Origin of the sequence: Kitasatospora phosalacinea (assembly GCF_030268885.1) — a bacterium.
Taxonomy (GTDB): domain Bacteria; phylum Actinomycetota; class Actinomycetes; order Streptomycetales; family Streptomycetaceae; genus Kitasatospora; species Kitasatospora phosalacinea_C.
This window is the reverse complement of sequence record NZ_BSSA01000046.1, coordinates 1-41,628: the sequence shown is the minus strand read 5'-3', so window position 1 is coordinate 41,628 and position 41,628 is coordinate 1. Positions and strand designations below refer to the sequence as shown.

Sequence of the window (41,628 nt, the reverse complement as noted above, 5' to 3'; positions counted from 1 at the left end):
CGTACAGGGCCACGGCATCGGCCTTGAACTCGTCCGAGTAGTCCTTCATCGCCATCGGCGGTGTTCTCGCTTCCTCCGGATCAAGCAGATCCAGTATCAGCGTGTCCACCCATCAGGGCGAAGGCCCCTTCTTCGTGGGGGCGAGATCACCCCCCCTTCCATCCCCACTGGCTACTGGCCTGTGGAAAACTTTCGGCCCTGCGGTCACACCGGCCTTCGTCTGACCATCTATGGCTGTACGTGATCGACGCCGCACGTACATCCACCCGCTTCGACCCGGCTCGTCGGGGGTCCGAGCGGGGCGCGAGCACGAACGCGCCCTCATCCCGCTCCGCGCCTTCGCGCGCCCTGGGGCGAACCGGACTCGCTGTTCTGCCCGGCGGCCTTCCTCAGAGCCACGTCTCGGCCGACCCCCTGCAGCTGGGCCGCACGATGCGCCGTCGGCTGTCGGCAGCCGTGCGCGCCCTGGTCGAAGCGGGCGCCGGACTCTCGGACGCGGCGCAGTTGCTGCGGGTCGTCGTGGCGGCCAAGGCCCGCCACGACGCCGGCTGCGTCGCGCGCCTTCGGGTGCCCGAGTTGGCGCGGTGGATGGGGGTGGGCAACTCCACCGTGGACAAGGCGCTGGCCGAGCTGCGTCGCGCCGGTGCGCTGTACACCGTGGAACGGCGGGCGGCCTCCGGCGCGGTGACCGGGCTGGACTGTACGGTGCCGGGGCTGCGCGCAGCGGCCGCCGCAGGGACGGATCCCCTGGCCCTGCCCCGGGCGGAGCTGGCCACGCTGCTGCGCCTGGTGGAGAGGCTGTTCGGCCCGGGCTGGAAACACCAGGACGGTACGCGGACCCCGCCGGGGCTGCTCGCCTCGCGGGTGGGCCGCGGAGCGGCGACCGACCGGCTGGCGCTGGTGCTGCTGGTGCTGGAGGCGCGCGCCGATGGCCGGGTCCGGCTGTGCGGTGGGGCGGTGGACACGCGGGTGGGCCGTCCCGCGGCGACGGTCGCGCGCTTGGTCGGCAGCGGCATCCATGCGGGCGCGCGGGTCCTGGCGCGCCTTCAGCGCGCGGGTGTGCTGGAGCTGGTCCGCAAGCCCACCGCGTCCGGGCTGGCCGCGCGCGGGGAGATCCGGATCCCGGCGGTGGCTTCGGCGCACCGCGCGGCAAGCGGCACGGGAGCGTGCCGTCCCGCGATTTCAGACCCTGCGCTTGCGGCAGCCAGGGACCAGCACCCCGCCACCGCGGACAAGTCCCAGGTGGCAGCGGGCCCCGAAGCGCGCGCCCTGGAAGCAGCAGAGCCGGACGGTGCGGCAGACCTGCACACCACTCACACCCCGGTGGTTGCTGCAGGTGTAGAGGGTGAAGGTGCTGGGGTGGTCTCCGGCGAAGCCGCATCGGGGCCGGCCGCCGTCGCCGGTGGTGCGCGCGGGCGCACGAGGACCGGGGCCGCGCTCGCGCGGCCAGCCTCTGGGAAACCGGCTGGGGCAGGCGCGCTGCGCGCGGAGGGACAAACCCCTCCCATCTCACCCGATACCGGCCAGGAGCAGCGGCCGGGCGGCTGGCGGCAGGAGTGCGCGCGCAGCCGGGTGCGGACGGCGCTGGCGCCAGTGGCGTTCGTCCTGGACGCGATGACGCCGGGCCAGCGCGCGGTCGCGGTGCGGGCCGCCGAGGTCGTGCTGCGCACCGTGGCGCCGGAGTCCCTGGCAGCGCAGCTTGCCGCGCGGGTCGGTCCGATGAGCGTGAGCGGGCCGTTGGAGGACCGCGGCGTGATCCGCGATCCTCTGGCCTGGCTGCTGTCGCAGCTACCGTCGGTGACGCTGTGTGGCCGCTGTGGGGTCCGCGGAACCGCGGGGGCGCCGTCGGCCCGCAGCGCGGTGTGCGACCAGTGCGTGGCGCACGTGATGTCCGTCTTGGACCGCGGGACTCGGATCTGCCCGGTCTGCGGACGCCCGGGAAGCCGGCTGGGTGAAGGCGGGCAGTGCGGCCGGTGCGAGCACCGGCAGGTGCTGGAGCGGGCGGGCGACTGGGCGGCCGAAGCCGCGGGGGCCGACCAGGCGCACCGGCCGGGCGCGGGCGCGGCCGCCCGCCGAGCTGTTCTGGAAGCTGCCCGGGCGGCGGCCGCCGAGGCTGAGCGGAGGGGTGCCGGCCCGCTGCTGCAGGAGCTTGCTGCGCGCTTGGCTGCGCAGAACACGGCCGCGGAGTGGGTGTCCGGCTTCGGCGGTCGGGACCGCGCAGATCGGGACGCGTCGCGCGCGGAGGGCCCGGAGGCGTGGAGGTGTGCCGACGCGCGGTGCGCACGCCGCAGTACCGCGCGCCGTCCCAACTCGGGGCTGTGCTCTTCCTGCGACCACGCGCGCGAGCACCGTGAGGCCCGCGCCGCGCGCGTCGCGCGCATGGCCGCTGCCGTCGCCAGCGCGCCGTCGGGCGGGGAGGGTCGCGCCGCGCGGGAAGGGCTGGAGGGCCCCGCGACCGCGTCCAGTGGCCGGTAAGGGCGGCGCGCCAGAGCGGGCGCGCCGTCTTCGGTCCGGCTCCAGCCGCAGGGCTGGCGTGGGCCGAGAGCGTTGGCCGCGGCCGGGTATGGACATGCCCGGCGACCGGTGCCGGGCCTATGGACAACCCCTGCTGGCCGCCGTATTTCCCCTGGACAAACGCGCGACCGTCCGACGCGGAGCCGATGGACAACGTCTGCGGCCACGCTGGCGACCGAGCAAACTCCCTGGACAGAGCCGCGTTTCCCCTGGACAGACGTCGGCGCGCACGGTCCACGCCGGTGGATTCGCCAACAGCGTCAAGCGTGATTGTCCAGGGGAAACACCTAGCGGCTGTCTCGCCCGCGGGCGGGACAGCCGCGGCGCTACCCCGGGTGCGGCGGCCCTCCAGCAGTCGGCTGGGGCCGATGATCCGCCGCCCTCCTTCTGTGGTCCGCCTCCGCCCCCGGGCCCGGCATCAGTTGCTCCTGCTGGACTCCGGGAGCTGTTCGCCCGGTGCCCGCGCTCCGCGCAGCGGGGTTCCGCAGAGGGGTTCGCGCGCGGCGCCCGCGCGAGCGCCGCGTCCCTTTTCGAGCCGGGCGCGGCGTGCGCTGTTGCGGGTGTCCATCGCCGCGCGGCGCGCGCTGTCGGCCCCCAGGCGCGGCGCGCGGCGATGGACAAGAGCGTGAGCGCGCGGCGCGCGGGCGCGGCCGCGCGGGTGGATCGCGCACACGAATCCCCTGGACGAAGGCCCGGCGGCGCAGCTGTCCAGACGGCTGGCAAGGGGGGCCTCGGCACCTTGGCGTCATCACCCCGATCGACGCGAAGGGACGGACCCGGACATGGCACACCACCCGACCTCCGCCGGCACTGAGTCCGGCCCCCACGACTCCACCGACATGCGGATGCACCGCGCCTGGCTGCAGACGTGCCAGGACCCCCGGGCCGAGGCGGTCGTCGGCGGCTGGGCGGCCGAGAGCGAGCTCTTCGCCGACTGCACCAGCACCGGCGAGGTACTGGCGCTGCTGACCGAGCTCTACCAGGCGGGCGACTGGCCGGGCCATGACGCACTTCTCAGCGCGCTCCTCGACCGCGTGCCGCGTGGCGGCTACGAGGGCGAGGTCGCCTGGCTCGTCACTGTCCGTGCTCTGCTGCCGAAGGCGGCGCGGATGGCCCGCAGCCAGCTGCGTCCGGGCATCGACTTCGAGGAGGCGTTCTCCATCGTCCGTGGCGGGGATCCGCAGAACCTGTTGACTGTGCTGGCCCGGCCGCGCTGCCTGCGGGCGCTGCCCTGGCCGCCCGCACCGCGGGCGGCATGGTCGGAGCCCTCGACGAGGGGCTCGGTGTGTACGCCGCGCCGGCGTGAGGGGTGCTCGGGCCACCGGGCGACGCGTCCCGGCGTGGCGGGCGCTTCTTCAGCGGGTCGCGAGGGCCAGGAGGAGCGAGGCCGTGGCCAGGGCGAGGTAGAAGCCGGGGAAGTAGATGTTGTAGAGGACCCGCGTGCGGATGTGCGCGCCAACGGCGCCGAGGTAGAACAGCACCAGTCCGGTCGCGGCCGCGATGGCGAGCGGCGGGAAGGCGATCAGGCCGATCAGCAGCCCGGTGGCGCCGGCCGCCTTGGCGGTGGCGAGCCACGGAACCCAGTACGGCGGCAGCTTGACCTCGGCGGAGTTGGCCAGGACGAACTCGGCCTTGGCGAAGTCCGCGGCGGCGATTCCGGCGTTGGCCGCGATGGTGACGACGGCGACGATCACGTAGGCGATGGACACGGTGGATCCTTCTTGCGGGGCGGGGTGTTTCCTCGCCGTCCAGCCTCGCCAGCGCCCTGGTATGCGTCCAATACCTGCTTCTATAACCTGATGGGATGGATGTGGACACCCGGCTGCTGCGCGTCTTCGCCGCCGTGGCGCATGAGGGGAGCCTGACCCGGGCGGCAGAGCGGCTGTTCGTTTCCCAGCCCGCGCTGACCAAGCAGGTCCGGCAGTTGGAGAACCGGCTGGGCGTGCGGTTGTTCGAGCGGTCCCGGGCCGGCATGACGCTGACCGCGGCGGGTCGGGCCCTCTCGGCCCGGGCGCCCGGAATGCTGGCCGACTGGGACGCGGTGCTGCGCGAGACCAGGGGCGCGGCAAGCCGGGCCGAGCGGGTGCTGCGGGTCGGCTTCCTGGCCAGCGCCGCCAACGAGGCCACTCCGCGTATCGTCAACGAGTTCACCCGCCTCCACCCGGGTTGGCGGGTCGACATGCGCCAGGCCTCGTGGTCCGACCCGACGGCCGGTCTAGGCAGCGGGGACGTCGACGCCGCGCTGCTGCGGCTTCCCTTCCCTGGGCAGGAACGGCTGCGGGTGGCCGAGCTGTCCAGCGAGCCCCGCTGGGTCGCGCTGCCCTCGGCGCACCGGCTGGCCGGCCGCGAGGAGATCGCCTTCCGGGAGCTGTGGGACGAGCCCTTCGTCGCCGCTCCGGCCGAGACCGGATTGTGGAGGGACCACTGGCTCGCCGTCGACGAACGCGAGGGGCATCCGGTGCGGATCGGTGCCGTCACCGACCAGCCCGACGACTGGCTCAGCGCGATCGCCAACGGCTACGGCGTCGCGCTGGCCCCGGAGTCCACCACCCGCTTCTACGCCCGCCCCGGCATCGTCTACCGGCCCGTCAGTGGTGTCAGCCCCAGCCGGATCGGGGTCGCCTGGGCCCCCGAGGACGACGGCAACCCGCTGGTGCGGGACTTCGTACGGTGCTGCCGGGAGAGTGACTGAGGAACGTCGGGGGCGCGGGGAGGCCTACACCACCGGCGGCCTGTCCATGCGCGTGCACCCGACGGCCTACCCGGAAGGCGGATCCCCCAGCGTCCTGAGCTGCCGGACGTTGCATCAGCTCTGCGGCTGTACAGGGACTACCGCAGCTGCTGTCCTGGCTGGCGGGCTGTGCTGCGCGGCCGCGGGCAGGAAGGCCGGAGCCGGGTCCACCCCAGTCCCCGGCGCCGTCGCCCTCGTACTCGAACTCGCCCTCCGCGTTCCTCGGGAAGCGCTCTTCCATGGCCGGGGCGTAGAGGTCTCCGCTCCTCACCATAGGCGCAGGAGCGGGAGTTCGACCTCGGAGGGCATGATCTGTACCCGCGCGGCGATCCGGGCGGACGGGTTCCGGCCGAAGTGGTCGTGCAGCGCCTCGGCGATCTCCGCGAGGTGGGTCAACTCGAAGTCCGCCCGGCGCTCTTGGATCAGCGAGCACCTGGCGAGATCAGAGCCCACACCGCCACCACAACGGCAAGCACGGTGGCTCCGACGCTGAGATGCATCTCCCAGTTCACCCGCCCACCCCACCACGGCAGCTGGCCCCGGCGCGGGCGCCGTGCCGAACCCGTAACCCCTCCCGACGGGCGACTCGTTCACCAGGCAGCGGAGCGGTCTTCCCGAACGGCTCCGCGCTCGTCGAACGAGCGGGTACGTCGGCCTTGGGTGCACGTCCAACCCTCGGGAAGGGGATCCGGGTCGACGTACCCCGGTGAAGGGGCGGCACCTACTGGGTGCCGCCCCTTCACCGCGTCCCGGGCCGCCCGGCCGAAGAGGCTGCTCCGTCTAGGGTCCGTCTTCAAAGATGATCAAGCGGTGAGATCATCTGGGGCCTGATACGTCGTCATGAGCTGTCCGATGCCGAGTGGACCGTCCTCTCGCGGTTCCTGCCGAGTTCGGGGACCGCGGGTCGGCCGCGCAGTGATGACCGGGTGGTGCTGAACGGGATCGTGTGGAAGCTGCGGACGGGTTCGGCCTGGCGTGACGTGCCGGAGCGGTACGGCTCGTGGCAGACCCTGTACACGCGTTTTCGCAGGTGGGCGTTGGACGGTACGTTCTCGCGCATGCTGCGGCAGATCCAGGCCGAGAAGGACGCGGCCGGAGACATCGACTGGCTGGTGTCGGTCGACTCCACGATCGTGCGGGCGCACCAGCACGCCGCGGGCGGCAAAAAGTGCCCCTATGGTCTTCGTCAACCGGTGACGGTGGTTGGGGGTTGGTAGAGGGTGCCGTCTCTGAGCATGGCGAAGAGGACGTCGATGCGTCGGCGGGCGAGGGCGACGAGGGCGGCGACGTGGTGTTTGCCCTCGCGTCGTTTCCTGTCGTAGTAGGCGCGTGACTCGGGTTGGGACAGTGAGGCGAACGTGGCCAGGTAGAAGGCCCGTTTGAGCTGTTTGTTGCCTCGGCGGGAGGGGTGTTCGCCGCGGATGGAGGAGCCGGAGGCGCGGGTGACGGGCGCCAGTCCGGCGTAGGCGGCGAGGTGGGCGGCGCTTGGGAAGGTGCGGGCGTCGCCGACGTCGACGAGGATTCGGGCGGCGGTCCTGACCCCGATGCCGGGCATGGAGGTCAGGACCGGGGAAAGAGGGTGCGCCTCCAGTAGTTCCTCGATTCTCACGGCGAGGAGCTTTCGCTGGTCGAGGACCGCCGCGAGCGAGGAAGCGAGGCTGGGAACGATCAAGGCTGCGGCCTCGGTCCCGGGGACGGTGACGGTCTGCTCGTCGAGGGCGGTGAAGATGTCCTCGACGAGGCGCTCGGTCATCCGCGGGGCCTTGGGCCGTAGCAGTGCGATCAGTCTCCGGCGGCCGGCCTTCCTCAACTGGGCTGGTGAGCCGTGGCGTTCGAGAAGAGCCAGGACGGCCGGATGGTCGAGCCGCGGGCCCAGGACGCGCTCGAGCGAGGGGTGGATCTGGGTCAGCAGGCCCCGCAGCCGGTTCTTGATTCTCGTGGACTCGCCGGCGAGGTCGTCGTCGAAGCCGGCGATCATCTCGAGTTCGGCGACGGTCTCATCGCTCGGGACCAGGTCGCGCAGGGTGTGCTGCATGGTGCGGGCGGCGTCCGCGATGACGTGGGCGTCGCGGGCGTCGGTCTTCGCCTCGCCGGGGTAGAGGTCGGCGATCCGGCGCATGGTCAGGCCGGGCAGGTAGGCGATGCGGCAGCCGGTGTCGCGGGCGACGGCCAGCGGCAGGGCGCCGACGGTGGCCGGCTGGTCGACCACCACCAGCACGGTCCCGTGCTTGGCCTGCAGTTTCGTGAACAGTTCACGGAGCCTGGGCTCGTTGTTGGGCAGTGCCCTGTCGAAGACCTTCTTGCCGTTCGGCGTGAGTGCCGTCGCGTGGTGCTCGCCCTTGCCGACATCGAGTCCGAGATAGACGTCGATGCCGTCGGTGCTGGTCAATGCCCCTCCCCAGATCCCGTTCCCCGGCCCTGCGGCATCAGCGTGCTGGCATCCACGTTACGAAGAGCCTGCCTCACCCGAGTGCGGGATCGGCGCTCAAGCCCCTAATCAGCGGTCTGCCAACGCCTCCGAGCCCGGTGACACCACTTTTTCGATCATGGCCGACAAGGGGCGAAAGTCATGCCGGGCCGGGAGGCCGGGAACCCCGTTGCGGGGCCGCGAAAACGGTAACGGGGCCTTCGACCGGGACGAAGCGGGTGATCACGCCCTCGGCCGATCCCGTGGCGGACTGAGCACCAAACTCCACCTGGCCTGCGACGGGCGCGGTCGCCCGCTCGGCTTCGTCCTGACCGGCGGCAACCGCAACGACTGCACCCGCTTCGAGGCCGTGATGGCCGACATCCGCGTGCCCAGGATCGGGCCGGGCCGGCCACGAACCCGACCCGATCACGTCATCGCCGACAAGGGTTGCAGCTCCCGCAGGATCCGCACCTACCTGCGCGGACGTGGCATCCGGCACACCATCCGCAGGTGAGCGGGTGCCGGGGCACCCGCCATGACCGGCCGCCGCGGCACCGGGGCCGGAATGGCGGGTGCGGGCCGGGCCTACCGCTGCTGGTCGAGGCGCTGGTCGACCAGGTCGCGCAGCTGCCCGCCCGGACGCGGTACGGCTGGGCCCCGGTCCGGGCCGGGTACGGCCGAGCCGTGCCCGGCGGTTCGGCGGCGGACGTCCCGGCCTCGGTGGATGTACTCCAGGGCTTCGTGGGCGTGGTCGCTCACCCGGGGCTGGTCGAGGTGATGGGGCTCCCCGGATTTCCCACCCCGCGCTTGGGTGTTCCTCGGACCTGCTCGCGCGATTCCCCACCCTCTAGCGTCGGCCTGCGGACGGAAGTCGTTAGGGAGAGGGCCTCGCATCCGCTGGAGTCACCGGCACCGTCATGCGGAAGCCGCAGGAGTGTGCGAGGCGAGCAGGACTCGCAGGGGTGCGGTGTTGAGCGTGTCGGCGGTGGCGGCGTCGAGGGAGTCGTCCATGCCTTCCTCCCATACCTCGGGAAGCGCGAGCCCGGGCCGTCCCGCCCACGTGATGTCCGCCCTGGCCTGTCCGAGGGCGACGAGGCGGAGGTGGACCAGGCCCGCGAGCGCGTCGAAGATCCTGGGCCGGGCGAGGGTGCCGTCGACCAGGACGTACTCGGGGTCGGACTCGCGCAGTGCCCGGGTCAGGCCGGGCGCCTTCCGGCCCAGTAGGTCGGTGACCTGGTGGACGTAGGCGTGGGCGGTGCCGACGCTGATCCGGAAGCCGGCGGCGATCTGGGCGAGGGTGTCGTGCTTGCGGAGGTAGACCAGCGCGACCAGGGCGCGTTGCGAGGGTCGGAGTTTGCAGCGGCGGTCACCTTCGCGGGTGACGATGAGCGTGGTGACCCACTCGACGAGAGCGTGCGGCAGGTCCAGTGCGGCAGGATAGGTGACCAACGAGGGTTCCTGGCTGGTTGCTTGAGATGTGAGACATCTCGCTCAACCGCCCGGAGGCCTCGTTCGTTCTGCCCTCATTCCCACCGCTCGGCCATCACCCGTTCGGTGGCCGCCCTGAAAAGGCTCGTCGTCTCCGGCGGTGCGGATCCCCTGGAGCTGGGCGAGGGGGGATCACCGCGTGCTTGGGGTCGTACTGCGGGGGCTGGACGCCGTCCACCGGGTTGTTCTCGGAGGGGCCGAGCCGGTGCGCGTCCAGCAGGATCATCTTCAGGCGGACGAACGCGCGGGTCTGGGCGGCGAGGCAGGCCCCGTCGCGTTCCATCGTCCCGACGAAGGCCTCCACGACCTTGTGGTCGGAGGTCCCCGCGCGGCGACTGCCGAACGTCGGGAGGAGGTGGTGTTTCAGAGTGGACTCGAGCATCCGCAGCGAGGGCGGACCCTGGTGACGCTGGCCCTTGAGCCACTCGGCGGCGTAGGCCGAGAACTGCATCCCGCCGTACTTCTGGATGCGGCTCCGCCTTGTGCTGGCTCTGCGGGGAGTTCTTGCGCGCGTGGTGGACCTCGGCGAGCCTGGTCCTGGCCTTCTGCTGGGTGGCGAAGCCGGACTCCTCGGTTTGCTGCCCCGGAAGCCGACGGGGCGAACGCTCGCTCGATCCGGACGCGGCGGTCGGTCCTCACTGCTGCCCAACGACCGGCCTGCCCCGGGTTACCCCTCCGGCCGTGCCCTCGGTGCCCCGGCCGGGGTTGATCGGGAGGTGAGCTCCTCTTCCACTGCCCGACCGCTGGTCCTCGGCGCAGGTCCGACCGCCTTGATCCCCAATCCGGGCAGCAGCGGCAGCCCGGACCATCCGGTCCTCAGCACCGCCGGCGGCCGGGCCGCCGCCCGGCTGCTGCAGCTGTGCACCGTCGAGGTCCCGGTGCCGGCAGCCGCGGCCACCGCCGAGCTCGGCGGGCTGCTGCTCGAGGAGGGCCCGGTCACCTGCCAGGCCGCGGCCGCGGTGCTGGAGCAGCTGAACGCCGCTGCCCGGACTGCCGGGGTCGACCTGTAGAGCGGAGGCGGTGGACGGTTTCGGTGCACGTAGGCTGGCGGCCTGGCCCTCGTGTCGACGAGCGCGAGGGCCAGGCCGTCATCGGTGGTGGCGGCGGATGTGCGGCTATGGTGCAGCCCGTCTGCGTTGCTACTTCTGCGCTGTGGAGGATGCGGAGGGCGGCATGAGGCAGCGGGTGCTGACACTGATGGAGAGCCAGTGGACACCGCCGGTGGTGCCGACGTCGATGAAGTAGCGGCCTTCATCGTGTTTGGCGTACAAGAGCACGTCGGGCTGGCCGTCCACCGTCTCGCGGTAACCGGTGATGCGGAAGCCCTCCTTCTCCAGGGCGGCCCGGATCTTGCGGACGGCTTCGGGGTGCTGATCCACGGGGACCGTACTGGCGGCATGGTAGGCGAGGGTGTAGCGGCCGTCCTCGACGACCTCGCCGTTCTTTCCCTCGCAGTTGCTGAAGTAGGGCTTGATGGACTCCGGCGCCACAGTGACACCGCCGACCTCGGCCAGGTGCTCGGTCATGCGCTGTGCCCATGTCTGGGCCTCGCTCTTGGCCATGACGGGCAACGGCTCGTTCGGATCTGGGCTGTTCACGCAGCCTCCCAGGAGTAGTGACAGGAACAGGACTGTGGCGGCGTTCAGATGACGGCGCGTGCGGAATTTTGGTCGAGGCATGGAATTCGGTCTCTCTGCGGCAGCCGGCCTCAGAGGCCGGGCACAATGGCGGGAGGCTCGTCCCGGTGGTTGTCGACGGTGTTCGGCCGCCGTCCGGCGATGATCCGTCCCTGGTTGTTCAGGCTTTCGCTGTCGGGGTCCCAGTAGCCACTGTGTCCATGGGTGTCGATGGCGAGGGTCTGCCCGCCGAAAGCACCGAGGGTGGGGTCGGGGCCGAGGGTCGCCCCGGTGACGAGGCTGATGTTGTCGTCGGCTGCGGTGCCGGCCCAGAAGTGGTCGGGATTGATGTGGAGGTTCCCGGCACTGTCGGTGTCCATGCCGGGGCTGGCGATGGCGACGATGTCGTCGGCCTGCAGGCCCTGGCCGCCGGCTGCGGCGGCCCCGACCGCGGTGGTGCCGTAGCTGTGGCCGATGACGGTGAGATTGCTGCGGTGGTCCCCTTCGGCGACGCGCAGGCCGTCGGTGAAGCGGCGCATGTCCTCGGCTCCGTCCTCGGTGCGGCCGGGGGTCATGACACTGCCGCTGAACTCGGGTGCGTCGTAGCCGAGCCAGGAGATCACCGCGACTTTCGATCCCGGGTCCGCCCTTTCCGCCGAGTCCTGCAGTCTGCCGATGCGGTCGATCTGGCCCGACGTGGAGGTCATCGTCGTGCCGGTACCGGGGACCAGGACCGCGGTGTGGTCGGCGGTGTCCGGGTTGCCGGTGGACACCACCGCCTTGCCGTCGCCGCTCGCGTCCACCTGGAGCAGGAACAGCTGATGCTGCCCGTCCGCCGCGTCCCCCTTCTCGAGCGCCTCCTTGAGGGCGTGGAGATTGGTCTGGCGCTGGTTCCACTCCTCGTAGGTGATGCCCGACCCCTTGGCGTTTCCGGCCTTCAGGGTGTCGAGCTGCTGCTCCACGACGAGGCGGTTGGCCTGGTCCCGCACCGTGGCGGGCAGGCCGTCCAGGCGGCCGATCTCCTCGGGATGCAAGGTGATGTAGCTCTGCTGCTGTTCGGGCGTCAGGGACTTCCACCACTCGGCGCTCTGCCGGGGGTCCTTGTTCTCCGGGATGTACGGGGCGGCGAGGCCCAGGTCCTTCGCGACGTCCTGGACGTCCTTCGCGGACTCGCTCGCGGCACCGTCCACCCGGATCTGGGTGAGGACGTCGGCGCTGAGCCGTCCGAGTGCGCGGGCGCCCTGGTCGCTGGCCTCGCGGGCGGCGGTGAGCGCGGCGTTGATGCGGTCCTGGACCTGGTCGCGCAGCTGGACCTGGTTCTGCCGCTCCTCGCGGGCGTCCGGGTCGTGGCGGTCCGGTTCAGCCTGCGGCGGCAGGCCGACCGTGCCGTCGTCGGCCACCGGCAGGTGCCACTCGTCAGCCCGCTGGAGGGCATTGGACAGGTTCGTCCTGGCCTGGTCCATCCGCTCCGCGACGGTGTCCAGCACCAGCGCCACCGACTCGGCCTCCACCCGCACGACTTCCAGCTTCTGCTCGGTGGACTCCATCGTGAAGAACGCGCTGTCCGCATCCTTGCCCTGCCAGTGCCCCCGCAGCGGCCCGCTGACCCGGTGCCGGTGCTGACCGTTGAACTCCTCCGACGCCACCGACAGCCGACGCCACCTCCCGGCGCTCTCACGCAGCCCGGCGGGATCGAAACGCCGCAGCAGCACGAAGTCCCCGCTCACCGCTGCCCCTGCCGCTGCCACATCTCGGCGATCTGGCCGTCGTTCCACTCGTGCCCCTGCGCGCTGGCCTCCAGCGCGCAGGCAGTGGTGACCAGACGCTCCGTCAGCTTCCCGAACACCGGGTCCCACCCCTGCGCGAGACTCTGCAACTCCCCTCCGATCGACCACCCGGCCAACTCGCTGCCCGTCGAACGACTGGAAGCGATCGCCGCCGCGCTCGGCTGCTGCAGTTCCTCACCGATGCTGCGCGCGGCTGCCGCCGAAGCCCTCAACTCGGCCGGGTCCACGCTGATCTGTTCGCTCACTGATCCCCCCTCGGTCGGTGACACAAGCGGCGATCATACGGTCACGCAGCGACACGTGGTATCCGTACGAGTACTCAGCTTGGCGTTTATCCTCGTCGGCTTTGATGTTCCTTGATCGAGTCGGCTCGTTTGGCCGTCTTGCCGACGTTGTGGCGTGGGGCCCGGTGCTTGTTCTTCGAGCCGGGAGGCCGTCCCGGGCCTGGCCGGGACGGTTTCGGTGCGGCTGCCGGACGGGCCGCTGTCGCGCGGATGTTGCGAAACCCCCGGCGGACGCGGGCGGGGGTGAGACGGCGGGGTTCGGTCGCCGGTCGCTCCCAGGGCCGACGTACGTCTTCGGCCAGGGGTCGGGCGAGGCGGATCTGGGTGTGGGCGGCGATGATCAGCCAGGTCCACAGATCGGCGGTGTCGGCGTGGCGGATCTTCGGGGCGGTCCAGCCGAGGGTCTGCTTCATCAGCCGGAAGGTGTGCTCCAGGTCGAATCGGCGGAGGAAGGACTGCCACCACAGGTCCACGTCCGTGCCGGTGGCCGCGGTGGCCGAGCACCACAGCCAGACCGGTTTCGGGTCCCGGTCGCCCGGCAGACGCTCGACCTTGAGCCGAATCAACGTGCCGTGCAGGACGGGTAGTTCCTCCTCGGCGTGGTCCAGCCAGGGGCCGCGGTGGGTGAGCCGGGGGTGCATCCGGTCCCAGGCCGTCGCCTCGGCGGTGCCGTAGCGGGTGGTGTCGGTGGCCGTGGCGGTGTCGGGGGTGTGCCAGGTGTCGGGTTTGGCGAAGGTGAGGACTCCGCCGTGTCGGCGGGGTCGCCCGCCCTTCGGCCCGCGGCGGTCGGGGCCGGGGTCGCGGAGCATGACCCGGTCCGAGCGCAGACGACCGAGCAGAACCACCGGCAGGTCGGCCAGGGCGTGGGAGAGGTAGGTGACGTCGTAGCCGGAGTCCATCACGATCAGGATCTCCGGGTCGCCCGGCACCCAGTGCCCGGCCCGGAGCAACCGCTCGACGACACCGCGCAGTTGGACGGCGGTGACGGCGGTAGCGTCGTCGGCCGGCCCGAGCCGCACGGCATCCAGCAGCGCGACCCAGGAAGCGCGGCCGGATTCCAGCGCGGCGACGAAGGAGTACGGCCAGCCCGGAACGAACTGGTCCCGGCTGCGGTCCCCGCGCCCGTAGACATGGCAGAACAGCCGCTCGTCGCTTGTCGGGGCGTCGGGGCGGAGCCAGTTGCTCACGTCCACGGCCAGCACGATCCGCCCGTCGGCCGCCCGCGGCAGCGGCAGGCCGGCCAGGACCTCGCGCAGTCGGGCGGGCTCGGCCCAGCCCCGGTCCAGCCCCTGGTACAGCGCACCGTGCCCGCGCCGGTGCTCGGCCGCCAACGACAGCTCGACCAGCGTCCTGACCGGCCCCTCCGCACACAGCACCGCGTCCGTGAGTTCGAAGAGCACATCCGCGCGGGCGTAAAGGCACTCGTAGAACTCGACCCGAAAGCGGGACAGGACACCCAATGCGTCACCAGCGGGCACATCGGCAGGCAGACTCATACACAGCGGCCGTTCTCTCGTGCTTCCTGACTCGACACCTCGAAGCGTGGAGAACGGCCGCCTCTGCTGTCCCGGGAAGAACCGCAGATCAGCAGGTCGAGTGACGTGCGTGGATAAACGCCAAGCTCAGATCGCCGACCTGCACCACCAACGGCCCCACAACCGCGCACCGGCCCCATGGCAGACTGCGAACGCCGAGCCGACGGCAAGGAGGTGAGCGGATCAGCCCGGTCCGCCCCGCTCGTGCGCCCGGGGCGCTCGGCCGCCCTACCCCCGCGAGGGCCTGCTGGCCCCGTAGTCCTACCACCTGCGCGACGTGGTGCGCTCCACCACCCTGCGCCGGGCCGACGGACCACCCCGCGACCGCTGCTCTGAACAGGACTGGGCCGCCACGGACACCCGCACCTTCGACGCGCTCGGCGAGCAGTGGACCAACACCGCGGACGCCGGGCGGCGCCTGCTGGTCGCGTGTATGCGCCAAGGCCTCGCCCTGGCCCGCGACCACCGCCTCGACCTGGGCTGGCCCGCGGACGCGGCATGGGTGGCCGCACCGGTCGCTTCGGTCGCTTCGGCGTCCGGGACCATCCCCGCACCCGCGGGGATGCTCCCGCGACGTGGATTCGGACGAGGGGCTTGTCGTTCTCCTCCCCGCACCCGCGGGGACGGCCCCGTGAGCACCATGCTGGTCACCCCTCACCCCTCTCGGGCCCCTCGCGCCCAGGCAGGAAGGCCTGCTGCTGTGTCAGAGGGCCGTGGAAGCATGCGCCCGCACCACCACGCTCCTTGACACCTCCACAGCACAACCGAACAACAACCGACCACCGACGTGGCACCCCCCGACCGCCAGACGCGGAACCAGGTAGCCACGAAGTCTGACCCCGCCCACACCCTGAAAGCCTCCAACCCCCAGCAGGAAAGGAAAGTGACGTTATGCCGCAAATATCCGAATCCTTGAAGATGGCGGATTCCCGAGCCACCCGCTCGTAACACCGCAGGTCAACAAGACTGCTCCCCGCGCCCGCGGGGATGACCCCACCGACTGTGGGAGGGATCTGCTATGGCTGCTGCTCCCCGCGCTGATGGCGCTCTTTGAATTTGGCTCTGGCCGGAGTTTCGTGAAAGGGCCTGGACTTGTCAGCAGTCAGGGCAGTCCGAGACGTCGGGTAGGGCGGGAAAGGTGCGGTTTCCCCGCAGCCAGTCGGTGAGCCACGCCGCCAGGGTGAACCTCTCCGGGAACAACTGGTGGTGCCTGCACAGTGTGTTCGGGTCCCAGCCCCACATCTGTCCGTGGGGGCTTCGGAGATCGATGTGCCACCAGATCGCGCAGCCCAGGGTCACCAGCGGTACGACGTGGTAGGGGTAGATGTCCCACTCCTCGGGCGGCTGCGACCAGTGTCGGTAGACGTCGAGGAGGGATTCCTCGTCGCTGTACCACCTGCCGTTGTCGGTGAGGGACACCACGTTCCCGTCGACGCCGAATCCACCGTCGGCGACCTCGCAGTAGACCCTGCGCAGCAGCGGCGGCATCGGCCCTCCCGATACGGCCTCGAACTCGTCCGCGGCTGCGGACGGCGCCGGCGGAGGGAGTTCGTTCTGTCCGGCGAACTCACGGATTCTCGCGATGATCTCGTCGTCGGTCCACGCGGCAGGATCGGTCACGACGGACACCGTAGAGGAGGCCGGTGACAACGGCATCCGATCGGTTCCTGGATGGAACCACCGCGGTTACGGCCGGATGAGGACCCGGATGCGGAGGAGTCGGAAAGAGGCCCGCCCGTACATGGCTCTCTTGAGCGTTTTGACCCGGTTCACATTGTCTTCGACCTTGCCGGAGCTCCATTCGAGGGTGAGGTCGGCGGTGACGGCGGCGAGGTCCTGGCGGAGGAACCCGGCGAACGACCGCATCGGCGCCTGAGCGTCCTGCTCGGCCTGGCCGATCCAGTCCGGCAGGAGGGCGCCGAGGCGGTTGGTCATGAGGTCGTGGAAGCATCGGGCCAGGTCCTAGGCGCGGGCGATGTCCGGGCAGGCGATCCTGACGTCCAGCAGCCTGTCCTGCTCGCGTTCGGCCAGGGTGCCGGTCGGCCGCATGACCCAGGAGGTGATCCGGCGCGGGCTGGGGACCTCCGCGCGGACGGGTTCAGCGGTGCCCTCACGCAGGGAGGCGACGTGGCGGCGCACGGCCAGGACGCTGCCGCGGTAGCCGCGTTCGGTGACCTCGCGGAAGAGCTGCTGGGCGCTGGTGCACCCGGCGGCGAACCTGCTGTTCACGTAGGGCTTGAACGGGTCGAGCAGCCCCTGCCTGCTGGCGTCGAACTCCCGGGCGGAGGTGAGGAGTTCGTCCAGCGGGGTGGTCTTGGAGCGGCGGACGGTCTTGCGGTCGAGCCGCAGGTGGCGGGCGATCGCACTGATCGCCCACTTCTGCTCCAGCAGCCGGTGGACGTCCGCGTGGCGGTCGTGGGTGCGCTCGACGATCGGAGTGCGGGGCTCCTGGAGGATCGGCAGGTCGATCGCCGGCGGCTCGGGCGGCATCGCCCGGTCGGCGTGTCTGCGCGGGCGGGCGCGGTGCTGGTGGCAGGTTTTCTCGACCGCGGGGGGCAGGTTCTGCAGTAGGTGCCAGCGGTCGGCGGCCTTGATCGCGCCGGGTGCGGCTTCCTTGACCGCCCGGCCGTAGGCGCCGGCGCGGTCGCGGCAGACGATCTCCGCACCGGGGTGCTCGCGCAGCCGGGCGGCGAAGGTCTCCGAGGTCCGGTCGGGCAGGACGTCGACGACGCGGCCGCTCTCGACGTCGCCCAGCAGGGTGCCCCAGGTGCGGCCCCGGCGGAAGGCGAACTCATCGACGCCCAGCACCCGCGGCGCCCGTTTCGGCACTTCGGGTGCTTCCAGCAGTCCGAGGAGCCGGGTGCGGTCGGCTGTGAAGACCCTCTCCGAGGGGGTGGACACGTTCGCGTGTGACAGCGTGTTCTTCGCGGACGTGCGCGGCTCCATGGTGGACCTGGTCCAGGCCGTCGGGCGGGCACTGCGCACCACCCCCGACAGCGGGAAGGTGGCCACGATCGTAGTGCCGGTGCTGCTCGCGGCCGGGGAGAGCGGGGAGGACCTGCTCACCTCCAAAGCCTACGACGGCCTCGCGAAGGTGCTCCTGGCGCTGCGGGCCCACGACGAGGCCGCCGTCGAGCGCCTGGCGGTACCTGCTGCACGACTTCCCACCGCACACCACCGTGTACGGCTACTTCAAGGAGTGGGAGCACGACGGCACCACCGAGCGTATCCACGACACGCTCCGCGACCCATGAAGGTCTCGATTCTGACATCGGTCTACAGCTTTCGGGTGCCGCTTTTGCAGCGGGCAACGCGAGCGGCTGGCGGGGCTGTCCGACGGCCAGCCAGGTCCTCGCACAGGTCGCCGGAGACGATGGTGCCGCGCCCGGGACGGACGGCCCAGCGCACTCCCCGGCCGCGACGCCGCCGCGTGGCGGGGTGGGCGCCCACAGGCCGTCGCGGCGGGAGCTTCAACGCGGTGCTCCCTCGGCCGCCAGCGTCGGCACCTCCGACAGCGCGCTGCTGCTGGCCCACGGACCGTCAGCGGCCCGGCCCTCCGGTGGCGGTGACGGTGGAGAGTGCCGCCTCGAGCCCGACCGGCAGGTCTGCGGGGTCGAGCAGAGTGGTGTGCGGGGGCGGGGTGGTGAGTCCGGAGTCGACCGCGACGAAGGTGGTGGCCGGGCTGCTGCCGCCGACCGGGGCGATAGCGGTGGCGAAGGCCGGTCCGACGGTCACCACCAGCGCGCAGTGCCGGTTCAGCAGTCCGGCGAGGAGGGCCTGTGCGCGCGCCGGGTCGGCGGCGGGCTCGACGAACTGCTGCAGGTTGCTGCTCCGGGCCGCGGCCGACCGTTGGAGCGCGGTCCAGACCGCGGACACGGTGTCGCCCCGGGCGGCGGTGGCGGAGTCGGCGGCCAGACAGACCCGGGGCCGCTCCGACACGTTGTTCGCGACCACCTGGGGACGGGGTTCGGGATCGGGCCGCCACCAGGCCCACCCGGCAAGTGCCGCACCGATCAGGACCAGGACGGTCGCCGCCACGGCGAGCAACCGCCCGCTGCGGGGCGGTCCTTGACGGGGGATCATCGAGCCCTCGACTTCGGTCGTGCAGCTCGTACAGCTCGTGCAGCTGGTGCGGGCCGTCCGGGGCGGGCCGCCGCGGTGGTTGCGGCTGGCTCGGGCCGGCCGGGTGCCGCGCGGGTCCAACCGGCCCGGCGCCGCCACCACACGAGTGCGGCGGCAGCGAGCGCTGTGCTGGTCGTGGCGGAGCCGACCGTGACGGCCGTCGAAGGGCCGCCTGCCGCAGCGGCCTCCGGTGCCGGGCGGTGGAGCAGCGGGTTGTCCGTCGCGGGCGCTGCGATGACCGAGTCGACAGCCGCGAGCGGGTCCAGCAGTCCGTAGCCCGTGCGTGCGTCGGGGCGATCGCGGTGGTCGCGGGTGCTGTCGATCAGCCGTCGGATGGCCTGTCCGGCGGTGTAGTTCGGATGTTCGGCGCGGACCAGGGCGACGGTCGCGGAGACGTAGGCGGCGGCGTAACTCGTGCCGTCGGCCACCAGGTACTGTCCGCGGTTGTTCGTCGAGTAGATGCCGGTGGCCGGTGCGGCGACGGCGACATGGGGGCCAGACTCGCTTTTCCGCCAGAACGCGCCCCCCTCGTCCGATCCGGACACGCTCACCACGCCGGGAAAGGACGCCGGGTAGATTTCCGGGTTTCCGCCGTCCCCGTCGTTTCCGGCGGCTGCGACGATGACGATGTCCTTGCCCTGGGCGTATTCGACGGCTTTCCGGAGGACCGGGTTGGGGAGCTGCGTGCCCAGCGAGACGTTGACAACCGAGGCGCCGTGGTCGGCCGCCCAGACGATTCCCCGTGCCAGGGCGGCCGGTTCGGCCGCGGCGTCCGCGGCCACCCGGACCGGCAGGATGCGGGCGCCCGGGGCGAGTCCGGTCATCCCCTGGCCGTTCTCGGCCGCACCGGTGCCGGCGATGATCCCGGCGACGGCGGTGCCGTGGGAGTCGGCGGAGGCGTCGAGCTGTCCGCCATCCGTCGGGTCGCCGACCTCGTCGGTGCCGGTCAGGAGCCGGCCGGCCAGGTCGGGGTGGCCGGCGTCGACGCCGCTGTCCACGACCGCGACCGTGACACCGTCGCCCCGGCTGAACGACCAGACCTGCTCCGCGCGGAAGTGCGCCTGGTCCAGGGGCCATTCGTGCGGGCGGACCGGTGCGCCCGCGGCCGTCGGCGCGGCGGTCACGGCGAGCAGGACCGCGAGCGCGGCAGCTCCGCCCGCGCGCGACAGGACGCGGTGCGGCACGGCGCGTGGTATTCGCATGCGAAATGACCAGTTCTGATATGGAAGTGAAGGGGACGTCGGTCCGACGGGCCGTCGGAAGGCCCGGAATACCGGCCCGCTGGATCGTACTCAGGCCCCCGGCCCTGGGGTAAGTGGCGCCGGCGGGATCTTCGACAAAGATTCGGTCGACGTATGTTCATGGGAAAGGAAAATATTTCGCCCGGGCCCCGGGGCATTCCAGGGTGTACACACCGAGAACGGCGTAATTCGGCGCCCCCGCAGGACTCCGGCCGTTGCAGCCGCGGGCGGCCATCGAGTAGACGTTCGGCGTTGATGCGGCCTCACGACGGGGCCGGCACCGGGTACTTGGGGGTAGGCCGTGGGCCGCTGGTCGTGGCGACGGGCGACGGGGACATGGCGTTCGGCGAACGGGGCGCGGGTGCGTCGGCCGCTGGTGCTAGCGGTCGTGCTGGCGGTGGCGGTGGCGCTCGGAACGCAGCCGGCCTGGTCCTTCGCTGGTGCGCACGCCCCGTCCTCGGTGGCCGCACCCGCGACCCCGCAGCAGCGCGGCGGGTCGGCCGGCCGGGGCGGCCTGGTCGGCGCGAACGCCACCAGCAAGGAGGCCCCCGGTGCGGGCGGCGAGCACCGGGCGGCGCCTGGCGAACTGCCGTCCGCGCAGCGGTCCGTGACGGGCCGGAACCCGCAGGACTCGGACGTCGGCCGGTCCGCGGTGGCACCGCAGCGGGTCGACCCGCCCACCGGGGCGGAACGGGACGAGGCCACGCGGCTGCGGGACAAGGCCCGGGCCGCGGCCGGGGCCCTGCCGAGTCCGGCGACCGGGCCGGGCACCGGCACGCCGACCACGGCGCAGAGCCCGGCCGCGGGCGGCGTCGAGATCCCGTCCGCCAGGACGGCGAGCACCTCGGTCTACCAGAACGACGACGGTTCGCGGACCACCCGGTTCTACCCGCGACCGGTGCACTTCCGGCAGGCGGACGGCAGTTGGGCGGACATCGACACCGCGGTGGTCCAGAAGCGCAGCGGGCGCTGGCAGGAAAAGGCCAATGCCGACTCGCCGGACTTCGCGGCGAACGCGGCCGATCCGGCGCTGGTCTCCTGGTCGCTGGATGCCGACCACAAGGTGTCGTACGGCATCCAGGGGGCCTCGCCGGTCGCCGCCTCGGTGAGCGGCAGCACGGTCACCTACGCCGGACCGGCCGGATCGGCCGACGTCCAGTACGACGCGGAGGCGGACGGGGTCAAGGAGACCCTGGTCCTGCACGACGCGTCGGCCGCCACCACCTGGACGTTCCCGCTGACCACCACCGGGCTGACCGCGGAGATCGACGCGAGCGGCAACGCGGTGTTCAAGGACGCGGCGGGAACGGTGCGGGTGACCATTCCCCGCGGCTTCATGGAGGACTCCGCGGTCGACCCCCGGTCCGGTCAGGGCGCGCTGTCCGACGGCGTCGGCTACCGGCTGGTCACCGCGGAGGGCCGGCCAGCCCTGCAACTGACCTTGGACAGCGCCTGGTTGCACGATCCTCACCGGGTCTTCCCGGTGCGGGTGGACCCCACCACCAACGCGCAGGTGGGTGTCGGCCAGTCGACGTACGTGATGTCGCAGTTCACGGCCAACTACTCCTCCGACTCGGTGCTGAAGGTCGGTACCTACGACGGCGGTTCGCACATCGCCAATAGCTATCTGTACTTCCCCGGCGTCACCTCGCTGGGGAACGAGTTCATCGAGTCGGCCGGGCTCGCCATGGACGACCTGTGGTCCTACGAGTGCAAGCCGCACGCAGTCGACGTCCACCGGATCACCTCCGCCTGGAACCCCTCGTCGATCAACACCTACCCGGGCTTGAACGTCGGCGACACCCTCGGCACCAGCAGTTTCTACGCCGGAACCGGCTGCTCCAACGGCACCCAGTGGGAGAACGTCGACCTCGGCGACGCCCCGTCCTCGCCGGGCACCCAGCTCGTGACGAGCTGGTCGAAGGGCGGTGCCAACTACGGCCTCGCGGTGACCGCCAGCACCACCGACTTCAACGCGTGGAAGCAGTTCGCGAGCGTCCACTCCAGCTACCCTCCCTACCTGTACGTCACCTACTCGGACTGGGCGTCGACCTACTCGCTGGTTGGCAACGTCACCCCGCCGACCTACAACGCGACCGGCGCGCAGCAGGTCTCGATGAGCAACGTGGCCGCGAACTGGTGGAACTCGACCAGCATGCAGCTGCGGGCCCGGGTCTTCGACCAGCGCGGCAACGAGACCGACGGGCCGCTGGCGGGCGTGCCCTGGCAGCAGACCCCGGTCCAGACCGGACAGACCGTCACCGTCGCCGGCGTGATCCCCGCGCTGCCTCCCGGCCAGACCTACAGCGTCTGCTGGGACGGCTACGTGGGCGGCACGACCTCGCTGCACGACTCGTACGGCGTGCCCTGGCTCTGCGAATCCGTCACCAGCCAGGACACCGCACCCCAGACGGATGCGGTGGCGCCGCAGAGCGGGACGGTAGTCGGCACGCTGACGCCGCAGCTCTATGCGACCGGCTACGACCCCGACAACTACCCCGGCACCGGCCTCGACTACGACTTCCAGGTGTGGACCGTCCCGCCCTCCGGCTCGCCGCAGCTGGCCGCCGAGTCGGGCTGGCAGCCCAACACCTCCTGGGCGGTCCCGGCGGGGAAGCTGGCGTGGAACGCTTCCTACACCTGGCAGGTGAAGGTCGGCGACCACGTGACGGAGAGCCAGTTCCTCGGCCCGCTCCAGTTCTCGACCATGGTCCAGCAGCCGCCGATCACCTCGCACCTGGGCGGCGCGGCCGGTGACGGCACCGGACGGACCTTCGACCCGAAGGTCGGCAACTACACCACCGACGCGGTGGACGCCGACGTCGCCTCGGTCGGCCCCGCCCTGCGGGTGGCCCGCTCCTACAACTCGCTCGACCCGCGCACCTCGAACCTGTTCGGCGCCGGCTGGTCCTCGGCCTTCGACATGCGGGTCCAGCCCGACGACGACGGCTCCGGCGCGGTCGTCCTCACCGACGCCACCGGACGCGCCGAGCGGATGGGACCGGACCCGCAGGGCGGCGCGCAGTACACGCCCGCGCAGGGCGAGTACGAGACGCTGACCGCGGTCGCTGGCGGGTTCGTGCTACTCCTGAAGAGCGGCACCAGCTACGAGTTCAAGGCACCGGTCGGCGCGGGCTACGCGCTGTCCACGGTGAAGGATGCCTATGGTCGCGCCCAGGCGTTCCACTACACCGCGGGCCGGCTCGACACGATCACCGACGCTGTCTCCGGCCGTGCCCTGCACTTCACCTGGACGGGCGCCCACGTGACCAAGGTCGCCACTGACCCCGTCACCGGCACCGACCCGAGCACCGCGTTGTCCTGGACCTACGACTACAACCCTTCCCATACGGACGAGTTGGACCAGGTCTGCGCCCCACCGGCCGGCGGCAACTCCGCACCCGCCTGCACCACGTACAGCTACACCACGGGCTCGCACCAGCGCAGCGCGGTGCTCGACACCTCCCCGGCCTCCTACTGGCGGCTGGGCGAGGCGTCCGGCACGAACGCGGCGAGCGAGGTGATCGAGAACCAGGGCAGGGACACCGCGCACTACTCGTCCTCCGGAACGACCCCGGGCGCGGCCGGGCCGACGGCCTCGGGCGCCACGGCCACCGCCTTCGACGGGCAGAGCGGTGTGGTGACGCTCCCGCAGAGCCTGCTCGACTCGTCCTCCTACACCTCCGTCGGGATGTGGTTCCGCACCACCGGACAAGGCGTGCTGTTCGGCTACCAGACCGACGTCTTCCCCGCGGCCACCACTGGCCACAACTACACGCCCGCGCTGTACGTCGGCACCTCGGGCAAGCTCTACGGCGAGTTCTGGCAGGGCGGTGTCGGCCCGATGGCGTCGAGCACCGCCGTCAACGACGGCAAGTGGCACCACGTTGTGCTGACCGCGGCGGGCAACACCCAGTCGCTGTACTTGGACGGAGTGGCCCAGGGCCAGCCGCTGACCGGACAGGTAGTCGCCACTGGCCAGCGCGCCGAGACGGTCGGCGGCGGCTTCATCGGAGGCTGGTGGCCGGACGAGCCGTACTACAACACCGGCGACAACACCGGGCACGCCGGCTACTTCACCGGATCGATCAGCGACGTCGCCTTCTACGACCATGCGCTCGGCCAGCCCGCGGTCAGCGCGCTGTACCGGGCCGGTACCAGCGCCTCGGTCGAACTGGCGGGCGTGGGCCTGCCATCCGGGAAGGCCAAGCTGTCCGTCGCCTACGACGCGAAGAACGACCGCGCCACCCAGGTCACCGACGCGAACGGCGGCGTCTGGAAGATCACCCCACCGACGGTCTCCGGCTCCGTGCAGGAGTACCGCACCGCGGTGGCGGGCTCGAACCCCGGCGGCTACTGGCCGCTGTCCGACGGACAGGGCACCCAGGCGTCGAACCAGGTCTACGTCCCGCGGCCGGTCCCGAACAACGGCACCACCTCCGGGGTGAGCCCCGGGGCGGCCGGGCCGGTGCCCGGGTCCACCGCGGCCTCCTTCGACGGCAGTACCTCGTGGGCCGAGGTCCCGTCCTCGTTCGCCCCCGTCCAGGGGCCGGGCGCGGTCGGCCTCTGGTTCCGGACCACCGCCCCCGGCGTCCTGGTCGGCTACCAGTCCTTCACGGTCGGCGCGCCGCACGTGCCGGGGACCGACAAGTGGAACCCCGTGCTGTACGTCGGCACGGACGGAAAGCTGCGCGGGGAGATCTACAACAGCACCGCCTCCGCGCTGACCTCCGGCACCGCCGTCGCCGACGGCAAGTGGCACTTCGCGCTACTGTCCGCGGACACCCCCTCCACCCAGACCCTCTACCTCGACGGCGCCGCCGTCGCCGGACCGGTCACCGGCCAGATCGTCCCCAACGGAACCGCCCACGTGTACATCGGCGCGGGCACCAGCGACGGCAACTGGCCCGCCCACCCGACCGACCAGGCAGGCCACTTCACCGGGCAGATCGCCGACGTCGCGATGTTCGACCACGGCGTGGGCGCCGGCACGGTCGGCTCTCTGTACGCCCAGGCCACCGCATCCGGCGCCACCGCCGCGGCCTACGACGCCGCCGTCGTCGGCGCACGTCCCACCGGCTACTGGCGGCTGAACGACCCGGCCGGCAACTCGGCCAACGAACTGCTGTCCTCCACGGCGCTCGACCAGAACCTCGGCACCCACCACGGCACCGCCCTCGGCACGACCGGCCCCTGGGCGTCCGGCACCTCGACCGCGGCGGCTTTCGACGGCACCACCTCCTACGTCCAGCTCCCCGGCGGCGCCGTGCCCCGGTGGGACATCGCGGCCACCGTCTCCGCCTGGTTCAGGACCACCGCCCCCGGCGTGATCTACGCCTACCAGACCTTCCCGCTCGGCCAGGCCCCCGCCACCGGGGACCTGACGAACCCCGCGCTGTACGTCGGCACCGACAGCAAGCTCCACGGCGAACTCTTCGGGTCCAGCGTCGCCCCCGCCGTCTCCACCGAAACCGTCACCGACGGCAGCTGGCACCTCGCCACGCTCACCCGCTCCGGCACCACCGAACAGCTCTACCTCGACGGCCGACCCACCGGCAGCGCCGTCACCGGCACCAAGGCGTACAACGGCTCGGGCTACGCCTACCTCGGCGCCGGCACCGTCCAGGGCTGGGCGAACGCGCCGGCCGACGCTAGCGGCCACTTCAACGGGAAGCTCGCCGACTTCTCCTACTACCGCTACGCGCTCGCCCCGGCCACCATCGCCGCCCAGTACGCGCGTGCCACCACCCCCGGCACCACCGGTGGCCTCACCGCCGCCGACGGCTACCGCGCCCAGGTGATCGACGCCAACGCCCGCGGCTACTGGCGGCTCGACGAACCGCCGGGCACCGCCACCGCCTACGACGAGACCGGCGCCGCCCTGCCCGACCAGGCCTCCGGCACCTACACCGCCACCACCCTCGGCGACCGTGGGCCTTCCGGCGACCAGATCCAGGGGGCGGCTACCTTCAACGGCACCACCTCCGTGCTGCAACTGCCCGCCACCGCTGCACCGGTCAAGGGCCCGAACAGCATCGAGCTGTGGTTCCGGACCAGCACGGCCGGCGTGCTCTACAGCTACCAGTCGTTCCCGCTCGGATCCCCCCACACCGGCGGCGTCGACCAGTGGAACCCGGCGCTCTACGTCGGGACCGACGGCAAGCTGTACGGCGCGCTGTGGACCGGCGACGCCGCGAACTCCCTGGTCACCGCGAAGACCGTCACCGACGGCGCCTGGCACCACGCCGTACTCGCTGGCGACAACACCGGACAGAGCCTCTATCTGGACGGCGCACAGGCCGCCACCAGCAGCACGGCCCGGCAGATCTACTACAACGGCTCCGCCTACGTGTACGTCGGTGCCGGCACCGACGAGGACTCCTGGCCGAACCACCCCGCCGACGCCTCCGGCCACTTCACCGGCTCGATCGCCGAGGTCGCGTTCTACCCTGCCCGCCTCGACAGCGCCACCGTCGCGGCGCACTTCAAGGCGATGGGGAACGCCTCCGCGCCCACCCCGGTGACCACCGCCCAGGTCACCGACCCGGCCGGTGCCGTCCTCAAGTACCGCTTCGACACCCGCACCAACCAGCTGATCAGCAATGCCGACGCCTCCGGCAACACCACCTCCTACACCTACGACACCTCCGGGTTCCTGCACACCGTTACCGACCCCGACGGCCACACCACCACCCTCGGCCACGACGCGCGCGGCAACGAGGTCTCCCGCACCACCTGCCGGACCGCGGCCTCCTGCCAGACTGGCTACCGGACATACCTGCTGGACCAGGCGAACCCGCTCAACCCCACCAACGACAAGCTCAAGGCAGTCAGCGACGCCCGCTCGCAGTCGCCGACAGATACCACCTACACCACCTCATACACCTACGACACGGCCGGCGGACTCACCTCCGTGACCACCCCGGCCACCGGCGACTTCCCCAAGGGCCGCACCACCTACACGGTCACCACCACAGGCACCGAACAGGCGGTCGACGCCACCGGCCAACCGGTCGCCGGAGCCACCGTGCCCGCCGGGCTGAACGCCGCGACCTCCGTCCCCGTCGACGCCAGCACCATCACCCAGCCGGGCACGCTCACGGCCGCCCAGCAGATCCGGTACGCGTACGACGCGGCCGGAAACCTCACCAGGACCGTCGACCCACTCGGCCTGACCACCACCTACCGCCACGACAACCTCGGCCGCACCACTGCCCGCACCGTCACCTGCGGCAACTGCGGACCGGGCGGAACTGCCAGCACCAGCACCACCACGTACACCTGGGACGGCCAGGGCCGCCCGCTGACCCGGACCGACCCGGCCACCACCGACGCCGTCACCGGCACCATCCACACCGGCCTGACCACCTCCGGCTACGACGCCGACGGCGACCTGACCACCCGGACGGTCAGCGACACCACCGGCGGCGACGCCCCCCGCACCTCCACCTGGACCTACGACACCGCCCACGACCTGCTCACCGCCACCACCGACCCGGCCGGCCACCGCACCACCTACACCCACGACGTCTTCGGCCGCACCACCACCACGACCGACGCCCTCGGCACCACCCGCAGCTTCGGGTACTCCAGCCAGGGCTGGCTGCTGCAGACCGCCGTCGCCAACTACACCGGCGACCCGAACCACCCAACCGCCGCCGCACCGCTCGCCGTCGAGGCCCGCACCTACGACCCGGCCGGCCGGCTCGCCACCGTCACCGACGCGATGGGCCGCACCACCCACACCTACTACAACGACGACGACACCGTCGCCGAGGTCGACCTGGACGGCTTCCACAACGCCGACGGCACCCTCCGCGACGTCGTCCTCCAGCAGAACATCTACGACCCGGCCGGGAACCTCACCCAGCGGGTCACCGGCGGCGGCCGCACCACCGTGGTCAACTCATGGGACGCAGCGGGCCGTTCCAGCAGCACCACGATCGACCCCGGTGGCCTGGACCGCAGCACGCGGTACACCTACGACGCGGCCGGCCGGCCGCTCACCACCGTCCTCACCGATGGCACCCAGACCCGGGAGACCGACTCCACCTACGACCCGGTCGGGCACGTCCTCACCAGCACGGTGCGCAACAGCCCGCAGAACGCGACCACCAGCTACACCTACGACCAGCGCGGCCTCACCCTGACCAGCGTCACCCCCGACGGCAACGCCGCCGGAGCCACCCCCGCTGCCTACACCACCGGCTACACCCACGACGCGCTCGGCCGGCTCACCCAGATTCTCGAACCGACCGTCACCGCCCACCACTTCGACCCGGCGACCCAGGCCGACGCCGCCCAGCAAACCGCACCGGTCTCCCGAACCGGCTACGACACCTTCGGCGACACCGTCGAGCAGGACGACGCCGACGGGAACATCACCACCTACACCTACAACGCCGACTCCGAGCCGACCGCGGTATCCTCGCCCGCCTACACCCCACCGGGCACCACCGCCACTGTCACGCCCACCGTCACGACGACCTACGACGCCCTCGGCCGCCCCACCACCTCCACCGTCGACCCCGGCGGCCTGAACCGCGTCACCGCCTACGGCTACGACCAGTTCGGCAACACCGCAAAGGTCACCCGGCCCGCCGTCGACGGCAGCACGCCGACCACCCTGCTCGGCCACGACCTCGACGGGGAACTCCTCTCCGAGACCGACCCGACCGGCGCCACCATCCAGTACACCTACGACGACCTCGGCCGCACCGCCACCACCACCCGGCTGGTCCGCCAGCCCACCGCCGCCGCCTTCACCACCACCTACACCCACGACGACGCGGGCAACCAGACCTCCGCTACCACCCCCGGCCGGGAGACCAGCAGCGCCGCCTTCAACGCGGCGGGCGAGACGGCCAGCACCACCGACGCCCTCCAGCACACCACCACCTACGTCCACGACCTCACCGGCGGCGTCACCAAGGTCACCCTGCCCGACCACACCGGCGTCACCACCGACTACGACCAGGCCGAACAGCCCGTCGCCAGCACGCCGTTCGACCACAACGGCACCCCGCTGCCCGGGCAACGGACCGGCTACGACCCCGACGGCAATGCGGTGACCAGCACCGATGCCAACGGGCACACCACCAGCTACGCCTACGACGCCGCCGACCGGATGGTCAGGCAGACCGAACCACTGAGCGCCACCGCTACCATCGCCACCCAGCTCGGCTACGACCCGACGGGACGGCGCACCCTCTACACCGACGGCAACGGCAACCCGACCTCGTACACCTACAACTCCCTCGGCCTGCCCGAGTCCACCATCGAACCACCCACCGCGATCGACCCGGTCCTCGCCGACCGCACCTACACCACCGGGTACGACGCGGCCCTGGAGGCCGTCACCTCCGCCGAACCCGGCGGGGTCACCATCACCACCGGCTTCGACGCGGCGGGCAACCGCCGCACCGAAACGGCCTCCGGCACCGGCGTCACCACCGCCACCCGCACCTTCGGCTACGACGCCGACGGCCGCCTGCTGACCTCGTCCGCCCCCGCCGGTACCGAGACCTACTCCTACGAGGACCGCGGACACCTGATCAGCGCCAGCGGCCCCACCGGCAACAGCACCTACCAGTACGACGCCGACGGCCGGCTCACCTCCCGCACCGACGCCTCCCGCACCACCACCTTCGGCTACGACGCCGACGGCCGGCTCACCTCAACCGCGGACCCGCTCACCGGAGCCCTGATCGGATACCAGTACGACACCGTCGACGACCTCACCGGCGTCACGTACGGCTCCGGAGGGGCCACCCGCACCTTCGGCTACGACGACCGGCACCGGCTGACCAGCGACACCCTCAAGACCCCGGCGGGCGGCACCGAAGCCTCCATCGCCTACGCGTACGATCCCGCGGGCAACCTCTCCACCCAGACCACCACCGGACTGACCGGGAGCGGCAGCCACAGCTACCACTACGACTGGGCCGGACGCCTGACCAGTTGGGACAACGGCACCGCCACCACCACCTACGGGTACGACGGCAACGGCAACCGCACCCGAGCCGGCAGCACCACCGCCACCTACGACACCCGCAACCGGGTCCTGAGCTCCGGCGGCACCACCTTCACCTACACCCCGCGCGGCACCACCGCCTCTGCCACCACCGGCGCCGCCACCACCAGTTACACCTACGACGGCTTCGACCAACTCGTCGCCACCGGGAGCCAGAACTACAGCTACGACGCGCTGGGACGCCTCACCGGCACCGGCGGCCACGCCTTCACCTACGACGGTGCGAGCAGCAGCATCACCTCCGACGGCACCGAGACCTACGACCGCACGCCCGACGGATCACTCGTCTCGCTGAGCGGGTCCGGGGGCGCGGTCCTTCCGCTCACCAACCAGCACGGCGACCTGGTCGCCACCTTCACCCCCACCGGGAGCGCCGTCAGCAGCTCCACCGCCTACGACCCCTGGGGGCAGAGCACCGGCACCAGCGGCGCCGCCCACGACCTCGGCTACCAGGGCGGCTGGACCGACAGCACCACCAACCTGGTCGGCACCGCCAGCCGCTGGTACGACCCCGCCACCGGAACCTTCACCAGCCGCGACACCGCCGACCTCGGCTCCAGCCCCTCGGTCAACGCCAACCGCTACACCTACGGCAGCAACAACCCCCTCGCCAACCAGGACCCCAGCGGCCACAGCAGCTGCCGCGGGCCCGCGCCCGACGACGGCGACGACAGCCCGGTCCGCACTGGGGGTGGTGGCGGCGGTGGCGGCGGTGGCGGCGGCGGCGAGTCCGCGGCCGACAGGGCGGCCGAGTACGCGAGCAACATCGCGGCCGGCCGGATGCTGCTCGCCTCCGAATACTCCCGCAACATCGCGGCCGGCCAGATGCTCCTCAAGCCGGTCACGCACTGGTACGTCCTCTCCAACGGATCCGTCGTCTGGGCGCAGAACCAGAGCGACGCCAACCGGATGGAGCGGAACCTCGAGGAGCAACAGCGCGAGATCGAGCGTCGGCTCCAGGAGGAGCGGGACTTCGAGGAGTGGGAACGGGAGTTCAACGAAGAGCGGGTCGAGGAGTACGAACTGCTCGGAGAGCTCGGCTCCTCCAGCCACGACATCGACATCAACGAGCTCGCTGGCCTGGCCTCCATCATCCCGGGCGGTTCCAGTTGCAGCCTCGGCACCCCGCCCGGCCCCACCGCCAAGGACGGCCTCCACCAGAAGCCGGGCAACGACAAGCCGGTGGACAACGGCACCCCGGCCGACACCGCCCACAACACCCTCACCCCCGAACCCGGAACCCCGAACCCCGGCGACTCGCCCGGAGATCCGCTCCACCCCGACGCGGACCCCAACCCGGCCGCGCTGGGAACGCCCTCCTCGGTCTCGGCCCTGCCGCCGGGGAGCAATCGGATCGCCTTGAGTACCGCGTTGAAGTCCTGGCAGCGGACCGAGGACTACATGAGAAACATGTACGACGGGAAAGCCAAAACATTCAAGGCCGATCCGGAGCAGGACTCCGTCGACGGTTTCCCGATCACCGACACGGGTCAGCGGAACGTCGACGCCTACGCTCCGCAGGGGAACGGAAAGGCATTGGCCGTCGAGGTGAAGGGATATCAGAGGTACCGGAACAAGACGGTGCTGATCGACGGCCAGGAAGTGGTGATCCAGGTGAAGAACTACGTCCCCCTGGGCGATATCGAGCACCAGATAGCCAAAGACGTCGCACTCCGGGCCATGGATCCGACCTACGACCCGCGATGGGTGTTCGCCGGCGCGGGACCGTCGGCGGAAGCCGCCGCACGCCTCAACGAGGCTGGTATAATCTGGATTTGGCACAATCCATACTAAATATTCCACCGGACCCTCCGGGAAGGGCGACGTGAAGTGAACCAGTATCGGCCCGACGTGGTCGCATGGGCCGCGGACAACTACGAGAACTGTCGGAGCATTTTCACGGAATTGGGAGAGCGTCCCGATCTCATGCGGGCGGACCCGATTTCCGCGCTCCGGCGGATCGAGAGCGAGCTCAGCGCGGGATGGCAGCCGAACGCCATGCCGGACGAGGAATGGGTGCAGTTCCGGACCTTCCTGATGGTGGTGCTGGCGGAGTTCCTGATCAGCTACCACGGCGCCCGGTGGGAATGGGCGGTCGATCCGTCCTCCCCGCTGGGCGGGCGGTGGACGGTGGCCGGCTTCCCCCATCCCCTCGGGCAGGAGACCCGGCCGGTCGACGTGGGCGGGATCGTCAACGACACCAGGTCGATGGACGACGTCAGCTTCGTGGGCCTGGTCAACCGGGCCGAGGCGGAATCCGGAATGCGGGAGATCTCGGGCTGATCCCGGGGCAGCGGGCCACGAGGGGTGCGGAGAATGGGGAAGTGAACGGAGGAGGCGCGGTCGCGGAGTTGGACGAGCGGCCGGTGTCGGCGGCGCAGTTGCAGGCGCTGGCGCCGACGAACTACGGGCAACTTCACCACAATGCTGGTGGAGAGTGGCCCTATGCGGGGTGGTGGGTGTCCTGCCCGACCGGATGGGCCCCGCCCGTCACAGGCAGTCAGGGGCCCCGGTCCGCGCGCCGTGACGTCCAACCTGGCCTCGACGCTCAGCGGCAGCGCGGCGGAGCATCGCGACCGATACGTGTGTCGAACCGCAGGTGCCGAGGTCACCTACCGCAAGCTCAATGAGCCTCTTTCATCCTGAGTTTTCCCTGGTCGCGGGGCTGTGGATCATGAGGGTGTGGACGGCGGCGATCAGGCGGCTGATGCGGTTGGTCGTGCAGCGGGTCTTGCCGAAGACTTTCCAGGCCTTCAGTTGGGCGAAGGCTCGTTCGCCGGGTGTTCGGAGTCGGGCGTGGTCTCGGTTGTACTGCTGGTAGTGCTCGGGTAGTTCGTGGTGGTTGTAGTGCGGGGTGCGGAAGGTCGCGCCGGCCCCGCGGTAGGCCCGGTCCGCCAGGACGAGGATCTCGCGGGTCAGGCAGGCCTGGACGATTCCGTGGGCGCGGGCCGCGGTCAGGTCGTGGGTGCGGCCCGGCAGGGCACGGAAGAACCACAGGGGTGTGCCGTCGGGTGCGGCGACGACCTGCACGTTCATCCCGTGCTTGCGGTGCTTCTGCGAGTAGTACGGCTCGTCCGCCTTGATCCGGTCGGTCGGGATCAGCGTGCCGTCGACGATCACGAAGTCGCCCTCGCCCAGTCCCACCAGGGCCTCGCGCAGGCCAGGCGCCCACGCGGCCAGGACTTCCACGGTCTCCTCCACGTACCGCCAGGCCGTCGCCTCCGACGCCCCGAATCCTGCGGCGACCCGGGCGGGCGTCTCGTTCTTCCGTAGATGGGCCAGGGCCAGCAGGGCTTGTTTGAAGCAGCTCAACTTCCGCCAGCGCGACCCGAGTTCACACGTTCGGGTATGGATGAGCCACGAGACGTGTTCGACCAGCTCGTGCGGGACGTCGAGCATGGCAGGATACGGGACCAAGCGAGGCTCCTCGGCCAGAGCGTGGTACGTAGAGAACACCGACGGAACGACCAGGAGCCTCGCCTGTTACCCCACCACCGCTGAGCAACCATTTCACCCTCCCCGGACAGGATGAAAGAGGCTCAATGAGGCGTCGGGGGGCCTTCGCCCGTGAAGGTGGACACGCGGTTGGTTGTCACGCGGCGAGCGTGGGTTTAGCGGTGTGGTGGCGTCGTTCGTATTCGTTGGGGCTGAGGTGGCCGTTGGCGGAGTGTCGGCGGCGGGTGTTGTAGCGGGTCAGCCAGGCGAAGACGGTCCTGCGGCAGGTGGCGGGGTCGCCGAAGTCGCGGGCGTCCTGAAGGATTTCGCGCTTGAGGGAGGCGTGGAAGCTCTCGCAGGCCGCGTTGTCCGCGCTGCTGCCAACCGCGCCTATCGACCGGGTGACGCCCAGGTCCGAGCACAGGTCGGCAAAGGCTCTCGACCCGTATTGCACCCCGCGGTCGGAGTGGAACACCGCCCCGTCCAAGCCGCCGCGGCTCGCGGCCGCCATCCGCAGCGCGTCGGTGACCAAGGCGGTGCGCATGTGGTCGGCGATCGACCAGCCCACGACCCTGCGACTGAAGCAGTCCAGCACGGTCGCCAGGTAGAGGAACTCCCCGCCCGCAAGCGGCAGATACGTGATGTCGCCCATGTACTTGCGTCCCGACCCGGTGGCGGTGAAGTCCCGCTCGAACAGGTCCGGGACCGCCTGGGCGGCCGGGTCCGGAACCGTGGTGCGAGCCCTTCTTCGCAGGCGGATGCCGACGATGGAGTAGGTCCGCATGACCCGGGCGACCCGCTTGTGGTTGACCCTCCTCCCGGTCTCGCGCAGTTCCGCGGTTACCCTCGGCGAGCCGTAGGTCCCGCCCGAATCGGCATGAATCCGGCGTATCCGTTCAGCCAGGACCTCGTCCTCGCGTCGGCGGACGGCCCTGGCACCGGCCCCTGCCAGCCACTTGTAGTAGCTGGAGCGATTGACGTCCAGGACCTGGCACAGCCGCTTCACCTCGTAGGCGTCCCGGTGGTCGTGGACGAACTGGAAGCGGCTCACCAGTTCGTCCCGCCGGCGAAATACTTGGCCGCCCTGCGCAGGATGTCCCGCTCAGTAGCCAGGGCAGGTACCCCGTCCTGGTGGACCAGGGCGTCGAGGCGCTGCTGCACGGCGTCGGGCGGTGCGGCGGACGCCGCGGCCGGTGCCAGGACGCCGGCCACCACGGTGGCGGCCACGGTTGCCGCCACCCCGCACCGGCGCAGGCGGTGGGGTCGGTTCGGGCGGTGGTGCCGCGGTGCGTTTGCGTGCACGGGAAGCTCTCCTCGGAGTAGGGCGCCGGAGCTGTTCCCGGCGCCCTCCCAGAGGACCATCCGACGGGCCGTCAATCCGCCCCCGTGGAGCACGAGATCGCCCTGGGACCGTGCTCCGGTTCGGGGCCGGGTCCCGAACCGTGCTCCCAGGGCCGTGCGGCACCCGAGCGCACCGGCCGCGCACCCCGAAGGCCTGGGCCGGCACTCCACCGCCGGCACCCACGACGCCGACACGTCCTGGAACACCCTGAGAACGACCCGGTCCACGGGGACACCAGAGACGCCCTGCAGCCGGTCACCGAACGATCGGGCCGACAGACCAGGCCCGGACCGGAAGGCGGCGGGGCACTGAGAATCCGTCAGCGAGCCGTACGGGGACCGGGCGGGGCACTGCGGAGCGGGGTCAGTGCGGCTCGACGAGGAACCCGCGGCCGAGGCCCCGACGGCCACCCCTGTCGGCCCGCCGCCCACACCGCTGGCCTCGACCACGCCCGACTGCGGGTGCGGGCGTTCGTCGAACTCCACCGCTGCTGCGCCGCCGCGCCGGACCGGCGGCCGCTCCCCGGGCAGGGGCGGCGACCGTGCGGCTGAGGGAGTTGCAGCCGGACGGGCACCGGGGGCGCACCCGGGGCCGCCGACTTCGAAACGCCCGGCGCCCGTTCTGAGGAAGCCCCCTTCGGGACCGGCGACCTCGTCGTCCAGGAGTGCGGGCCGAACAACCTCGCTGACCGAGGTCGGCCCCGTCCGGATCGAGGTCCCGCCCGACCGTGAGGACAGCTTCGAACCGCAGACCGTCAAGAAGCGCCAACGACGCCTGACCGGTGTCGGCGAGATGGTGCTGTCGTTGTCAGCAGGGGGTCTGACGCACGGTGACATCTCCGCCCACCTCGCGGAGGTCTACGGCGCGAGCGTGTCCAGGCAGACCGTCTGGACCATCACTGACAAGGTCATGGACGGGATGCCCGAATGGCAGCACCGGCCCTTGGACCCGGTCTCCCTGGTGATCTCCATCGACTGCATCCACCGAGTCGGTCAACGCACGCATACGCAAGGCCGTCCGCGCTCGCGGGCACTTCGCGAACGAAGCGGCGGCACCGAAGTCCGTCTACACGGCCGTCACGAGCCTGGACCCCACCGGTGCCGGCCGCAAACGCTGGGCCATGCATTGGAAGCTCGCGCTCCAGGCCTTCGACATCGCCTTCGACGGCTGGCTCCCCATCGGCCGACGGTAACTCACACCACATCAGTTGCACCGCTGGCTGTACAAACCCGACCGAGGTGCGGCGTACGGCGGAGGCGAGGCGGGTATCCCCTCCGGGGGAGCGCGGAGTCCGGTGAACGGGGGCGGGATGGACGCGGAAGGTTCCGGCCGACGATCCGGCCGGCCGGGTGTCTGGGCGGGACTGACCTCGATCGTGCTGCTGGTCGGCGGGCTTGCGGTGTTTGCCCGTTGCTCACCGCCCGAGGAGTACAGCTGCGACAACTCCAACTACCCGACCCGCGGATGCACGCGCATCCGGCACGAACCGGCCTCGACGGGCTCGACCTTCCGGTGCCCGACCGACTGGTGGGAGTACCGCAGCCTCGGCCGAGAGGCCGCCGCAGGCTGCGCGATGACCCGGCCGAGTCCACTGCCGTGCCCGACCACGCCGGACACCTACTGGGTGGCGAAGGGCGAGGATGCGCTTGCGCCGGGCTGCCTCTACCCGCGGACGGCGGTGGTGCCGCCGTCCGCGGCGCCGTCGCCCGGTTCGCCCTGACCTGCCGGCCGGACCTTGACGCAGGCCGTCGACAGGGCGCGGACGCTGCCGCGCCGTCCTCCAAGCCCCGGGTGGCCACGTTCGAGCGCTGGAGGATCTCGCCGTTCCCGCTGCAGCCCGAACTGGCTGACGTCAGCGGCCAAGACCGTCCTCACCAGTGGAGTTGCAGGCCGAAGAGGTTCGCTGTTCGTGCGCACGCTGCAAACGCGGTCAACGCAGTCGAATCTCACTCTCCGCCGACAGCCCGTCCCCGCGTCGACCGCACGGTCGACGACAGCCCTGCCGCTGCCCGTCCCCGCGTCGGCTACTCGGCGATCACCATTGCGTCCAGGAGCAACACCACGGCCACCACCGCCGCCACCGCCGCGGCCCACTGCGCCGCCCGGACCCACCGCGCCCCGCGCCTGCCGGTCAGCCGTCCGAACAGCACCGGCGCGGCCGCGAGTCCGGCGATCCCCGCCAGCGCCAGCCCCGCGTGCACCACCAGCCCGTCACCGGTCGCCCATGCCGTCCCGCCGATCAACCGCGCCCGCACATCGCGCGGCCCGTTGTCCCCCCAGCACCACGGGCGCCGCGGGGCCGACGACGCGGGCGCCGACGCCGCTCCGGCCGGGCTGCCGCTCGTGCTGACGGTCGGCCCGCCACTCGGGCTTTCGCTCGGCTCGCCACTCGGGTCGCCACTCCCCCCGCTGCTCGACACGGGGGCGACCGGACTCGGCGTGGCACAGGAACTCCCGGGCGGCGGAGCCAGATACCCCTCGCCCCGACGACCCTTCAGCTCCACGTCCGACCGTGGCACTCCCCCGCCGTCCGGCCGGAACGTCCCCCAGCAGTGATGCTCCACGCCACCGCCACCTGCCTGCCCGGTGTCCCCGTGGAATTGCCACTCCTGGCACTTCTCCACCGTCAGCCGCCCCGGCGCGCCGGCGACCAGCCCGAACCCGGCCAGCACGTGTGCCCCGAAGACCACCGCCAGCGCCAGCCCCACCCCCGCAGACGCCAACGCCGCCATGACCGCCAGCGCCCGCCGCGTCTCTGCCCCCTGGTCCGCCATCCCTCCACGATACGGGCCGCCACGGTCCGCACGCCTGCCCTTCAGCACGCCCCGCGCAGCACCGAGCAGCACGCCCAGCCTGCTGCCGAGCGACCGGATGGTCGTGAACTCGCCCTGCTTTCACCGGATTTCGCACCGACCCGGCCCGCATTCCGCTCTGCGAGTACCCGGTGGACGTCTCCTGGGCCGACTGGTCCCTCCAGTGCCCGGCGGGCCGGGACCTGCCAGAGCCAGCGGTGCCGTTTCAGCAGCCGCCCGACCGTCGCGATGGACAGTCGCATCCGGAACCGACGTCCGGTCACCGCCTGAACCCTGGCGGGAGCTCACCGCTGGTCCTCCACCCCCGTAGGCGGCCGGCCCTTTGCCCAGCCAACCGCTTCTCCAGCGCTACTACTGATTTCGGCGCGTCAGGGTGAATCTGCGTGAAGTGCCTGATGTGCCTGAGGCGGTGGCTGTACCGGTGGTGTGTGAGATATGCGGATGGGGGCGGGCTGACCGCCGCGGGACGGCTGCGCCGGGAGTCGGTGCGGGTGCAGGCGGCCGCGTTGTTCGAGCAGGAGGTCAAGCCGGCGGAGGTGGCCAGGCGTCTGCGGGTGAGCTTGAAGTCGGCTCACCAGTGGCATCAGTTGTGGCGTGAGGGCGGGGTCGAGGCACTTGCGTCACGCGGCCCGGGCGGATCCCGGTGTCGCCTGTCCCCGCGCTGCCTGTCCAAGCTCGCCGCGCATCTGGAGCAGGGGTCGGCCGCGCGCGGCTGGGTGGAGGACCAGGTGTGGACGGCCTCGCGGGTGGCGACGCTGATCGGGCGGAAGTTCCACGTCACGTACAGCGTCTCCGGGGCGACGCGGCTGATGCACCGGCTCGGTTTCAGCCCGCAGGTCCCCGCGCGCCGGGTGGCCGAGCGCGACGAGCTGGCCGTCGCCGTGTGGAAGGAGGTGGCCTGGGCGGAGGTAAAAGAGTCCGGGCGGCCTGCGGGGGATACCTCTGCTTCGAGGACGAGGCAGGCTTCACCCGCCGGCCGCCCCGAGGACGCACCTGGGGCCGGCGCGGCCGCACGCCGGTCGTGACCGTCAGCGGGCGCCGCTCGGGACGCCTGTCGGTGGCCGGGCTGATCGCGATGCGGCCCGGCTCCCGCACCCGGCTGTGCCACCGCCTGCGCGCACCCACCCCGTGGCCAAGGGCGTGCGCCGCAGCATGGGCGAGCGCGACTTCATCGCCCTGGTCGACGGCGTCCACCAACTCGTCAAGGCGCCGATCGTGCTGGTCCGGGACCGCCTGAACACCCATGTCTCCCACGCCATGCGCGAGTTGGTCGCCGAGCGCGCCTGGCTGACGGTGTTCCTGCTGCCCGCCTACTCGCCCGACCTCAGCCCCGTCGAGTGGGTCCGGGCACACGTCAAGCACAGTCTCGCCAACCTCGCCGTCATGGCCCTCGACCGCCTCGAAGCCCTCGTCCGCCACCGGCTCAAACGCCTGCAGTACCGACCCGACACCCTCGACGGCTTCATAGCCGGTACCGGCCTGGCCCTCGACACCCCAGCCTCACCCTGACGAGCTGACGTCAGCAACGCTCCGCAATGACCCGGTGCTGAAAGAGAGTTCAGCCGTGATGGCCGAGCAGGATCCACAGCGGCCAGAGCGAGACCAGCAGGCCGGAGCCGGTGGCTGCGAGGAAGTACCGGGTGGTGGCCACGCGCTCGCGGTGCGGCGCGGTGCGGCGGGTGGCGGCCGGCGCGGTGTCGATCCGGGACGTCGCGAGCCGTGCTGCCCACTCGGCGTCCGGGTCCTTGCGGACCACGATGCGCCAGGGGCGGCCCATCTCGTAGTCCACGACCAGAATCCGGCCTGCGCGGTAGTCACCCACCTGCGAAAGACGCACGTCCACACCCGCGTTGGCGCGGTAGGCCGGCCGGTCGTCCGGCGCGATGGTGAGGTCGAGCTGCAGCAGGACCTCTTCGCCTTCCTGGATCTCCCGGACTTCTTCGATCTTCGCTGCAGCGGTTCCCAGGACGGGCGGTCCGTCCAGCCCGCCGCGTCGACGCAAGCCCCGGTGCAGCAAGGCGACGCCCGCCGTTCCGGTCCAGGGCGCGAGGAGGAGACCGGCCGTGATCAGTGCCACCGAGATCCCGGCGTCGAGGTTGGCGAAACCGACGAGGACGGCAGCGACTTCACCGCCCAGGAGCACGCACAGCGCCAGCCCGCCCAAGAACACAACCGCCCCCGATCCGGCCGCAGCGGCCATAAATGGATCGTATCTTCCGCCGCCGCGGGGGGTCGAGAACACGAGCTCGCCCGGAGCTGGACCGGCCTCGTGGAACGAACTCGCTCGTGAGTACGGCCCGCTGACCGACTGGCCGACGACCGCCACAGGATCCCTGACTGGTGGTGCACTGGAGCAGACCCACAGCAGCGGCCAGTCGTTCCCCGGTGCGGGCTGCCGACCTCGCCCTTGCCGAAAGACTCATCCGCCCTGTTCAGGCAACATTCCGGTCCCCGCGGAGGAGACCGCTGAGCCGGTCGCGCCTGCGTACGTCCAGTCGGGCGGTCCGGGCCCGATCCTGGGTCGGAGCGGGCATTGGGTGGAGCTGCCCCCTCCGCGTGACACCATGGTTCCCATGCGCACCATCCTTCCCCGGCCGGGCCGCGGCCGGTCGGCCCCCGCCGTCCTCCTGCTGGCGTCGACTGCCGCCGCCGCGCTCACCGCCTGCGGCGACCGCCAGGCCGGCGGCCCGGCCGTCCCCGCTGCGGCGGCTCCCGCCGTGACCGCGTCCGCCACGATCACCCCCTCCGGGGCCTCCCCGTACGCGGACGACGGCGCGCCGCACGGTGGTGACAACCTGGCCTACCGGCGGGAGAGCGAGGTCGCCGCGGCCGACGAGGCGGACGCCCGGCGCGAGGCCGGACGGCTCGAACCCGCCTTCAAGGAGCTGTGGGAGCGGCAGACCTGGACGCCGGACGCCGTACGGGCCGCCCTGCGCAAACTCGGCCACCCGGTGTCCGACCGAGGCGCCAACGGCGGCGCCCCTGAGGGCACCCTGGTCGTCGACGCGTTCGAGCCCCGCTACGACACCGACCACTACGTCACCGCCCCGGGCGTCCGGATCGCCGTCCTGCTGCACGGTCGCACCTGCGTCTCCGGCTACGTCGCGCCCGCCCGCTACGAGCTCTCCGTCCACGGCGTCTACCCGGAGACCGGCTGCTTCCAGCCCCCGTACGGCCACTGACCGACCGCCGTACCGGGGCCCACCCGTACCGCGCGGCCGGATCGGCTGTTCCGGTAGCAGCCGGGCGGTCGACCGTGAAGTCGGTCTGCCGCCGGCCCTGCCTCCGGACGTCGATGATGCCGCTCCTGGCGCGGGGCGCCTGCGCCACGTCCGGGACGGTCGCGCCAGGCGTCCAGTTCGGCACCGAGGAGATCGGCCGGGCCGGGGTGGTGGCGGTGCTGTCCCGGTAGAGGTCGTCCCGTACCGGGGCCTGGCGCATCGCGGCATACCGGCGCTCGTTGACGACCTTGTTCGACGCTGGGGCGTTCATGCTCGGGCTGCGGCGTGAGGTGGTCCGTCGGGTGGACGTGAGGCGTGGCCCGGGAGAGTCGAGGGGGGTTCAGTTCACGGATGCGGCGGGGTGGAGCTGGTCGCTGTTCGACAAGGCCCCGATCTTCGCCACGACGGGCGGGCGGGGGCGCCGACCGCGGACGCAGTCGCCCTGGAGGCCCGCAAGGCCGCCCAGACGGAGGAGGAACCCGTCGTCGAGCTCCCGGCACCAAGGCCGGTTCCCGGGCCGGGGTCGGGAGGGTGACGTTCCTGCACGAGTGGAAGCTCCACCACCTTCCGCCGGACACCAGGCCGCTGCCCTCGGTGGCCCACTACGACCAGTTGCTCCGACACCGCGGCGCCGACGGCGGTGACCTGCGCGAGGGAGAAGCGCCATGACCGCCGTGCTGCCCCGACGGCGGAACCTGACCGAGCAGGCCGCGACCACGGCCATCGACACCGCCTGGCGGCTGCTGCGGCTGCTGCGGCTGCCGCCGATCCGCAACGAGTTCGCCGACATCGCCGACCGGGCGGTCAAGGACCAGATGACCTACCGCGGCCTCCTCGCCGAGCTGCTGATGGCCGAGTGCGACGACCGCGGACGCCGCCGCTCCGAGCGGCGGATCAAGGCTGCCGGATTCCCCCGTGACAAGTCGCTGGAGTTATCTGGCGTTGTCCGGGCCAGCACAGGCATGTGCCCAGGTCAAAGCGCTGCTGATGCCGTCAGTAGCGATAGACCCTGCAGACTCGGGCATGTCCTGCCGCTCGGTAGGGTGCGGTGCGGCA

Annotated in this window: 28 protein-coding genes and 7 pseudogenes; 15 read left to right on the top strand and 20 right to left on the bottom strand. The window is 71.5% G+C overall.

Features of this window, described 5'->3' with window-relative positions; all coding sequences use genetic code 11:
• Positions 1 to 240 precede the first annotated feature (240 nt).
• Positions 241 to 2,475: a hypothetical protein gene (locus QSK52_RS37120; protein WP_285740691.1), complete on the top strand. Its 2,235-nt coding sequence runs from the start codon at positions 241 to 243 to the stop codon at positions 2,473 to 2,475.
• A gap of 1,394 nt (positions 2,476 to 3,869) precedes the next feature.
• Here the strand turns inward: QSK52_RS37120 and QSK52_RS37115 are convergent.
• Positions 3,870 to 4,223, bottom strand: a complete 354-nt coding sequence (locus QSK52_RS37115) for a DoxX family protein (protein ID WP_285740690.1) — start codon at positions 4,221 to 4,223, stop codon at positions 3,870 to 3,872.
• 95 nt (positions 4,224 to 4,318) lie between these two features.
• Here QSK52_RS37115 and QSK52_RS37110 point away from each other — a divergent pair, with 95 nt between their 5' ends.
• Positions 4,319 to 5,206, top strand: coding sequence for a LysR family transcriptional regulator (locus QSK52_RS37110; protein WP_285740689.1), 888 nt, complete (start codon positions 4,319 to 4,321; stop codon positions 5,204 to 5,206).
• 306 nt (positions 5,207 to 5,512) lie between these two features.
• Here the strand turns inward: QSK52_RS37110 and QSK52_RS37105 are convergent, their stop codons facing one another.
• Positions 5,513 to 5,698 (bottom strand): hypothetical protein, encoded by a 186-nt coding sequence (locus QSK52_RS37105; RefSeq protein WP_285740688.1) that lies wholly within the window; start codon positions 5,696 to 5,698, stop codon positions 5,513 to 5,515.
• A gap of 362 nt (positions 5,699 to 6,060) precedes the next feature.
• On the opposite strand from QSK52_RS37105, the gene QSK52_RS37100 reads away from it, so the two are divergent.
• Positions 6,061 to 6,462, top strand: a complete 402-nt coding sequence (locus QSK52_RS37100; protein ID WP_435053471.1) for an IS5 family transposase — start codon at positions 6,061 to 6,063, stop codon at positions 6,460 to 6,462.
• Here the strand turns inward: QSK52_RS37100 and QSK52_RS37095 are convergent.
• Positions 6,432 to 7,634 (bottom strand): IS110 family transposase, encoded by a 1,203-nt coding sequence (locus QSK52_RS37095; RefSeq protein WP_285740687.1) that lies wholly within the window; start codon positions 7,632 to 7,634, stop codon positions 6,432 to 6,434. The genes QSK52_RS37100 and QSK52_RS37095 overlap by 31 nt on opposite strands.
• Positions 7,635 to 7,899: 265 nt before the next feature.
• Between QSK52_RS37095 and QSK52_RS37090 the strand changes: the two are divergent.
• Positions 7,900 to 8,160: pseudogene (locus QSK52_RS37090) on the top strand (transposase); the annotation flags it as partial.
• 80 nt (positions 8,161 to 8,240) lie between these two features.
• Here the strand turns inward: QSK52_RS37090 and QSK52_RS37085 are convergent.
• From QSK52_RS37085 to QSK52_RS37075, 3 genes and pseudogenes are all read right to left on the bottom strand, one after another.
• Positions 8,241 to 8,414: a hypothetical protein gene (locus QSK52_RS37085; RefSeq protein ID WP_285740686.1), complete on the bottom strand. Its 174-nt coding sequence runs from the start codon at positions 8,412 to 8,414 to the stop codon at positions 8,241 to 8,243.
• A gap of 354 nt (positions 8,415 to 8,768) precedes the next feature.
• Positions 8,769 to 9,104 (bottom strand): annotated as a pseudogene (locus QSK52_RS37080) (helix-turn-helix domain-containing protein); the annotation flags it as partial.
• A 94-nt stretch (positions 9,105 to 9,198) separates the two neighbouring features.
• Entirely contained in the window at positions 9,199 to 9,594 is a 396-nt protein-coding gene (locus tag QSK52_RS37075) for a hypothetical protein (protein ID WP_285740685.1), read from the bottom strand.
• Positions 9,595 to 9,913: 319 nt separating this feature from the next.
• Between QSK52_RS37075 and QSK52_RS37070 the strand changes: the two genes are divergently transcribed.
• The gene (locus QSK52_RS37070) at positions 9,914 to 10,153 is read left to right on the top strand and encodes a hypothetical protein (protein WP_285740684.1); all 240 of its coding nucleotides are present in this window, start codon (positions 9,914 to 9,916) and stop codon (positions 10,151 to 10,153) included.
• A gap of 129 nt (positions 10,154 to 10,282) precedes the next feature.
• Here the strand turns inward: QSK52_RS37070 and QSK52_RS37065 are convergent, their stop codons facing one another.
• The 7 genes from QSK52_RS37065 to QSK52_RS37035 form a co-directional block, all read right to left on the bottom strand.
• Positions 10,283 to 10,741 (bottom strand): hypothetical protein, encoded by a 459-nt coding sequence (locus QSK52_RS37065; protein WP_285740683.1) that lies wholly within the window; start codon positions 10,739 to 10,741, stop codon positions 10,283 to 10,285.
• Positions 10,742 to 10,851: 110 nt separating this feature from the next.
• The gene (locus QSK52_RS37060) at positions 10,852 to 12,486 is read right to left on the bottom strand and encodes an alpha/beta hydrolase (RefSeq protein ID WP_285740682.1); all 1,635 of its coding nucleotides are present in this window, start codon (positions 12,484 to 12,486) and stop codon (positions 10,852 to 10,854) included.
• Entirely contained in the window at positions 12,483 to 12,791 is a 309-nt protein-coding gene (locus QSK52_RS37055) for a hypothetical protein (protein WP_285740681.1), read from the bottom strand. The genes QSK52_RS37060 and QSK52_RS37055 overlap by 4 nt, the downstream gene beginning before the upstream one ends.
• Before the next feature lie 86 nt (positions 12,792 to 12,877).
• Positions 12,878 to 14,326: an NF041680 family putative transposase gene (locus QSK52_RS37050; protein WP_285740680.1), complete on the bottom strand. Its 1,449-nt coding sequence runs from the start codon at positions 14,324 to 14,326 to the stop codon at positions 12,878 to 12,880.
• A gap of 1,134 nt (positions 14,327 to 15,460) precedes the next feature.
• The gene (locus QSK52_RS37045; RefSeq protein WP_285740679.1) at positions 15,461 to 15,985 is read right to left on the bottom strand and encodes a hypothetical protein; all 525 of its coding nucleotides are present in this window, start codon (positions 15,983 to 15,985) and stop codon (positions 15,461 to 15,463) included.
• A 66-nt stretch (positions 15,986 to 16,051) separates the two neighbouring features.
• A complete protein-coding gene (locus QSK52_RS37040; RefSeq protein WP_285740678.1) occupies positions 16,052 to 16,300 on the bottom strand; it encodes a transposase in 249 nt (82 codons plus the stop codon).
• Positions 16,301 to 16,327: 27 nt separating this feature from the next.
• Positions 16,328 to 17,431: a transposase gene (locus QSK52_RS37035; RefSeq protein WP_435053468.1), complete on the bottom strand. Its 1,104-nt coding sequence runs from the start codon at positions 17,429 to 17,431 to the stop codon at positions 16,328 to 16,330.
• 74 nt (positions 17,432 to 17,505) lie between these two features.
• On the opposite strand from QSK52_RS37035, the pseudogene QSK52_RS39610 reads away from it, so the two are divergent.
• Positions 17,506 to 17,595: pseudogene (locus QSK52_RS39610) on the top strand (transposase); the annotation flags it as partial.
• A 310-nt stretch (positions 17,596 to 17,905) separates the two neighbouring features.
• On the opposite strand, the gene QSK52_RS37025 reads toward QSK52_RS39610, so the two are convergent.
• Both QSK52_RS37025 and mycP read right to left on the bottom strand, forming a co-directional pair.
• Positions 17,906 to 18,448 carry a hypothetical protein gene (locus tag QSK52_RS37025; RefSeq protein ID WP_285740694.1) on the bottom strand — a complete coding sequence of 181 codons (543 nt, stop codon included), beginning with the start codon at positions 18,446 to 18,448 and terminating at the stop codon, positions 17,906 to 17,908.
• Positions 18,445 to 19,671, bottom strand: coding sequence for a type VII secretion-associated serine protease mycosin (mycP, locus tag QSK52_RS37020; RefSeq protein WP_285740676.1), 1,227 nt, complete (start codon positions 19,669 to 19,671; stop codon positions 18,445 to 18,447). The genes QSK52_RS37025 and mycP overlap by 4 nt, the downstream gene beginning before the upstream one ends.
• Before the next feature lie 418 nt (positions 19,672 to 20,089).
• Between mycP and QSK52_RS37015 the strand changes: the two genes are divergently transcribed.
• A complete protein-coding gene (locus QSK52_RS37015) occupies positions 20,090 to 31,555 on the top strand; it encodes a LamG-like jellyroll fold domain-containing protein (RefSeq protein ID WP_285740675.1) in 11,466 nt (3,821 codons plus the stop codon).
• A 36-nt stretch (positions 31,556 to 31,591) separates the two neighbouring features.
• Complete coding sequence (locus QSK52_RS37010; RefSeq protein ID WP_285740674.1) at positions 31,592 to 32,044, top strand: hypothetical protein; 453 nt, start codon at positions 31,592 to 31,594, stop codon at positions 32,042 to 32,044.
• 354 nt (positions 32,045 to 32,398) lie between these two features.
• Here QSK52_RS37010 and QSK52_RS37005 read toward each other — a convergent pair whose 3' ends face one another.
• On the bottom strand, positions 32,399 to 33,160 hold the full coding sequence (locus tag QSK52_RS37005) for a transposase family protein (RefSeq protein WP_285740693.1): 762 nt from the start codon (positions 33,158 to 33,160) through the stop codon (positions 32,399 to 32,401).
• 193 nt (positions 33,161 to 33,353) lie between these two features.
• A pseudogene (locus QSK52_RS37000) lies at positions 33,354 to 34,435 on the bottom strand (IS3 family transposase).
• A 739-nt stretch (positions 34,436 to 35,174) separates the two neighbouring features.
• On the opposite strand from QSK52_RS37000, the pseudogene QSK52_RS39775 reads away from it, so the two are divergent.
• From QSK52_RS39775 to QSK52_RS36990, 3 genes and pseudogenes are all read left to right on the top strand, one after another.
• A pseudogene (locus QSK52_RS39775) lies at positions 35,175 to 35,519 on the top strand (transposase); the annotation flags it as partial.
• Between the two features lie 22 nt (positions 35,520 to 35,541).
• Positions 35,542 to 35,730, top strand: coding sequence for a hypothetical protein (locus QSK52_RS39770; RefSeq protein ID WP_435053470.1), 189 nt, complete (start codon positions 35,542 to 35,544; stop codon positions 35,728 to 35,730).
• 117 nt (positions 35,731 to 35,847) lie between these two features.
• Entirely contained in the window at positions 35,848 to 36,258 is a 411-nt protein-coding gene (locus QSK52_RS36990) for a hypothetical protein (protein WP_285740673.1), read from the top strand.
• 304 nt (positions 36,259 to 36,562) lie between these two features.
• On the opposite strand, the gene QSK52_RS36985 is transcribed toward QSK52_RS36990, so the two are convergent.
• The gene (locus tag QSK52_RS36985) at positions 36,563 to 36,781 is read right to left on the bottom strand and encodes a hypothetical protein (protein ID WP_285740672.1); all 219 of its coding nucleotides are present in this window, start codon (positions 36,779 to 36,781) and stop codon (positions 36,563 to 36,565) included.
• A gap of 572 nt (positions 36,782 to 37,353) precedes the next feature.
• Positions 37,354 to 37,617: pseudogene (locus QSK52_RS39605) on the bottom strand (winged helix-turn-helix domain-containing protein); the annotation flags it as partial.
• 162 nt (positions 37,618 to 37,779) lie between these two features.
• Between QSK52_RS39605 and QSK52_RS39765 the strand changes: the two are divergent.
• Positions 37,780 to 38,860, top strand: a pseudogene (locus QSK52_RS39765) (IS630 family transposase).
• A 49-nt stretch (positions 38,861 to 38,909) separates the two neighbouring features.
• On the opposite strand, the gene QSK52_RS36970 reads toward QSK52_RS39765, so the two are convergent.
• The gene (locus QSK52_RS36970; RefSeq protein WP_285740671.1) at positions 38,910 to 39,551 is read right to left on the bottom strand and encodes a hypothetical protein; all 642 of its coding nucleotides are present in this window, start codon (positions 39,549 to 39,551) and stop codon (positions 38,910 to 38,912) included.
• 373 nt (positions 39,552 to 39,924) lie between these two features.
• Between QSK52_RS36970 and QSK52_RS36965 the strand changes: the two genes are divergently transcribed.
• The 3 genes from QSK52_RS36965 to QSK52_RS36955 all read left to right on the top strand — a co-directional run.
• A complete protein-coding gene (locus QSK52_RS36965; RefSeq protein ID WP_285740670.1) occupies positions 39,925 to 40,533 on the top strand; it encodes a hypothetical protein in 609 nt (202 codons plus the stop codon).
• A 570-nt stretch (positions 40,534 to 41,103) separates the two neighbouring features.
• The gene (locus QSK52_RS36960) at positions 41,104 to 41,241 is read left to right on the top strand and encodes a hypothetical protein (RefSeq protein WP_285740669.1); all 138 of its coding nucleotides are present in this window, start codon (positions 41,104 to 41,106) and stop codon (positions 41,239 to 41,241) included.
• Positions 41,238 to 41,628 (top strand): ATP-binding protein (locus QSK52_RS36955; protein ID WP_285740668.1); only part of this gene is annotated, 391 nt, incomplete at its 3' end. The genes QSK52_RS36960 and QSK52_RS36955, both read left to right, overlap by 4 nt.

Coding starts and splice junctions, on each gene's coding strand:
- QSK52_RS37050 (WP_285740680.1), bottom strand. CDS start 14,326: ATGAGTCTGCCTGCCGATGTGCCCGCTGGTGACGCATTGGGTGTCCTG.
- QSK52_RS37075 (WP_285740685.1), bottom strand. CDS start 9,594: ATGCAGTTCTCGGCCTACGCCGCCGAGTGGCTCAAGGGCCAGCGTCAC.
- QSK52_RS36990 (WP_285740673.1), top strand. CDS start 35,848: ATGGACGCGGAAGGTTCCGGCCGACGATCCGGCCGGCCGGGTGTCTGG.
- QSK52_RS37110 (WP_285740689.1), top strand. CDS start 4,319: ATGGATGTGGACACCCGGCTGCTGCGCGTCTTCGCCGCCGTGGCGCAT.
- QSK52_RS37025 (WP_285740694.1), bottom strand. CDS start 18,448: ATGATCCCCCGTCAAGGACCGCCCCGCAGCGGGCGGTTGCTCGCCGTG.
- QSK52_RS36965 (WP_285740670.1), top strand. CDS start 39,925: ATGCGCACCATCCTTCCCCGGCCGGGCCGCGGCCGGTCGGCCCCCGCC.
- QSK52_RS37005 (WP_285740693.1), bottom strand. CDS start 33,160: ATGCTCGACGTCCCGCACGAGCTGGTCGAACACGTCTCGTGGCTCATC.
- QSK52_RS37040 (WP_285740678.1), bottom strand. CDS start 16,300: ATGACCAACCGCCTCGGCGCCCTCCTGCCGGACTGGATCGGCCAGGCC.
- QSK52_RS36970 (WP_285740671.1), bottom strand. CDS start 39,551: ATGGCCGCTGCGGCCGGATCGGGGGCGGTTGTGTTCTTGGGCGGGCTG.